We start from the raw sequence: 57005 nt of genomic DNA on the forward strand, positions 1-57005 counted from the left end.
CAGCTCGAAGCCTGCATGCGCGCCGCCCATTCCCTGAAGGGCGCGGCGCGGATTGTCGGGGTGGACGCGGGGGTCAGCGTGGCCCACGTGATGGAAGATTGCCTGGTCAGCGCCCAGGAAAGCCGCTTGTACCTGCTGCCGGAACATATCGACGCACTGCTGCAAGGCACCGATTTGCTGATGCGCATTGCCACGCCGGGCAACACCGTGGGCCCGGCGGACATCGAGTCCTATGTGGCATTGATGGAGCGGTTGCTCGATCCGTCGCAGAAAGTCGCGCCGCCCACTGCGCCAAAGCCTGCGCCGCCGCCCACACCCGCGCCAGAACCTGAATTGTCGATGGAAGCGCTGCTGACCCTGCCGCCGGAGCCCGAACCCGCGCCGCCGGTCAGTGCCGAACTGCCACGCCAAAATAAGCGCATGACCGAAGGCGGAGAGCGGGTGTTGCGGGTGACCGCCGAACGCTTGAACAGCCTGTTGGACCTGTCCAGCAAGTCCCTGGTGGAAACCCAGCGGCTCAAGCCTTACCTCGCCAGCTTGCAACGCCTCAAGCGCATCCAGAGCAACAGCGCCCGCGCCCTGGAAAACCTCGACGGCCACCTCAAGACCGTCGACCTGAGCCTGGAGGCCCAGGAAGCGCTGGCTGATACCCGCCGCCTGTTGAGCGAAGCCCAGGCGCTGCTCGCGGAAAAAACCGCCGAAATCGACGAGTTCGGCTGGCAGGCCGGGCAACGCGCCCAAGTCTTGTACGACACGGCGCTGGCGTGCCGCATGCGGCCGTTTGCCGACGTGCTGGCCGGGCAGGTGCGCATGGTGCGTGACCTGGGCCGCAGCCTTGGTAAACAGGTACGCCTGGAAATCGAAGGCGAGAAAACCCAGGTCGACCGCGATGTGCTGGAAAAACTCGAAGCGCCGCTGACCCATTTACTGCGCAATGCTGTGGACCACGGCATTGAAATGCCCGAGCAACGCCTGCTGGCCGGCAAACCGGCTGAAGGCCTGATCCGCCTGCGGGCGTCTCACCAGGCCGGCTTGCTGGTGCTGGAGTTGAGCGACGACGGTAACGGTGTCGACCTGGAGCGCCTGCGCGGCACCATCGTCGATCGGCATTTGTCGCCGCTGGAAACCGCCCTGCGCCTGAGCGAAGAGGAACTGCTCACGTTCCTGTTCCTGCCGGGGTTCAGCCTGCGGGACAAGGTCACCGAGGTCTCGGGGCGCGGGGTCGGCCTGGATGCGGTGCAGCATATGGTGCGCCAGTTGCGCGGCGCGGTGGTGCTGGAGCAGACGGCGGGGCAGGGCAGTCGCTTCCACCTGGAGGTGCCGTTGACCCTGTCGGTAGTGCGCAGCCTGGTGGTGGAAGTTGGCGAAGAGGCCTACGCCTTCCCGCTGGCCCACATCGAGCGCATGTGCGATCTTTCGCCCGACGACATCGTGCAACTGGAAGGCCGCCAGCATTTCTGGCACGAAGGCCGGCATGTCGGCCTGGTCGCCGCCAGCCAGTTGCTGCAGCGCCCGCCGGGGCAGGGCAGTCAGGAAACCCTGAAGGTCGTGGTGATCCGCGAGCGCGATGCGGTCTACGGGATTGCCGTGGAGCGTTTTATCGGCGAACGCACGCTGGTGGTATTACCCCTGGACGACCGGTTGGGCAAGGTCCAGGACATCTCCGCCGGAGCGTTGCTCGATGACGGTTCGGTGGTGCTGATCGTCGACGTCGAAGACATGCTGCGATCGGTGGACAAACTGCTGAATACCGGTCGTCTGGAGCGCATCGCCCGACGCACCCAGCAAACCCTCGAAGCACCGCGCAAGCGTATTCTGGTGGTGGATGACTCGCTGACCGTGCGTGAGCTGCAACGCAAATTGTTACTTAATCGCGGTTATGAAGTGGCCGTGGCAGTCGATGGCATGGATGGCTGGAACGCGCTGCGCTCCGAAGACTTCGACCTGCTGATCACGGACATTGATATGCCTCGCATGGACGGTATTGAATTGGTCACACTCTTGCGCCGTGATACTCGCCTGCAATCCCTGCCGGTGATGGTTGTTTCCTACAAGGATCGGGAAGAAGACCGTCGTCGTGGACTGGACGCCGGCGCCGACTATTATCTAGCCAAGGCCAGCTTCCATGACGACGCGCTGTTGGACGCGGTGGTGGAGCTGATCGGAGGAGCACGGGCATGAGGATTGCGATCGTCAATGACATGCCCATGGCCGTGGAGGCCTTGCGCCGGGCGTTGAGCCTAGAGCCGGCCCACGAAGTGGTGTGGGTTGCGGGCAACGGCCTGGAAGCAGTGCAGCGTTGCGCCGAGTTCACGCCCGACCTGATTCTGATGGACCTGATCATGCCGGTGATGGACGGTGTGGAGGCCACCCGGCAGATCATGGCCGAGACGCCTTGTGCGATCCTGATTGTCACCGTCGACCGCCAGGCCAACGTCAGCCGTGTATTCGAAGCCATGGGCCATGGCGCCCTGGACGTGGTTGACACCCCTGCACTGGGCGTGGGCAATCCGAAGGACGCCGCGGCACCGCTGTTGCGCAAGATCCTCAATATCGGCTGGCTGATTGGCCAGCGTGGCAGCCGCGTGCGGGCCGAGCCTGCGCCCCAGCGGGCCACGGGCAAACGCCAGAGCCTGGTGGCCATCGGTTCGTCCGCAGGCGGCCCGGCTGCCCTGGAATCCCTGCTCAAGGGCTTGCCCCGGGACTTCTCGCCGGCCATTGTGCTGGTGCAGCATGTGGACCAGGTGTTCGCCGCCGGCATGGCCGAATGGCTGAGCAGTGCCTCGGGCCTGCCGGTGCGCCTGGCCCGGGAAGGCGAGCCGCCCCAAAGCGGTGTCGTGTTGCTGGCGGGCACCAATCATCACATTCGCCTGCTGAAGAACGGCACGCTGGCCTACACCGCAGAGCCTGTGAACGAGATTTACCGGCCGTCCATCGACGTGTTTTTCGAGAGCGTCGCCAGCTACTGGAATGGCGATGCCGTTGGCGTGCTGCTGACGGGGATGGGGCGTGATGGCGCCCAGGGACTTAAGTTGATGCGTCAGCAAGGCTACCTGACCATCGCGCAGGACCAGCAAAGCTGTGCTGTTTACGGCATGCCCAAAGCGGCAGCGGCGATTGACGCGGCTGTTGAAATTCGCCCATTGGACAGAATTGCGCCACGATTGCTGGAGGTATTCGCAAAATGACCGATATCACACGCTGTCCTGGCCTGCAGGTAGTAATTCAGGTGACCGTAAATGAATGATTTGCAGCTCGACGACTTCAAGACCGACGAAAACGCCGCCATGGTGCTGCTCGTCGACGACCAGGCGATGATCGGCGAGGCCGTACGCCGGGGCCTGGCCCATGAAGACAATATCGACTTCCACTTTTGCGCCGACCCGCACCAGGCCATTGCCCAGGCGATCCGTATCAAGCCGACGGTGATCCTGCAGGACCTGGTGATGCCGGGGCTCGATGGCCTGACTCTGGTGCGCGAATACCGCAATCACCCGGCGACGCAGAACATCCCGATCATCGTGCTTTCCACCAAGGAAGACCCGCTGATCAAGAGCGCGGCGTTTGCTGCCGGGGCCAACGACTACCTGGTCAAGCTGCCGGATAACATCGAACTGGTGGCGCGCATCCGCTATCACTCGCGCTCCTACATGACCCTGTTGCAACGGGACGCGGCCTACCGGGCGCTGCGGGTCAGCCAACAGCAGTTGCTGGACACCAACCTGGTGCTGCAACGGCTGATGAACTCCGACGGCCTGACCGGGCTGTCCAATCGCCGGCATTTCGACGAATACCTGGAACTGGAATGGCGCCGCGCCATGCGTGACCAGACCCAACTGTCGCTGCTGATGATCGACGTGGACTTCTTCAAGACCTACAACGACAGTTTCGGCCACCTGGAAGGCGACGAGGCGTTGCGCAAGGTGGCGGCGACCATTCGTGATGCCAGCAGCCGTCCTTCGGATTTGCCGGCGCGTTATGGCGGTGAAGAGTTTGCCCTGGTGCTGCCCAATACCTCGCCGGGTGGGGCACGGCTGGTGGCCGAGAAGCTGCGCCAGGCGGTGGCGAGCCTGAAAATCCCGCACATTGCCCCGGCAGAAGGGGCGAGCCTGACCATCAGTATCGGCTTGGCGACCATGACCCCGGTGCAGGGCACCGATTGCCGGCAATTGATCTCGGCGGCGGACAAGGGCCTGTACCTGGCCAAGCACAATGGGCGCAATCAGGTGGGGATCGAGTAGGGAATACGGTCTGCGGGATGTCGCAGACCTAATGTGGGAGCGGGCTTGCTCGCGAATGCGGTGTGTCAGTCAATGCATCTGGCGACTGAACCACCGCATTCGCGAGCAAGCCCGCTCCCACATTTGATCTTCATCGCTGTCTGGATGGTGCATATCCCCGCCTTTTCGGCCAAGCGGACTGCCGTTATCAGCCGTTTGTCGTTATACTCGTCGGCTTTCAAAAGTTCGCCAACGAGTGCTGCCCGCCATGGAAATCAACCCGATCCTTAACACCATCAAGGACCTGTCCGAGCGCTCCGAAACTATTCGGGGGTATCTTTGACTACGATCAAAAGCATGAGCGTCTGACCGAAGTCAATCGCGAGCTTGAAGATCCGGCTGTCTGGAACAAACCTGAATACGCCCAGGAACTGGGCCGCGAGCGCGCTGCGCTGGCGCAGATCGTCGACACCCTCGACGAATTGAACACCGGTCTGGGCGATTGCCGCGACCTGCTGGACATGGCCGTCGAAGAAAACGACGAAGGCGCAGTGGGCGATGTCGTCGCCGAGCTGGCCCGTCTCGAGGAAAACCTCGCCAAACTCGAATTCCGCCGCATGTTCAGCCATGAAATGGACCCGAACAACGCCTACCTGGACATCCAGGCCGGTTCCGGCGGCACCGAAGCCCAGGACTGGGCCAACATCCTGTTGCGCATGTACCTGCGCTGGGCCGACAAACGCGGTTTCGACGCGACCATCATGGAACTGTCGGCCGGTGAAGTCGCCGGCATCAAGGGCGCGACCGTGCACATCAAGGGCGAATACGCCTTTGGCTGGCTGCGGACCGAGATCGGCGTACACCGCCTGGTGCGCAAGAGCCCGTTCGACTCCGGCAACCGTCGCCACACGTCGTTCTCCGCCGTTTTCGTCTCGCCAGAGATCGACGACAAGGTGGAAATCGAGATCAACCCGGCAGACCTGCGGATCGACACCTACCGTTCCTCCGGTGCCGGTGGCCAGCACGTAAACACCACCGACTCGGCCGTACGTATTACCCACGTACCGACCAATACCGTGGTGAGCTGCCAGAACGAACGTTCCCAGCACGCGAACAAGGACACCGCCATGAAAATGCTGCGGGCCAAGTTGTACGAGCAGGAAATGCAGAAACGCAACGCCGCGTCCCAGGCGCTGGAAGACACCAAGTCGGATATCGGCTGGGGTCACCAGATCCGCTCGTATGTGCTCGACGCGTCGCGGATCAAGGATCTGCGTACCAACATCGAACGCAGCGACTGCGACAAGGTGCTCGACGGTGATATCGACGAATACCTGGAAGCCAGCCTGAAATCTGGCCTGTAACTCCCTTGTAGGAGCCGGCTTGCCGGCGATCCCCGGCCGCAGGCCGGGGACAACGAACCTGATGGAAAATTTAAAGACATGAGCGACCAACAACTCGACCCGCAAGCCCTGCAACAGGAAGAAAACTCCCTGATCGCCCTGCGCAAGGAAAAGCTTGCTGCCGAGCGCGCCAAGGGCAATGCCTTCCCGAACGACTTCCGCCGCGAAAACTACTGCGATGCCTTGCAGAAACAGTACGCGGACAAGACCAAGGAAGAGCTGGCAGAGGCTGCAATCCCGGTCAAGGTTGCCGGTCGCATCATGCTCAACCGTGGCTCGTTCATGGTGATCCAGGACATGACCGGTCGCATCCAGGTCTACGTCAACCGTAAAACCCTGTCCGAAGAAACCCTGGCCTCGGTGAAAACCTGGGACATGGGCGACATCATTGCCGCCGAAGGCACCCTGGCCCGTTCCGGCAAGGGTGACCTGTACGTTGAAATGACCAGCGTGCGCCTGCTGACCAAATCCCTGCGCCCGCTGCCGGACAAGCACCACGGCCTGACCGACACCGAGCAGCGCTATCGCCAGCGCTACGTTGACCTGATCGTCAACGAAGAAGTGCGCCAGACCTTCCGCGTGCGTTCGCAGGTTATTGCGCACATCCGCAGCTTCCTGATGAAGCGTGACTTCCTCGAAGTTGAAACACCGATGCTGCAAACCATCCCGGGTGGTGCCGCAGCCAAGCCGTTCGAAACCCACCACAACGCGCTGGACATGGAAATGTTCCTGCGTATTGCGCCTGAGCTGTACCTCAAGCGGCTTGTTGTTGGCGGCTTCGAAAAAGTGTTCGAGATCAACCGCAACTTCCGTAACGAAGGCGTTTCGACCCGTCACAACCCTGAATTCACCATGTTGGAGTTCTACCAGGCCTACGCCGACTACGAAGACAACATGGACCTGACCGAGGAACTGTTCCGCGAACTGGCGCAACTGGTCCTGGGCACCACCGACGTGCCATACGGCGACAAGGTGTTCCACTTCGGCGAGCCGTTCGTGCGCCTGTCGGTGTTCGACTCGATCCTCAAGTACAACCCTGAGCTGACCGCCGATGACCTGAACGACATCGACAAGGCCCGCGCCATCGCCAAGAAAGCCGGCGCCAAGGTGCTGGGCTTCGAAGGCCTGGGCAAATTGCAGGTGATGATTTTCGAAGAGCTGGTGGAGCACAAGCTGGAGCAGCCGCACTTCATTACCCAGTACCCGTTCGAAGTGTCGCCGCTGGCCCGTCGCAACGATGACAACCCGAACGTCACCGACCGTTTCGAGCTGTTCATCGGCGGCCGTGAAATCGCCAACGCCTACTCCGAGCTGAACGATGCCGAAGACCAGGCCGAGCGCTTCATGGCCCAGGTGGCCGACAAGGACGCTGGCGACGACGAGGCGATGCACTACGACGCCGACTTCGTACGCGCCCTGGAATACGGCATGCCGCCTACCGCCGGTGAAGGTATCGGCATCGACCGGTTGGTGATGTTGTTGACCAACTCGCCGTCGATCCGTGACGTGATCTTGTTCCCGCACATGCGGCCACAAGCGTAACCGTAGCGAAATCCGAAGCCGCCTTTTATAAGGCGGCTTTTTTATGTGGCGTTTATAAGCGTCAAGTAAACAGCGCCAGGTGATCGTTCCCACGCTCCGCGTGGGAACGCAGCCCGTGACGCTCCGCGTCACACTGTGGAGGAAGATCCGTCGTGAACCGCGTAATGGCTCAAAAGGGTGCCGCCGGCATTGCCGCTGCCGTGGCTGAAAGTGTTCAGTACCAGGGCCGCAAGGCCAGTCGCCGGGGCAGTGAGCAGCGCAGGCAGGACATTCTCGATGCAGCGATGCGCATCGTGGTACGCGAAGGCGTGCGTGCCGTGCGTCACCGTGCGGTGGCGGCGGAAGCCGGTGTGCCGTTGTCGGCCACCACCTATTACTTCAAGGACATCGACGACCTGCTCACCGACACCTTCGCCCAATATGTGGAGCGCAGCGCCGCGTTCATGGGCAAGTTGTGGGTGCGTAACGAAGGCCTGCTGCGCGAGATGGTGGCTTATGGCGACGGCAGCCCGCAGTCGCGCTCGCAACTGGCCGATGACATCGCGCGCCTGACCGCCGATTACGTGCAACGCCAATTGCTCAACCGCCGTGAGCACCTGATGGCCGAGCAGGCGTTTCGCCAGGAAGCGCTGCTGAACCCGCGCCTGGGCGAGCTGGTGCGCTCCCACCAGCAAATCCTGCTGCAGGGCACTTGCCAGTTTTTCCAGGTATTGGGTTCCCGCGAGCCGCAACAGGATGCCAAAGTGTTGACGGCGATTATCGGTCGGATGGAATATCAGGGCCTGCTGGGCGGCGCAGAGCCTCTGACCAGCGAAGAAATGCTTGAGATCCTCAAGCGTTACATGCATTTGGTGTTGGCTTCGGTCTGACACAGGGGATTGTCCAATGAAAGCCTGGCGCGTCGTCGTGATCGCCTTGTCGTTCCTGTTGCTCAGCGGTTGCCTGGTGACCTTCAAGGACCCGTTGCCCGCCAGCGAGGCGGCGCCTGATGGTCTGCTTGGCAAATGGGCCAGCAAAAACGCCTGGGGTGAGCCGCTCAACCTGCAAATCAGCCGCGTCGGTAAGCACCGCTACAAAGCCGTGAGCTACCCTAAGGCCAAGCCGGGCCAGCGGGATGAATACCTGTTCACGGTTTCCCGGCATGGCAGCCGCTGGTATCTGTCGGCGCCATTGCCGGCCAGGTTCGGCGGGCATTACATCCTCGCCGGGTTCGAATTGAATGATGAGCACGAGCTGGTGGTCTACAACCTCGACCTGGATCAGGTCCACCAGGCGGTCGGCCAGAAGGTCCTGAGTGGCAGCACCGTCGAAACCGTCGAGGGTGCCGGTGTGTTGATCGACAGTTCCATGGCCCGGGTATTTGCGTACCTGGATGATCCGGCCAATGCCGATGTGTTCGTCGAAGCCGTGCGCTACCAGCGTGCAGGCAAATAACGTTTAAAGAGGAAGTACCGGGTGGACGATTACCAGCAGACGATACGCGCCTTGTCCGATCGCATTGTGCTGGCGCAAACACCGATTCGCGTCCTCGACGCCGTGAAGTGGGACGAGAATATTCGCCAGGGATTCCTCAAGGCCAAGGGCAAGGAAATGCCGGCGGTGGACCGCGACTACTACCTGACCCGGCCGCTGTCGTTCGATTCCAGCGCGGTGAAGCTGGAGTTCCAGAACATCGAGCGTGACATCACCCGCCAGCTTGGCCAGTTCAACCCGGTCGGGCAGATCATGCGGCGCATGTGCAAGGAGTACCGCATGGTGGTGCGCATGCTCGAAGCGCGGGGCACCGAGGATTTCGGCCTGATCTCCCAGGAGCTGTATGGCGCCGCCTCCGATGCGTTCCATGCCGGTGACCCGACCCTGGCCGACCTCGGCCTGATGATGTCGGACTATCTGAACAATATCGATGGCCGTGGCGACCTCAAGGACGAAGCCAAGACCCTGACCGCCAAGGACGCCGTCAACCTGCTGCAGAGCCGCCTGAACAAGGTATTCGGCGAGGCCGAGGAAACCATCCGGGTGTTCGAGTCCGACGGTATCGTGGCGGATGCGGCGGCAGGTGCCGACTACATCAAGATCCGCGCCGACGCGATGTTCAACGACCGCGACGTGCGCGCCCTGGAGGTCCATGAAGGCCTGGTGCACGTGGGCACCACCCTCAATGGGCAAAACCAGCCGATCTGCACCTTCCTGTCCAAGGGCCCGCCCTCGTCGACCGTGACCCAGGAAGGCCTGGCGATCCTGATGGAAATCATCACCTTCGCCTCCTACCCCAGCCGCCTGCGCAAGCTGACCAACCGCACTCGCGCCATTCATATGGTGGAGCAGGGAGCCGACTTCCTGCAGGTGTTCGAGTTCTTCCGTGAGCAGGGCTTTGAGATGGCGGAAAGCTACGGCAACGCGAGCCGGGTTTTCCGTGGGTCGACGCCTACGGGTCTGCCGTTTACCAAGGATTTGTCCTACCTCAAGGGCTTTATCATGGTTTACAACTACATTCAGTTGGCCGTGCGCAAAGGCAAGCTGGAGCAAGTGCCGTTGTTGTTCTGCGGCAAGACCACCCTGGAAGACATGCGTACCCTGCGCCAACTGGTGGACGAAGGCCTGGTGGTGCCACCCAAATACCTGCCGGATCAGTTCCGCGACATGAATGCGTTGGCGGCGTGGATGTGTTTCTCCAACTTCCTCAACCATTTGAGCCTGGACCGGATCGAGGCGGATTACTCCAATATCCTTTAACGATATCTCTGAAGGAACTCAGTCAAAATGTGGGAGCGGGCTTGCTCGCGAATGCGGTGTATCAGCAACAGATGTGGTTACTGAATCACCGCATTCGCGAGCAAGCCCGCTCCACCTTTGATCTCCATAGGTCTTCAGGATCGTTCCCAACCCATTCACGAGGCTTCAACGGATGAGAATCCTCGGCATTCTTTGCCTGCTACTGACCCTTAACGGCTGCAGCTCCTTATTGTTCTATCCGGAGCGCGGCATGCCGTTCACCCCGGAAAAGGCTCGCCTGCAATACCGTGACGTCACATTGACCACCGCCGATGGCCTGAAGCTCCACGCCTGGTGGCTGCCGGCCAAGGCCGGCGTGCCGCTCAAGGGCACGGTGCTGCACCTGCACGGCAATGGCGGCAATCTCGCCTGGCACCTCGGCGGCAGCTGGTGGCTGCCGGAGCAGGGCTATCAAGTGCTGTTGGTGGACTATCGCGGCTACGGGCTGTCCGAAGGCGAACCTTCGCTGCCGGCGGTTTACCAGGACATCGACGCCGCTTTCAAGTGGATCGACAACGCCCCCGAAACCCAGGGCCAGCCACTGATCGTGCTCGGCCAAAGCCTGGGCGGCGCGCTAGTGGTGCACTACCTGGCGGAACATCCCGAACGTCAGCCGCAGCTCAAGGCGCTGGTACTGGACGGTGTGCCGGCCAGTTATCGTGACGTAGGACAATTCGCCCTCAGCACCTCCTGGCTAACATGGCCGTTCCAGGTGCCGTTGTCGTGGCTGGTGCCGGACGGCGACAGTGCGATCAACGCCATGCCCCGGCTGACCGGCGTGCCGAAATTGTTATTCCATAGCCTGGATGACCCGATCGTGCCGCTCTCCAACGGCATTCGCCTGTATCAGGCTGCGCCGCCACCGCGGGTGCTGCAACTGACCCGGGGTGGCCACGTGCAAACCTTTGCCGACAAGACCTGGCAAACCGTGATGCTGCGCTACCTGGACGACCCCCAGCATTTCAACGGGCTGCGCCGCCTGGGGGAAATCCCCAATTACCCGGCGGCCCCGAACTCCAACGCAGAGAACCCGCAATGAGCGAAGAACGCAACATGATCCCCCTGATCCTCACCGGCATCGGCACCATCATCGGTACCGTTGGCTGCCTGTGGTACTACGGCTATTTGCACTTCGCCAAGCCCGAGGATGCGTTGCTGCTCAGCGACTTCACCATGCTCAAGACCGTGCCGGGCGAGGACTACAAAATCTCCCTGACCCCGGCCGCCCAGGTGGCGCAATGCGTTGATGGCGTGCTGGTGCTGTTTGATACCGAACAGAAAGGGCTGACCGGCGTACTGGTCAACAGTAAGAAGCAGGCAGTGCGTTGCATGGGGCAGGAAACGCCGCAATTGGAGCAGTAGCGCGAGCCAAGTGGGAAAGGTCTGGAACCATTTTAAGTGGATTGCCACAGATTCCGTACTGGCCAGCAGCGCTGGATCGGTTATCTCGGATACTTAATTTGGAGTCACTTGAATGGACATTCCTCGCGTAAACAACTCGTCTTCCCCATTCACTGCCGGTGCGGGGGGAGGTGATTCGCGACTTCAGCAATTGGAACAAGATATTCAGAAGTTGAAGAACCAGATCGCCCAAGGAGGCGGTGGTGCACAGGGCGCGCAGGGCGAAGAAAGCCTTGAGGAAAGGCTCAAGAGGCTCGAGGCGGAGCTGGCCCAACTCAAAGGGCAGGAGCAGGATAACTCGGCGCAAGTAAGCTACTGACCCGATGCTCTTGAAGCGCACTGGGACCTCTTGATTCCTGGCCTGCAAATAAAAGAATCCCGCCATTTGGCGGGATTTTTCATGCGGCCTCAAACGATCATTCAGCGACGGAGCGGGCGGCGTGGTGTGCGGGCTGGGCCCTCCGGTGCAGTCGTAGTTGATGATGGAAATATCTGGAACCGTATTGCGTAACGCACCACAGAAGCGATGTGATTTACACGAGTCGGGGCGAGAAGGTGGCGATAGATATTGCTGCAATAAGCAACATGGTGAACATGCTCAGGGGGCACGAGAAGCTGGAAATGCTCGACGCCGAGGATCATAAGCTCAAGCACTTGCTCGACAAGCTGTCGGAACATGGCTACGGCGGGAAGATAGAGCTACCAGCCGAGGATCCCAACCGACCTGTCCGGTTCGACGACCCGAAAAAAAACCCACAGTAACGTGGGTTTTTTTTCCAGCATCAATCGATCAGTTGGCCATCGAAGAACGTGGCTTGACCGGCTGGTTGTCGTTGGAGATGGTCACTTCAACGCGGCGGTTCATGGCGCGGCCCGAAACGCTGCCGTTATCGGCAACCGGGTATTCCTTGCCATAGCCCTGGGTCACGATGCGCGAGATATCCACACCCTGGTTGGCCAGTGCGCGCTGTACCGAAGCGGCGCGGCGCTCGGACAGGCTCTGGTTGTACGAGTCGGAACCGGTGCTGTCGGTGTAGCCTTCGACGATCACTTTACGGTCCGGGTTATCGCGCAGGAACTGCGCCAGCTTGGTGATGTTCACCAGGCCGCTGGACTTGAGGTCCGACTTGTTGGTGGCGAACAGCACGTCACCAAAGGTCACCAGCGTGCCGCGATCAGTCTGCTTGGCGTTCAAGCTGTCTTGCAGTTGCTTGATCTGCGCGTCACGGGCCTGCAGCAGGGCGCGGGCACGTTCGTCACCGGCGTTTTTCAGCTTGGCTTCGGACTCACGCAGGACGATGGTGTCCTTGGCCACTTCAACGCGCTGGTTGGTCAGGTAGGCCAGTTGGTCGACCTTCTTCTGGTCTTCCTTGTCGCGGTAGGCCTTGTCAGCCTTGTCCAGCCAGTCGCTGGCGTCTTTGGTTTCCAGCGCCGCTACCTTGGTGGCTTGCGGGTTGGCTTGCAGGGCCGAGAAGTTGGTCCGAGCGTTTTCCAGGTTCTGGTTCGGCGGGGTGGAGCAAGCCGCCAGAGCAACGCTCATCGCCAGCAGGGCAGGGATCATCAATTGTTTACGCATAGTCGTGTCGTCCTTTCAATTCGGTTTCGGGTGCAATGCAATCAGGGGCGGCGGCTTATTGTTGCGGCTGGATCACAGCCGGGCGCATGCCTTCCTGACGCAGCTCCTGAACAGCTTTCTGGGAATCCTTCACAGCCTGTTCGGCCTTGGCAGCCTGGGCTTTACGCTCTGCTACGCGAGCGTCCCACTCGGACTGTTCGGCCAGGCGACGGGCTTCGTCGTAGTTCTTGTCGTGCATGGCGATTTCAGCTTGCTTCAGTTTGTCCTGGGCAGACTTCATCTCCACGGCTGCGAACTCGGTACCGCCGGCGCTGACAGCGCTGTTCACCGCAGATTGGGTAACAGCGTATTGCTCGGTCGGCGGGTTGCCGGCGCAGCCAGCCAGTACGAAGCTGGTGCCGATTGCCAGCGCGGCCAATTTAAGCCCGCGCAGGTGGTTAAACGAGGTTTTGGCAGTGCTGGTCTTCATCGTCTTCAACTCCATTAGGTAACTCCTGAAAAACATCAAATCCATCTCCGGCTTGCAGTGTCTGCGGGGCCCGGCGGTTAGCTCAGGACGCCTATTCAAACGGCTGTTCCAAGTGATGGCTTACTGGCTGTGACCGGAGGCTTTTTTGAATAGTTCAGCGAAGATGGCGATTTGCCTAAAAAAATATTTGACTGAACGGTCAGCGTTTAAAAGTTGGAACTTTTGCATGGCGCAGCGGTATCCAGGGCCTGTGGGAGGCCCTGAATACGGGAGGTTAAGGGTTTTGAGGCGCAGGTTTACTAGTGTTTCTGCTTGTCGGACTGAGCTGACAAATCGTGCAGGTAACGCCGTGACAGGCTGAGAAAACGTGGGGTTGGGCCGACATCCTCATACAGCGGATCGCCTTCCTCATCGGTGGCAATCACCTGCTTGCCCTTGATGTAGGGAAAGCTCGCTTCCAGCTCTTCGAGGGCTGCACCAATCAACTCGCCGAGCAGTTCTTCGGTATGGCGTTTGGGGTACATCTCGGAGATCGCCGCCAGCCTGGCGGCGGCTTCCACGTCCAGATGGATGGCGTATTCGGTTTTGGTCAGGCGACCCTTGGCGTTTTCTTCCCAATGCTGGGCCAGTTCTCGGATTTTCATGGCAACCTCAATGGAGCCCACGGTACGCGGGCGATGATGAGTGACCAGCCGGCCAGCGCGGATAACGCTGCGGCTTACTGTTGAGACTAGCTGCAACTCACAAGGTTTAAAGTTCCTTGTAAGACGTCGCCGTGGGCGGCACTCTTGAAGATCAAAGCGTCCCGGATTTTCTGCTGGAGATTGGCTGATGAGCGATATCGATGCACGTTTGCGTGAGGATGTTCACCTGCTGGGTGAACTGTTGGGCAACACGATTCGAGAACAGTACGGCGATGAATTCCTCGACAAGATCGAGCAGATCCGTAAAGGCGCCAAGGCCGACCGCCGTGGCGCAGCCTCGGAGCAGGTGGCCGGCGAAGAGCTGAGCGCCAGCCTCAATCAACTCAAGGAAGACGAACTGCTGCCGGTGGCGCGGGCCTTCAACCAGTTTCTCAACCTGGCCAATATCGCCGAACAGTATCAGTTGATCCACCGCCGTGATGAATCAACCCCGGCGCCGTTCGAGTCGCGGGTGCTGCCGGAACTGCTGGCGCGCCTGCAGAGTGAAGGCCACAGCAGCGAATCCCTGGCGCGCCAGTTGGGTCGGTTGGAAATCGAACTGGTGCTCACCGCTCACCCCACCGAAGTCGCCCGCCGCACCCTGATCCAGAAATACGACGCCATCGCCGCACAACTGGCCCTGCAGGATCACCGCGACCTCACCACCGCCGAGCGCGAGCAGATCCGCAATCGCCTGCAACGCCTGATCGCCGAAGCCTGGCACACCGAAGAAATTCGCCGCACCCGGCCCACGCCGGTAGACGAAGCCAAGTGGGGCTTTGCGGTGATCGAGCATTCGTTGTGGCACGCCATCCCGAATTATTTGCGCAAGGCCGATCACGCTTTGCATGCCGCGACCGGCCTGCGCCTGCCTCTGGAGGCCGCGCCGATTCGCTTCGCTTCCTGGATGGGCGGCGACCGCGACGGCAACCCCAACGTCACCGCCCCGGTCACCCGCGAAGTGCTGTTGCTGGCGCGCTGGATGGCCGCTGACCTGTACTTGCGCGACATCGACCACCTCGCCTCCGAACTGTCGATGCAACAGGCCAGCCCGGCATTGCAGGCCAAGGTGGGTGACAGCGTCGAACCTTACCGGGCGTTGCTCAAGCAATTGCGTGAGCGGCTGCGCGCCACACGCCAATGGGCCCACACCTCGTTGACCAGCACCACGCCGGCGCCCGCCGATGTGCTGCAAAACAACCGCGAGCTGCTCGAGCCGCTGGAGCTGTGCTACGAGTCGCTGCATAGCTGCGGCATGGGCGTGATTGCCGACGGCCCGCTGCTGGACTGCCTGCGTCGGGCTGTGACGTTTGGCTTGTTCCTGGTGCGCCTCGACGTACGTCAGGATTCCACCCGCCACTGCGCGGCCATGACCGAAATCACGGATTACTTGGGCCTCGGCCGTTACGAGGATTGGGACGAAGAGGCGCGCATCAGTTTCCTGATGAAGGAACTGGCCAACCGTCGCCCCTTGTTGCCGGGTTACTTCAAACCCTCGGCAGACACCGCCGAAGTGCTGAACACCTGTAAGGAAATCGCTGCCGCACCGGCTGCGTCCCTGGGTTCCTACGTCATCTCCATGGCCGGCGCCGCGTCGGACGTGTTGGCCGTGCAACTGCTGCTCAAGGAGTCCGGCGTACAACGGCCGATGCGTGTGGTGCCGTTGTTCGAGACCCTGGCTGACCTGGACAACGCAGGCCCGGTGATCGAGAAACTGCTGCTGTTGCCGGGTTATCGCGCCCGCCTGCAGGGCCCGCAGGAAGTGATGATCGGCTACTCGGATTCGGCCAAGGACGCGGGCACTACCGCCGCCGCCTGGGCGCAATACCGGGCCCAGGAACGGCTGGTGGAAATCTGCCGCGAACAACAAGTCGAACTGCTGCTGTTCCACGGTCGTGGCGGCACCGTAGGCCGCGGCGGCGGCCCGGCTCACGCGGCGATCCTGTCGCAGCCGCCGGGCTCGGTAGCGGGGCGTTTCCGCACCACTGAGCAGGGCGAGATGATCCGCTTCAAGTTCGGCCTGCCGGACATCGCCGAGCAAAACCTCAACCTGTACCTGGCGGCGGTGCTGGAGGCAACCTTGCTGCCACCGCCACCACCGGAACCGGCCTGGCGCCACTTGATGGACGAATTGGCCGCCGACGGTGTCAGCGCTTACCGTGCCGTGGTGCGGGAAAATCCGCAGTTCGTCGAGTATTTCCGCCAGTCGACCCCGGAGCAGGAACTGGGTCGCTTGCCCCTGGGCAGTCGTCCGGCCAAGCGCCGGGCCGGCGGTATCGAAAGCCTGCGGGCGATCCCGTGGATCTTCGGCTGGACCCAGACCCGCCTGATGCTGCCCGCCTGGCTCGGCTGGGAAGCGGCGTTGAACAATGCCCTGGAGCGTGGCGAAGGCGAGTTGCTGGGGCAGATGCGCGAGCAGTGGCCGTTCTTTCGTACCCGCATCGATATGCTGGAAATGGTGCTGGCCAAGGCCGACGCCGATATCGCCCGGCTGTATGACGAGCGATTGGTGCAGCCCGATCTGCTGCCATTGGGTGCGCACTTACGCGACCTATTGTCGCAGGCGTGCAGTGTGGTGCTTGGCCTGACTGGCCAGTCTCAGCTGCTGGCCCACAGCCCCGATACGCTGGAGTTCATCCGCCTGCGCAACACCTACCTGGACCCGTTGCACCTGCTGCAGGCCGAATTGCTGGCCCGATCGCGGCAACAGGAAGCGGCACAAGACAGCCCTCTGGAACAGGCGCTGCTGGTGTCTGTGGCCGGTATTGCCGCTGGTTTGCGCAACACCGGCTGACATTTATGGCGTGTTCTCAATAGCTTGCAGATACCCCGCGCCGGTCGCCGTAAAATTGGCGACCGGCGTTTTGCTGTCAGGGTTGTACCTGCCTATAAAGCCAGCGCGGCGCGGGTTTCTCCTACTTTCGGCGGCTTGTGTGGTTTGGGCCTGCTGTGTATCTTGATCAGCCTTTGGCCGTTTGTGCGGCCTGGACCCAAAATTTCCGAGATTGGCCCCACGCGGCGAATCCGAGCGTCATCTCTATAAAAAATTGAGGAGCACATCGATGCGCGTCATTCTGCTGGGAGCTCCCGGGGCCGGTAAAGGTACTCAGGCAAAGTTCATCACTGAAAAATTCGGCATTCCACAAATCTCCACCGGCGACATGCTGCGTGCGGCCGTCAAGGCCGGCACCGAGCTGGGCCTGATCGCCAAGAGCGTGATGGACAGCGGCGGCCTGGTCTCCGATGACCTGATCATCAACCTGGTCAAGGAACGCATCAGCCAGGACGACTGCAAGAACGGTTTCCTGTTCGATGGCTTCCCGCGCACCATTCCCCAGGCTGAAGCCCTGGTGAAGGCCGGCGTCGAGCTGGACAACGTGGTGGAAATCGCCGTTGAAGACGAAGAGATCGTGCAGCGTATTGCCGGTCGTCGTGTTCACGAGGCCTCGGGCCGCGTCTACCATATCGTCTACAACCCGCCGAAAGTCGCGGGCAAGGACGATGTTACCGGCGAAGACCTGGTACAGCGTAAGGACGACACCGAAGAGACCGTGCGTCATCGCCTGTCGGTCTACCATTCCCAGACCAAGCCGCTGGTGGACTTCTACCAGAAACTCTCGGCCGCCCAGGGCAAGCCGAAGTACAGCCACATCGAAGGTGTGGGTTCGGTTGAAGCCATCACTGGCAAAGTACTGCAAGCGCTGATCTGATCGTTCATCCGCTTGATTGACAACGGCCCGCTTGCGGGCCGTTGTTGTTTATACTGACGCACTTTTTTTCAACGTGGATGCATACACCGATGAGCACCTTGCTGGCCCTGGACACCGCGACTGAAGCTTGCTCCGTTGCCCTGCTGCACGATGGCAAGGTTACGAGCCACTACGAGGTGATCCCGCGCCTGCACGCGCAGAAGCTGTTGCCGATGATCAAGCAATTGCTGCTGGACGCGGGCACCACCTTGTCGGCAGTGGACGCCATCGCATTCGGGCGTGGCCCGGGTGCGTTCACCGGTGTGCGCATCGCTATTGGTGTGGTCCAGGGCCTGGCGTTTGCGCTGGAGCGTCCGGTGTTGCCGGTGTCCAACCTGGCGGTGCTGGCGCAGCGGGCATTTCGCGAACACGGCGCCAACCAGGTCGCGGCGGCCATCGATGCGCGCATGGATGAAGTGTATTGGGGCTGCTACCGCGAAACCGCTGGCGAGATGCGCCTGGTGGGGGCTGAAGCTGTGCTGTCGCCTGAAACGGCGGCCTTGCCGGCTGATGCCAGCGGCGACTGGTTCGGTGCCGGCACCGGCTGGGGCTACGGCGAGCGCATTGGCGTGACGCTTGCCGGCCAGGATGCCGGGATGCTGCCCCACGCCGAAGACCTGCTGGCCCTGGCACGCTTTGCCTGGGAGCGAGGCGAGGCGATTCCGGCGGACCAGGCGGCGCCCGTGTACCTGCGGGATAAAGTGGCGCAGACCAAGGCTGAACGCGGGATTATTTGACGTCAAAAGTGCGGGCAATTTCAGACAAAAATAGCCAATCGTCAGAATTTGCCCGCGCTTTTAAACCTTTTACCAATTATGTGTTCTAGTTATCACCAGAGCATTTGCGCGCCATGGAAAGCGCCACTAAAATGCCATCACCGATACCGAGTTCGCATGTATGCGCATAGACGGCTTTTCATCACAGTCCTACCCCCTCAAGCGCAAGCCTCGCAAGGCGAACGTGACGGTAGACGACTCCGTCGAAGACTCGCCCGATTTTGTTGAAATCCAGTCTGACAACACTGCTGTTTCAACCCGTTCCCAGGGTTCCGGCGGTGCACGCACCAGCGGCGTTCCTGCCCGCCAGCAAGACATGATCTTCCCGCGCTCCATGAGCAAAAACGTCGCCAATGCCCTGGCCAGCTACCTGACCACTGCCGGCTTTGTCGAATGGGATATGGAAGTGCTGGGCCTCGATATCCATATCTGATGCTGTTGCCTTACTACCTCGGTTGTCCGTCCTGGAGTGAAAACGCCTGGCGCGAATACCTGTATCCCGCCGACGCCCGCTCCAGCGATTACCTTGCCCTGTATTCCCAGGTCTTCAACGCCGTAGAGGGCAACACCACGTTCTACGCCCGTCCTTCCGTCGCTACCGTGCAGCGCTGGGCTGAAATCATGCCCGGGCATTTTCGCTTCACGGCCAAGTTTCCGGGGGATATCAGCCACAGCGGCAATCTGATCGAGCAGTTGCCGGCGGCGGAAAGTTTCCTGGGGTTGATGAGCCCGTTGGGCGAACGTATTTCGCCGTTGTGGCTGCAGCTGCCGGCCAGTTTTACCCCGCAGCGCCTGGGTGAGTTGGCCGGGTTTATCGACGGGCTGGAGCGACCGTTGGCGGTGGAGGTGCGTCACTCGGAATTCTTCGCCAAGGGCGACGCCGAGCGCAGTCTCAACCGCTTGCTGCGCGACCGCGGAGTCGAGCGCATCTGCCTGGACCCGCGTGCGTTGTTCAGTTGCACCTCCACCTCGGCAGCCGTGCTGCATGCCCAATCGAAAAAGCCCAAGGTGCCGCCTCGCCCGGCGGCGCTGACGCAGTTTCCGCAAGTGCGCTTTATCGGCCATCCGGAGTTGGAAGCCAATGATCCGTTCCTGGTGCCCTGGATTGAAAAGGTCGCCGGCTGGATCGAAGAGGGTCGCACGCCCTATGTCTTTCTCCACACCTCTGACAATCGCCTGGCCGCCCAACTGGCTTTGCGCTTTCACGAAAAGCTGATGGTGCGTTTGCCCGGCTTGCCGGCCTTACCGCAGATTCATCGAGAACCCGAAGCGGAGCAACTGGGGTTACTCTAAGGCTCCTTTTCCCGACAGGAGTCAGTCATGGATGCCCAAACCCTTCGCGCCGAAACCTTCAAGGCCCTGCATGAGCGTGACCGCGCGTTCGTGATGCCCAATCCATGGGATGCCGGCTCCGCAAAAATGCTCGCCAGCCTGGGGTTTGAAGCCCTGGCCACCACCAGCGCCGGCTTTGCCTTCAGCCTCGGCCGCCCGGATGCCGAAGGTGCGTTGTCCCTGGAAGACACCTTGGGCAATGCCGGGGCGATCGTCCAGGCGACCTCGCTGCCCGTCGCCGCCGACCTGGAAAACTGCTTCAGTGACACCCCTGAAGGCTGCGCCGAGACTATCCTGCGGGCGGCAGCGACTGGGATTGTCGGTGGCTCCATCGAAGACGCCACCGGAATTGCCGTCGACCCGATCTATCCCTTTGACCTTTCCGTGGAGCGCGTCGAAGCCGCAGTCGCCGCTGCCCGCAGTTTGCCATTCCCCTTCACCCTGACCGCCCGCGCGGAAAACCTCCTGCATGGCCGGCTGGATTTGCCCGACACCATTCGCCGCCTGCAGGCCTACGCCGAAGCTGGCGCCGACGTGCTCTATGCACCGGCCCTGCGCAGTGCCGAGGAAGTATTGGCGGTGGTGAAGGCGGTTGCACCCAAGCCCGTGAATATCTTGATGTCAGGCGCCCTGAAACTCAGCGTGGCGCAGTTGAGCGAGATGGGCGTCAAGCGCATCAGCGTCGGCTCGGCCATGGCCCTGGCGGCTTATGGCGAGTTCTTCAGGGCGGCCCAGGAGGTTCATGAGTTGGGCACGTTTACCTTCACTGAGCGCTCGATGCCGTTCAACCAGGCCAATCAACTGTTCAAGGGCTGAGGCGTGCGTTTCTTCAAGGTGCTGGGCGTGCTGCTGGTGTTGGCAGGTGGTGTGTTGGTTGGCGTGTGGCGGGGCTGGGTGCCGCTGCCCGATGAGTGGAACCCGTGGGCGCCGCTGGACGTGCGGGCAAGCCCGAACCTGCTGACCCGATTCAAGCTTGGGCGTTTGCAGGATGATCCTGCCCTATGTGACCAAGTGCTGAAGACCTCCGGGCTGCGAGTCGCCCATCAGGCGGACAGCCCTGCCGACGCGGCTTGCCCGCTGCGTAACACGTTGCGGGTCCAAGGCGCTGATGTCGGCTTGAGCAGCAGCTTTCTCGCCAGTTGCCCGCTGGCCGTGGCGTTCGCCCTGTTCGAGCGCCATAGCCTGCAACCAGCGGCCCAGGCGGTGTTTGGCCAGGCAGTGACGCGGGTCGATCACCTGGGCAGCTTTGCCTGTCGCAATATCTACAACCGCGCCAACGGGCGACTCAGCCAGCATGCGTCGGCCAATGCGTTGGATATCGCCGGGTTTCGCCTGGCGGACGGGCGCACCATCAGTGTGCTCAAGGATTGGCCGGGTGACGGCGAGCGTGCGCGCTTCCTGCGGCAAGTGCGCGACGGCGCCTGCAAGGATTTCAATGTGGTGTTGAGCCCGGATTACAACGCCGCCCACCGTAATCACTTTCATCTGGACATGGGTCGGTGGTGGGTATGTCGCTGAGGGTCAGGCGGCCAGGCGCAGGTTGTGCAGGATCAGCGGACGCGCCCAGCGGCTGTCGAAATCCAGGGCTTTCTGTTGCTCAACCAGCTCTTCTGCCGGGAACGGTGGCGGTGGTGGTGGCAGCAGGTCCAGTTCGAATTCGGCGATCGGCAAATGCAGCGGGCGTGGTTGCGGCGCCGGACCCGGTTCGGGCAGCGGTTGGCCGGCGGCCAGGACGATCGGGCGCACCCAGGCGCTTTCGAAGTTTTGCTGCTTTTGCTGGGCGACCACTTCTTCCGCCGGGTACGGTGGCGGGGCCGGTGGCAGCAGTTCCAGTTCGAATTCGGCGATGGGCAGGAACAGCGGCTCGGGCGGGGCGATCTCGGTGTCTGTCACATCACAGGCGCGCTGGGTGACGATCTGCGACAGCAGGTCACTGCCTTCGCTGGGTTCTACCGCCGGGTCCACAGGTTTCGTCACCGACTCGGCGAGCGCGCCCGGCGTGTCGCCGAGCTGTTCGGCCAACGCCTGGGCGAAGAAGTCCTGCCACACATGACTGACGCCGGCCAGCGCTTGGGTATTGCGCAGGCCGAAGTGGTTGTGGGTCGGCAGTACACCGGTGAATAGCGAAGGAATGTCTGACATTTCTCTCGATCGTCGCTCAGCTCTGGCAAAATGCCGGATCCTTTTTTTTATCGGCCGCTTTTTGCCGATCCTTAATATTTTTGAGCGTAGTCACCGATGAGCGAACAACCAGCGGCCAGCCGCATTCGGGTCGAGGCCTTGGCCGAAGGTTTTCAGGCACGTGCGCAGCACTGGGCCGAGCAGCTGGGGTTGCCTTTGCAACTGGATGAGGCGGACTTTGCCTTGCAGGTGGGGGAGCAGGGGCTGCAGTTGCAACAGCTGGGGCCTGAGGCGCCGGGGCCGGTGCGGGTGGATTTTGTGGAGGGTGGGGCGGCGCACAGGCGTCTGTATGGCGGCGGCAGCGGGCAAATGATTGCCAAGGCGGTGGGTGTGGCGCAGGGCGTGCGGCCCAGGGTGCTGGATGCTACCGCGGGGTTGGGAAAGGATGCATTTGTGTTGGCCAGCCTGGGTTGCGAGATGAGCCTGATTGAACGCCAGCCGTTGATTGGGGCGTTGCTGGAAGATGGCTTGGCGCGAGGTGCAGAGGATTTTGAGGTGGCGCCGATTGTGGCGCGGATGAGGTTGCTCAAGGGCAACTCCATTGAGGTGATGCGCGATTGGGAGGGGGAGCCGCCTCAGGTGATTTATCTGGATCCGATGTTTCCGCATCGGGAGAAGACGGCGTTGGTGAAGAAGGAGATGAGGTTGTTTCGGCCGCTGGTGGGGGATGATCCGGATGCGCCGGCGTTGTTGGCGGCGGCGTTGGCTTTGGCCAGTCATCGGGTGGTGGTCAAGCGGCCGCGTAAGGCGCCTTGTATTGAGGGGGTGAAGCCGAGTCATGCGTTGGATGGGAAATCCAGTCGGTATGACATTTATCCTAAGAAGGCGCTGAAGTCCTGAGGGTTGGGTACATATCCGTTATTTAGGTAACGGCCGCTTATGGTTCCGCTCTTACAGCGGGTCACTTTTGGCAAACGCCCCAAAAGTAACCAAAAGGTCTTTGCCCCACCACTCGGTGCCTCGCTTAGGCTCGGCATGCCCGCACTCCGGCACGGTTCCGCGGGCCGCCGCGACGGGCCATCCATGGCCCGGCGCGGCTAAATCGGCATCCCTGCCGATTTACCCGCTCCACCGTGCCTACTTGCGGCCATCGTGGTTGACGGGGCCCGCAGATCAAAAGCAGAGCACAGCGGCCTCCCGGCCGGCTTGAGTGTTAAAAGCAAAATCAAAAGCTAAAGCGGGCACGGTCCAAATGTGGGAGCGGGCTTGCTCGCGAAGGTCGTTAACGATGACGTGGGTATCCTGATTCAACGCGGCGTCCTCTGGTTTTTCGCGAGCAAGCCCGCTCCCACAGAAAAGCAGAGCTGTTTTCGCTCTGGTATTTGCTTTTGCTTGTAACACTCAAGCCGGCCGGGAGGCCGCTGTGCTGTTGATCTGCTTTTGATCTTGATCTTAGGCGCCCCGTTAAACCACGCTGGCCGAACGCAGGCTTTGGAGCGTGGGTAACCTGGCAGGACGCCAGGTTAGCCGTCCTGGGCCAAGGATGGCCCATGACGGCGGCCCACGGTCCAAAGCCGGAGTGAGGGCACACCGAGCCTAGGCGAGGTGCCGAGTGGTGGGGCAAGAGCGTTTTGCTTACTTTTGCGCTGTTCAAAAGTGAGCCGCTGTAAGAGCGGAACCCTAAGTGGCCGTTACCTAAATAACGGATATGTACTCAGTTCAAAAAGCCCGATAAGCCCGCATAAACAGCCCCACAACCTCCTGCACATGCTCCTCGGCCGCCTCAGCGCTCAACTGCCCCCCGCACCCATACAACAAACAAAAATTCGCCGTCCCCTTGAGCAAGCAAAAAAAATGCTCCGCCGCGGTGAACGGTTTGGCAATACGCAATGCGCCACTCTGGTCGATCTTACAAAGCAGCCGCTCCATCCCCTGCAACATACGCATCGGCCCGGCCTCGAAAAAGATCTGCGACAACTTCGGATCCTGACTCCCGGAAGTCATCATCAACCGATGCAGGTTCACCGACTCCTCGCTATTGATCAGCACATGAAACCCGCGGGCGATATTGAGCAGCACCTTCTCCACCGGCACACCCTCGGGCAGCTCGAAATACATCACCGGTAACTGCTCTTCGCACTTGGCAACCACCGCCGCCGAGAACAGCGTCTCCTTGTCGGTGAAATGGCTGTACACCGTCAGCTTCGACACCCCCGCCTCCACTGCCACGGCATCCATGCTGGTACTGGCATACCCATTACTCAAAAACAGGATCTTCGCCGCATCAAGAATCGCCTGGCGTTTTGCCATGTCCTTGGGACGCCCGGGGCTATTGGTGTTCACAGGATTGTCGGACATTTTCACTTTATTACTGGACTGGTGAGTTTGGTATTAATAACATACTGGCCAGTATAATTATTCCTAGCACCATTAGCGAAAGGTCCTTCAGCATGCGCAGCTATTTCCTGCCACTCGCTTTGCCTGCCAGCTTGTTATTCCTGTTGGCTGCCTGTGGCCATGAAGAAGCGGCGCAAACCACCGTCCGCCCGGCCATGGTGGTTCAGCCAGAGCCTTCGGCGCAGGCTTCCGACAGCTACCCGGGCGAGGTGCGTGCACGCTATGAACCCGACCTGGCCTTTCGCATTGGCGGCAAAGTCAGCCGACGACTGGTGGAGGAGGGCGAGCGCGTCAAGGCCAACCAGCCCCTGGCCGAACTCGACCCTCAGGACGTACGCCTGCAACTGGAAGCCACCCGTGCCCAGGTCGCCGCTGCCGACGCCAACCTGAGCCTGGTACGCGCCGAGCGTGACCGCTACAAGACCCTGATGGACCGTCAGATGGTCAGCCGCTCCCAGTACGACAACTCCGAAAACCTCTACCGCTCCGGTGAAGCACGCCTCAAGCAGATCAAGGCCGAATTCGACGTGGCCAATAACCAGGCCGGTTACGCCGTGTTGCGCGCACCCCAGGATGGCGTGGTCGCCAAGCGTGCAGTGGAAGTCGGCCAGGTGGTGTCGGCCGGCCAGACCGTATTCACCCTGGCCACCGATGGCGAGCGGGAGGTGTTGATCAGCCTGCCGGAGCAAAGCTTCGGGCGTTTCAAGATTGGCCAGCCGGTGTCCGTGGAACTGTGGAGCCAGCCCGACCAGCGCTTCAACGGCCGCATCCGCGAACTGTCGCCGGCTGCCGATCCAAAGTCGCGAACCTTCGCCGCCCGCGTCGCGTTTACCGGCGGCAAAGTGCCTGCGGAACTGGGGCAGAGCGCTCGCGTCTTCATCCAGGCTGACGGGGTGATTCCCCTGGCGGTGCCGCTGTCTGCCCTGAGTGCGGAGAACGGCGCGTCCTACGTCTGGGTGGTGCAGCCCGACAATACCCTCAAGCGCACACCGGTGCGGATCGGCGCCTTTGGCGAGAAAACCGTGCCGGTGCTGGAAGGCTTGAACCCCACTGATTGGGTGATCGCCGCCGGTGTGCATGTACTCCATGAGGGCCAGCAAGTGCGCCCGGTGGATCGCGCCAATCGAGTGGTAAGTCTGGCGGCCAAGGAGTAGTCCCCGATGGGTTTCAATCTTTCCGAATGGGCGTTGCGTAATCGCCAGATCGTACTGTTCCTGATGATCCTGCTGGCAGTGGTCGGCACCTTGTCCTACACCAAGCTGGGACAAAGCGAAGACCCGCCGTTTACCTTCAAGGCCATGGTGATCAAGACCAACTGGCCAGGCGCTACGGCCCAGGAAGTGTCGCGCCAGGTCACCGAGCGTATTGAAAAGAAATTGATGGAGACCGGCGACTACGAGCGCATCGTCTCCTTCTCGCGGCCCGGTGAATCCCAGGTCACCTTCATGGCCCGGGACTCGATGCACTCCGCAGAGATCCCGGACCTCTGGTACCAGGTGCGCAAGAAAATCAGCGATATTCGCCAGACCCTGCCACCGGATATCCAGGGCCCGTTTTTCAACGATGAATTCGGCACCACCTTCGGCAATATCTACGCCCTGACCGGCGATGGCTTTGACTACGCCGTGCTCAAGGACTACGCCGACCGCATCCAGATTCAGCTGCAACGGGTGCCGGATGTCGGCAAGGTCGAACTGCTGGGCTTGCAGGACGAGAAGATCTGGATCGAGCTGTCCAACCTCAAGCTCGCCACCCTCGGCCTGCCGCTGGCGGCCGTGCAGCAGGCGTTGCAGGAACAGAACGCGGTGTCCACCGCCGGCTTCTTTGAAACCCCGAGCGAGCGCGTGCAGTTAAGGGTGTCCGGCAACTTCAAGACCGTTAAGGAGATTCGCGACTTCCCGATCCGCGTCGGTGATCGTACGTTCCGTATCGGTGACGTGGCCGAGATTCATCGTGGCTTCAACGATCCACCGGCACCGCGCATGCGCTACATGGGCGCCGACGCCATCGGGCTGGCCGTGGCCATGCGTGATGGTGGCGACATCCTGGTGCTGGGCAAGGCCCTGGAAGGCGAATTCGCACGCCTGCAGAAGAACCTTCCTGCCGGTATGGAACTGCGCAAGGTGTCGGACCAGCCGGCAGCGGTAAAAACCAGTGTCGGCGAATTCGTCCAGGTGCTCGCCGAAGCCCTGGCGATTGTGTTGCTGGTGAGCTTTTTCTCCCTGGGCGTGCGCACCGGCATGGTGGTCGCCCTGGCGATTCCGCTGGTGTTGGCCATGACGTTTGCCACCATGTATTACCTCGGCATCGGCCTGCACAAAATCTCCCTCGGCGCGCTGGTGCTGGCGCTGGGCTTGCTGGTGGACGATGCGATCATCGCCGTGGAAATGATGGCGATCAAAATGGAGCAAGGGTACGACCGGCTCAAGGCCGCCAGTTTCGCCTGGACCAGCACAGCCTTCCCGATGCTCACCGGCACCCTGATCACGGCCGCGGGTTTCCTGCCGATTGCCACGGCGCAATCGAGCACCGGTGAATACACCCGCTCGATCTTCCAGGTGGTGACCATTGCGCTGCTGGCCTCGTGGGTCGCCGCCGTGATGTTCGTGCCGTACCTGGGGGAAAAACTCCTGCCGGACCTGGCGAAGATTCATGCGGCCAAGCATGGCACCGACGGGCCGGATCCCTACGGCACACCCTTCTATCAGCGCGTAAGACGCCTGGTGGAATGGTGCGTGCGTCGGCGCAAGACGGTGATCGTCCTGACCTTGCTGCTGTTTATCGGCTCGGTGGCGCTGTTCCGCTTTGTGCCCCAGCAGTTCTTCCCGGCTTCCGGGCGACTGGAACTGATGGTCGACCTGAAACTGGCTGAAGGCGCGTCCCTGAGCAATACGGCTGACCAGGTCAAACGCCTTGAAGCCTTGCTCAAGGAACATGCAGGTATTGAAAATTATGTGGCCTACGTCGGTACCGGTTCGCCACGTTTCTACCTGCCGCTGGACCAGCAACTGCCGGCCGCCAGCTTTGCCCAGTTTGTGGTGTTGGCCAAGACCATCGAGGAGCGCGAAAGCTTGCGCACCTGGCTGATCGAAACCCTCAACGAACAATTCCCGGACCTGCGTTCGCGGGTTACGCGGCTTGAAAACGGCCCGCCGGTTGGCTACCCCGTGCAGTTCCGGGTAACGGGCGAGCACATCGAAGAAGTCCGGGCCCTGGCGCGGAAAGTGGCGGCCAAGGTTCGCGAAAATACCCACGTGGTCAACGTGCACCTGGACTGGGAAGAACCGAGCAAGATCGTCTACCTCAACGTTGACCAGGACCGCGCCCGTGCCCTCGGCGTGAGCACCGCCAACCTGTCGAAATTCCTCCAGAGTTCCCTCACGGGCTCCAGCGTCAGCCAGTACCGCGAGGACAACGAGTTGATCGAAATCCTGCTGCGCGGCACGGTGCATGAGCGCACCGAGCTGTCGCTGCTGCCAAGCCTGGCGGTGCCGACCGACAACGGCAAGAGCGTGGCGCTGTCGCAGATCGCGACCCTGGAATACGGCTTTGAGGAAGGCATCATCTGGCACCGTAATCGCCTGCCGACCGTGACCGTTCGCGCCGATATCTACGGCAAGGAACAACCGGCCACCCTGGTGCAGCAGATCCTGCCGACCCTCGAAGGCGTGCGCGCTGAACTGCCGGACGGCTACCTGCTGGAAGTTGGCGGCACGGTCGAGGATTCCGCCCGTGGGCAGAACTCGGTCAAGGCCGGTGTGCCGCTGTTTATCGTGGTGGTGCTGACCTTGCTGATGCTGCAATTGCGCAGCTTCTCCCGCACCGCGATGGTGTTTCTCACGGCGCCCTTGGGCCTGATCGGGGTGACACTGTTCCTGCTGGTGTTCCGCCAGCCCTTTGGGTTCGTGGCGATGCTGGGGACCATCGCGCTGTCGGGAATGATCATGCGTAACTCGGTGATTCTGGTGGACCAGATCGAGCAGGACATCAAGGCCGGCCTGGCTCCCTGGCAGGCGATTATCGAGGCGACCGTGCGGCGCTTCCGGCCGATTGTGCTGACGGCGCTGGCGGCCGTACTGGCGATGATCCCGCTGTCCCGCAGCGTGTTCTTCGGGCCGATGGCCGTGGCGATCATGGGCGGCTTGATTGTTGCGACGGCATTGACGCTGTTGTTCCTGCCCGCGCTGTATGCGGCGTGGTTTCGGGTCCGCAAGGAGGCGGTGTAAGGCTGCGAGTGGCAGGGGTGTCCTGTAAGGAAATGCCTCTGGTCATTCACACATAGACGCAAACTGCGACCCTGGGCGACGGAACGTTTGCCCGTGGTGCTCCACTCAGAATTGTCTGATTGACAGACGTCGTTGTCGGGGCCGCAAGCCTGCGGTCCCGATGAACAACAATGAGTTCATGGAGTGTCATATGTTTATTTTGTCTGCCCTGGCAGCTTTCAAAGGTGCTTTCCTGGGGTCACTGCTGGGCAATCTGTTGCCTGGTTCCAATAAAGAAGCTGATACGGCGCGACCGCACAAGCCCGGCCATGGACGGCCCGGTTTCAACCACGGCCATCACTCCCGACCAACGGGGCCTGTCCTGCCTGCGCGGCCCAAGCCGTATCACCAGGCGCCGGTGCATGAGGCCCACCAACCCTACCAGAGGTCATCGGCACTCTTTCCGATCCATCGATAGCCGCTGACTCGAGGCAGCCCGGGAACCACTCGGGCTGCCTTGCCACTCAGAGGGGGCTTTTGACCCTAAATATCGAGGAGTGTGTATGATTTTTCCAGTACTGGTTTCACCACTGCACCTGTTGGGGGCTGTATTTGGAATAGGGCCGAATTTCGGTCGGTCCAATGGCAATGGCCAGCCCGAGATCAACATTAATATCAAAACCGAAAACAACACCACCAACAGCAGCAACAGCAATGCCGTGGGTAGTGATTTGCCTTGCAAGTGCCGCTATTAAAAAAAACGCCCTGAATAGTTCAGGGCGTTTTTAGTTGCCGGGTATGGTCTACAGCGCCCCGAACACCTTCTTGGCCAAGCTGGTGGCAGCCGCCGCCGGGTTCTTGCGAATGGTTTCTTCCTGCTGGGCGATCATCTTGAACAGCCCGTCCAGCGCCTGTTCGGTCACGTAGCTTTCGACATTGGCGCTCTTGGCATCAATGGCGCCAAAGGTGGCGGCCTTGCCGGCGAGCGCGTTGTACTGCTGGGCCACGCCGACCTTGTCGGTAGCGGCCTTGACGATCGGCAGGAACTTGGCCCGGATCTCGTCACGGCTGCTTTTGTTCAGGTACTGGGTGGCCGAGTCCTGGCCGCCGGTGAGGATGCCCTTGGCATCGGTCACGCTCATGTTTTTCACCGCGTTTACCAGGATCGGCTGGGCCTGGGTGACAGCAGACTCGGCCGCCTTGTTCATGCTGGTTTCAAGTTGCGTGACCTGGTCACCCATGCCGAACATTTTCAACTTGTCAGCGACTTTGCCCAACTTGCCCGGCAGGCCGATCTTCACTTCGGGGTTGTTGCTGAAACCACCGGGCACACCCAGTTGTTTCACGGCAATCTGTGCGCCTTGGGTCAGTGCATCCTTGAGGCCGCCGGTGGCGTCGCCCTGGGACAGGCTGCCGAGGGACAAGGCCATGGCGTTGGCACCGAGCAGCAAGCCGGCGCACAGGGCAGTGAGGCGAAGGGAGTTACGGAGCATGGGCGCTTCCTTATGTTCGATATTTTAATCAGTGTGCAACCGCATCCACGCGCAGGCGCAGCGGTTGTGGGTCCTGGCCGTTCAACTGCACGGAGTGCCGTTCGGTGGTGATAAACAGTAGCTTGCCCTCCAGTTCGATGCGAGCGCTCACCGAGTAACTGTGGCCAGGCTTGACCTGGGTCGGGTCGTAGCTCAGATGAAAGGGCAGTGGCACCTGGCCTTTCACCGGGCCTTTCTGCTCGGCCAGGGTCACGGCCGGGGCGTCCATCAAGGACACATCCTGCAGGGTCACACTCAAGGTGGCGGCGGGCGGGAGGGCGATGCGTTGCAAATAGAAGACTTCGCCATCGAGGCTGGCTTTGGGCGCGGGGCTCATGGTCTGGCAGGCTCCCAGCAGGGCGGTCAGGCCCAGGAGGATGATTTTTTTCATGGTGCAGCTCCTTGTCAACGGCGCCAGAAACACCCTGGCGCCTCGGTCACTCTAGTGTGTTTCTTCGGGTACCACAGGCTGGTCTGGCGCCTCTTCGCTGCGATGCAGTGCGACCTGGCGAATCGACAGGCGAATCTCCGCGGGCAATACGCGTTTGGCTGCACCTTCGGCCAGCTCACCCAGCAGCGGGTGATAGCTCAGTTTGCCGGCCTCGTCGCGACGCAGCACATCTTGCTCCAGCAGGGTCTGGATAAAATGTCGGAAAAGGCTCTTGTCGAAGAACTCCGGGGCATTCAGGCCGTGCAGGATCGACAGGCGCTGGGCCATGACCGTGCACAGGTCTTCCAGCTCTTCGGCGCTGATGCTGTTCTGGCCGCTGTTGAGCAGCAGCGAGATCGCCATGTAGAAGCGTTGCAGGGTCTGGGCGATGCTCTTGGACAGCAGGGTCAACAGCACAAACTGCCGTGAGCTCGGCGCCGGGCGCAGGTACACGTCGTTTTCAAAACGCAGCAGGCCTTGTTCGACGAAGGCGTCCAGCCACTGGTCGACCACAGCATCCAGTTCGTCCAGGGACCAGCGGATAAACAGCTCCGATTGCAGGTACGGGTAGAGCGCACGGGTATAGCGCAGGATCTGTTCGCGGCTCATCCGCGAGCTGCTCTGGAAGAAACTCGCCAGCAGCGCCGGCAGGGCGAAGATGTGTAGCACGTTGTTGCGGTAGTAGGTCATCAGGACGGCGTTCTGCTCGTCCAGGTAGAGGATCTTGCCCAGTGCATCGCTCTGTTCCGACAGCAGGTGCATGTCCTTGACGTGCTTGATCAGCGCCAGGCCGTCGCCTTCCGGCAGGGTGGTGTGGGGCGAGTAGGGCACCTTGCGCAGCAGTGCCAGGTACAGATCCAGCTGGCGCGCCATCGCCTGTTCGTCCAGCGCCAGGCGGGTGGTGGACAGCAGCGCGAGGGCCACCAGGTTCACCGGATTGATCGCCGCCGCTTCGTTCAAGTGTTGCGCCACCCGTTCGCCGAGGCGGTTGGTGGTTTCGTTGAGCCACGCCGGCTTGTAGTTCGGGCCCAGCTCCTGGGAGCGCCAGTCGGGCTGCTCGCTGTCGAGGAATTCAGCCAGCTTGATCGGTTCGCCGAAGTTCACGGCGACCTGGCCAAAGCGCTGCTTGAGGGCGCCGACCACTTTGAAAATATCGAATATCGACTCTTTCTTCTTGCTCGCACCGCGCAGTTCGCCCAGGTAAGTGCGGCCTTCCAGCACCCGCTCATAGCCGATGTACACCGGCACGAACACGATGGGCATGCGCGAGGAACGCAGGAAGCTGCGCAGGGTGATCGCCAGCATCCCGGTCTTCGGTTGCAGCATGCGCCCGGTGCGCGAGCGTCCGCCTTCGACGAAGTATTCCACCGGGAAACCCTTGGTGAACAAGGTGTGCAGGTATTCGTTGAACACCGAGGTGTACAGCGGGTTGCCCTTGAAAGTACGGCGCATGAAAAACGCCCCGCCACGGCGCAACAGGCTGCCGATCACCGGCATGTTCAGGTTGATCCCGGCGGCGATGTGCGGCGGGGTCAAGCCATTCTTGAACAGGAGATAGGAGAGCAGCAGGTAGTCGATATGGCTGCGATGGCACGGTACATAGATCACCTCGTAGCCCTGGGCGACCTTTTGCACACCTTCGATGTTGTTGACCTTGATGCCGTCGTAGATCTTGTTCCAGAACCAGCTCAGCACCACTTCGAGGAAACGGATGGCGGTGTAGGTGTAGTCCGAGGCGATCTCGTTGCCATAGCGCAGGGCCTGGGCCTTGGCTTTCTCGGGGGTGATTTTCTCGCGTTCGGCCTCGTCGAGGATCGCCTGGCGTACCAGTGGCATGTTCACCAGGCCCTTCACCAGGTTGCGCCGGTGGGACAGGTCGGGGCCGATCACTGCGGTTTTCAGGTTGCGAAAGTGCACCCGCAGGATGCGCTGGGCCATGCGCACGGTGCGTTCGTGGCCTTTATTGTGCTCGATCAACTCACGCAGGTTGATGGGCGCGGAGAATTGCACCCGGGTCTTGCGGCCCAGGATCAGGATGCTCAGCAGCCGGCGCAGGCGGCCGGTGACGGCCCAGCTGTCGGCGAACAGCAGTTTCCAGGGGCTGGACTCGCTGTCGGGCGACTGGCCCCAGAACACGCTGACTGGAATGATCTGTGCATTCTCTTCGGCGTGTTCGGTGAGCACATCCACCAGGCGGGTCAGGGTGGGTGGGGCGCCACGCTTGTCCTGGCGCCCCAGCCAGTCGGGGTCGGGCGTCAGGTAGAAGAAGGCTGCCGGCTCCATCAGCGGGCCGACCGACACCGGCAGCACCGGGCGCGGCAGGCCGGCCTTGGTACATTCGGTATCAACCACCGCCAATTCGGTGAGGGATGGAGATTGCAGGACGTAAAACACCGGACGACTGCGGTCGAGGTTCAAGGTAAGGGACGACTGGTTGATCGTCTCTGAGCGAACCCAGAGGTACAACAGCCGGCGCAAGGTGCCAAATACCAGACGGCGAAAGGGAGAACGGGTCATACGGCTTCTGCTTTGAGTGGGGAAAAAAACCGGGCAGGTGCTCGGGGCGCTAGTGTGCAGTATTAGCCGAAAATCGGCAAAAAAGCGGCGAAGTAATCTTGAGTTGAAGCTTTTTGAGCCTGTCTTATACTCGGCAGTTCAACTGCGACGACTCAACAATAAACGTACTTATAAAAAGCATGTGGGAGCAAAACAGATGGCAACGCGCGAAACCGGCAATGTGAAGTGGTTCAACGACGCCAAGGGCTATGGCTTTATCCAGCGGGAAGATGGCAAGGATGTGTTTGTGCACTACCGCGCCATTCGCGGTGAAGGGCATCGTTCATTGGCCGAAGGCCAGCAGGTGGAATACGCCGTGGTGACGGGCGAGAAGGGCTTGCAGGCTGAGGATGTGGTGGGCCTGTAACCTTGGCGTGATCGTTGATCGTTCCCACGCTCTGCGTGGGAATGCTTCTTTGGACGCTCCGCGTCTGCTTTTAATCGTGACGCGGAGCGTCACAGGTTGCATTCCCACGCAGAGCGTGGGAACGATCCCTCAGGTTGTTTTCCAGGTGATCTGCTCTTCACCGTCTGCGCTGATACGAATCCAGGTATCCGCGCTTTCTTCACCTTCTTCCTCTACCCAGCTGCCCGGCGCGCAACGCACTTCGACGTTCAGCGCGGCAAAGGCTGCGCGGGCGCAGGCGATGTCGTCTTCCCACGGGGTCTGGTCGCTTTCCAGGTACAGGCTGTTCCATTTGCCTACGGCTTTCGGCAGCCAGGTGACCGGTACGCTGCCGGCTTTGCACTTGTAGGTCTGGCCGCGCTGGACCCAGTCGGTGCACGGGCCCAGGGCGGCGCCCAACCAGGCGGCGATGGCCTTGTGGTCGACGTCGGCGTCCTTGAGGTAAATCTCGATATCAGGTTGGCGCATGGATGTTCCTCGTTGCGGGATTTTGAAAATCCATTCGCGGATTCGGTGTGGGCCCCGAGGCCCACAAAAATAATGGGTTATTGAAGCACGAAATAGTCGTAGCGCATCGACACAGTGACCAGCAGCGGTTCGGCGGCTTCGATCACCCGGGCCCGGCGTTCGGCACTCGCGCGCCAGCCGTGGGGCGTCATCGCCAGCAGGTTGGCGCGATCCTTGGGATCGGCCAGGCTGAGCTTGAACTCCAGGGTTTCGCTGTGTTGCAGGCTCATGCCCTGCGGCACCAGCGCCAGGTGCTTGTCGTCGGTGTACTCGCGCACTTCGTCGTACAAACGCTCACGCAGTTCCATCAGGTGGCCGCTGGTGGGGCCGACTTTCATCAAGCCACCGCCCGGGCTGAGCAGGCGCTTGGCCTCCAGCCAGTCCAGTGGGCTGAACACGCTGGCCAGGAACTGGCAACTGGCATCGGCCAACGGCACCCGGGCCATGCTGGCGATCAACCAGGTCACCGTGGGGTTGCGCTTGCAGGCGCGCTTGACCGCTTCCCTGGAAATATCCAGGGCATAACCATCGGCGCGCAGCAGGGCGTCGGCGATCTGTGCGGTGTAGTAACCCTCGCCACAGCCGATATCCAGCCAGCGCTGGGGTTTGCGTTCAGCGGCCAGTTCGGCCAGGCGCCTGGCCACCGGGGCGTAATGCCCGGCGTTGAGGAAGTCGCGGCGCGCTTCCACCATCGCCAGGTTGTCGCCTGGGTCACGGCTGTTCTTGTGCTGCACCGGCAACAGGTTCAGGTAACCCTGGCGCGCCCGGTCGAAACGGTGCCCGGCCGGGCAGGCTACGCCGTTGTCCACTTCATGGAGCGGTGCGCTGCAAATGGGGCAAGCGAGCATCAGGCGAGCAACTTGATCAGGGTCTGGTAGTAGATTTCGGTCAGCACATCGAGGTCGCTGGCGAGGATGCGCTCGTTGACCTGATGGATCGTCGCGTTGACCGGACCCAGCTCCACCACCTGAGTGCCGAGGGTCGCGATGAAGCGCCCATCGGAGGTGCCGCCGCTGGTGGACGCCTGGGTCTCGCGACCGGTGACGGCCTTGATGCTGGCGGAGACCGCATCGAGCAACGCGCCCGGTTCGGTGAGGAACGGCAGGCCCGACAGCGCCCACTCCACATGCCAGTCCAGGCCATGCTTGTCGAGAATCGCCGCGACCCGCTGCTGCAGGCCTTCGACGGTGGACTCGGTGGAGAAGCGGAAGTTGAACACCGCCGTCAGGTCGCCCGGGATCACGTTGGTGGCGCCGGTGCCGGAGTTGAGGTTGGAAATCTGGAAGCTGGTAGGCGGGAAGAAGGTGTTGCCATCGTCCCAGTGCTCGGCGGCCAGTTCGGCCAGGGCCGGAGCCGCCAGGTGGATCGGGTTCTTCGCCAGGTGCGGGTAGGCCACATGGCCTTGCACGCCGCGCACGGTCAGGGTGGCGCCGAGGGAGCCGCGACGGCCGTTCTTGACCACGTCGCCCACCAGGGTGGTGCTCGACGGTTCGCCGACGATGCACCAGTCCAGGCGCTCCTTGCGGGCTGCCAGGCGTTCGATCACGGCCTTGGTGCCGTGGTGCGCCGGGCCTTCTTCGTCACTCGTGATCAGGAATGCGACCGAACCCTTGTGGTCCGGGTAGTCGGTCACAAATCGCTCGGAAGCGACCAGCATCGCCGCCAGGCTGCCTTTCATGTCGGCTGCGCCACGGCCGCAGAGCATGCCGTTTTCATCGATCAGCGCGTCGAACGGGTCGTTCTGCCAGGCCTTGACCGGGCCGGTCGGCACCACGTCGGTGTGGCCGGCGAAGCACAATACCGGGCCTTCGTGTTTGCCGTGGGTGGCCCAGAAGTTATCCACATCCTCGATGCGCATCGGCTCAAGCGCAAAACCGGCGTCGCCCAGGCGCTGCATCATCAGCTTCTGGCAATCGGCGTCGACCGGCGTCACCGACGGGCGGCGGATCAGGTCGATAGCGAGTTGGAGGGTCGGCGAAAGGTCGGCGTGGGCCGTCATGTAAAAACTCCAGAAGCATGTCAGGGCGCAAGGCTTATGTGGGAGGGGGGCTTGTGTGGGAGCGGGCTTGCTTGCGAATACGGAGTGTCAGTCAACAATGTATGAACTGACCCGGCGCATTCGCGAGCAAGCCCGCTCCCACACAAAGCAATGGCCTGGGCCAAGTCTCACAAAATGGCCGTTATCTTATAGCAAAACGGCGGCCAGAGGCCGCCGTTTAGTGCATTGCGCAGGATTTTAAGCAGCGGCCACAGGCTCTTGCTTCGGTGCCGGTTTCGGCAGCGACGACAGGAACGCCATGATCAGCGCCGCCACATACGGCAGCGACTGCACCAGCAACATCACCACCCAGAAGCGCATGTCATTGCTCGGCAGGCCCTGCACCAGGTAAATCCCCAGTGCCGCACCCCACAACAGCAGCATGATGAACATCTCTTCCCGGGCTTCGGAGATCGCCACCCAGAAACCGTGGTTATCGGCGTTCTTCGGTGTACGGAAGAACGGAATGCTGGTGGTGAAGAACCCGTACAGCACCGCCTTGGCGATGGTGTGCGACAACGCCAGCCCGGCCAGTGCCGCGCAGAACGCATCTTTCAGGTTCACACCCACCGCACGACGGTAGAGGAAGATGATCTTGCCGACCTTGAACACGAACAACGCCAGTGGCGGGATCGCGAAAATCAGCAGCGGCGGGTCAACCCGCGTCGGCACGATAATCATCGCCGCCGACCACAACAAGGCGCCCACGGTGAAGAAGATGTTCATGCCGTCGGCCACCCACGGCAACCACCCCGCGAGGAAGTGGTAGCGCTGGCCACGGGTCAGCTCGGTGTCCTTGCCGCGCAAGAGGCTCGCAGTGTGACGCTTGATGATCTGGATCGCACCGTAGGCCCAGCGGAAACGCTGTTTCTTGAAGTCGATAAAGGTATCGGGCATCAGGCCCTTGCCGTAGCTGTCGTGGTAGTACGCCGCCGACAGGCCCTTCTCGAAGACCCGCAGGCCCAGCTCGGCATCCTCACAGATGCACCAGTCGGCCCAGCCCAGCTCTTCCAGCACCGAGCGGCGGGTCATGGTCATGGTGCCGTGCTGGATGATCGCGTCACGGTCGTTGCGGGTGACCATGCCGATATGGAAGAAGCCTTTGTATTCCGCGTAGCAGAGCTTCTTGAAGGTGCTTTCGTTCTGGTCACGATAATCCTGTGGCGACTGCACCACGGCGATTTTCGGGTCGGCGAAGTGCGGCACCATGTGCTTGAGCCAGTTTGGCGACACGCAGTAATCGGAGTCGATCACCGCGATCACTTCGGCATCCTTGGCGGTGTGCGGGATCAGGTAGTTCAGTGCGCCGCCCTTGAAACCGGCCAGGGGCGAGACGTGGAAGAACTTGAAGCGCGGGCCGAGGGTTTCGCAGTAGTCGCGCACCGGCTCCCACACGGCCGGGTCCTTGGTGTTGTTGTCGATGATCAGGACTTCGTAGTCCGGATAATCGAGGGCGGCCAGGGCGTCGAGGGTCTGTTTGACCATCTCCGGCGGCTCGTTGTAGCACGGCACGTGGATCGAGACTTTCGGGCGGTAGTCCGAATCCCCTTCAACCGGCAGGAATTCACGCCGGCGTTTGTGGGTCCAGACTGCTTCGGCCAGCTCATGGGCTTCGGTCAGCAACACGATAAATACGCCCAGGGCGCCGAGTGCCAGCAGGAAGCCCACCGTCAAGCTGAACCAGGTGCTGTATTGCTGGCTGTAGTCATAACCGATCCACACCAATACCGACCCGCACAGGAACGCGATAAAGGTCAGGAACGTACGGCCGCGCTGGCGCAGGGCCGAGCCGTCGATCATCAGCAGGGTCAGGGACAGCAGCGCAAGCACCACCGAGCCGATCGCCAGCACTCGCCATTGCGGAATCGCGACCACCGGGCCATCAAAGTTGAATTTCTGCTGGCGTGCGGCGTTGAACACGCCCCAATAGGCGCCTACAGAGCCTTCGTCGCTGGCTTTCCATGGCTGGTCAAACGCTTCGATCACGAAGTAGTTGTAGCCCTGGCGGTTCAGCGTGTTAACCAGCGTGCGCAGGTAAATCGCCTGGTCGGCGGGGGAGGCGTCAGCACCGCCACGCATCCGTCCGTTGCTCGGCCAGCCAACCTCCGACAGCAACAGCGGCTTTTTCGGGAAGGTCTTCTTCAGGTCCCGTGCGCGATCGAGGACGAACTGGCCGGCCTTGTCCACCGGGATATGTTCCCAGTACGGCAGGATGTGCGCGGCGATCAGGTCGACGTGCTTGGCCAGTTGCGGGTTGTGTTCCCAGATGTGCCATTGCTCGGAGGTGGTTACGGGCACCTTGACGGCGGCCCGTACCCGATCCAGCAGCACGATCAGCGCTTCCGGAGTGATTTCCTCGCGGAACAGCGCCTCGTTGCCCACCACTACCCGCACTACGCTGCGGGAGCTGTTGGCGATTTCGATGGCGCGCTGGATCTCGCGCTCGTTGCGCTCGAGGTCCGGACTGATCCAGATCCCCAGGGTCACCCGCAGGCCGAATTCTTCCGCCAGCTTGGGGATATCCCCCAGGGTGCCGTCGACCGAGTAGGTACGGATGTTGTCCGTCAGCTTGCTCATGATCGCAAGGTCCTGACGCATTTGATCGTCGGTCGGATACTGGTCTTTCTGTGGGTACTGGCCTTGCTGGAACGGCGAGTACGAAAAACCGGAGATCTGCTCGGGCCAGTTAGGGGCATTGACCGGGCGGTTGATCAGCGCCCAGAAGCCGGTGAACAGCGCGGCAATTGCCAGCACCACCACCAGGTTGAGTCCAAATTTACGCGATGACATGGCTATTTCGGGTTCCAAAGGGTGTGGAACGAAAAGAGGTGTCGGCCTGCGCCGAACGGCGCGCATCCTACACTGGCCTTTCACCGACCGTACAGCAAGCCGGGAAAAACCGGACATTGGGCAGTGCAACTCGTCGTAAGTTCTCTTACTTGTAGCTTGTAGTTTAAAACTTGTCGCTGTGTAGCCCTATAATGCGCGCCGGTTTTTGGGGTAATGGTCATGAGTACAGAAGATCCACGGTTTGCCGGCGTCGCCCGCTTGTATGGCATTGAAGGCCTGGAGCGCCTGAAGGCGGCCCATGTGGCCATCGTCGGCGTGGGCGGGGTGGGTTCGTGGGCGGCGGAAGCCATCGCTCGCTGCGGCGTGGGCGAGATTTCGCTGTTTGACCTCGATGATGTATGCGTCAGCAACAGCAACCGCCAGCTGCATGCGCTGGACAGCACGGTGGGCAAGGCCAAGGTCGAGGTCATGGCCGAGCGCCTGAAAGGCATCAACCCGGATTGCACCGTGCACGCGGTGGCGGACTTCGTGACCCGCGAGACGATGGCCGAGTACATCACGCCCAATATCGATTGCGTGATCGACTGCATCGACAGTGTGAACGCCAAGGCCGCACTGATTGCCTGGTGCAAGCGGCGCAAGATCCAGATCATCACCACCGGCGGCGCGGGCGGGCAGATTGATCCGACGTTGATTCAGGTGTGTGACTTGAACCGTACGTTCAATGACCCGCTGGCGTCGAAGGTGCGCTCCACGTTGCGTCGCGATTATGGCTTCTCCCGCACTGTGACCCGCCATTACAGCGTGCCCTGCGTGTTCTCCACCGAACAGCTGCGTTACCCGAAGCCGGACGGCAGCATCTGTTTGCAGAAGAGTTTTGTCGGGGATGGCGTGAAGCTGGACTGCGCCGGCGGGTTTGGCGCGGTGATGATGGTGACTGCGACCTTCGGCATGGTGGCCGCGACCAAGGCGGTGGACAAGATAGTGGCCGGGGTGCGCCGGCCTGCTGACAGGGTCAAGGCCCCTTAGATCTCAGTCTGGAATGAAGATCAAAATGTGGGAGCGGGCTTGCTCGCGAAGGCGGAGTGTCAGTCACCAGACAGGTCGACTGATACACCGCTTTCGCGAGCAAGCCCGCTCCCACATTTAGTTTTGTATAAGGCTCAACTCCCGCATGCGCTGCAACACCGCATTCAACCCATTGCTGCGCGACGGCGATAACTGCCGCGACAGGCCCAGTTGCTCAAACCAGCCGGGCAAGTCGACGGCTTGCAGTTCGGCGGCAGACACACCGTTGACCCGCGCCAGCAACAACGCCACCAGCCCGCGTATCAGCCGTGCATCGCTGCTGGCGGCAAACTGCCAATGCCCATCCTGCAAGCGCCCCACCAGCCACACCAGGCTTTCACAGCCCTGCACCAGGTTGACGTCTACCTTGTCTTCGTCCGGCAAGGCGGGCAGCCGCTCGCCCCATTGCATCAGCAGGCGGGCTCGTTGCTCCCAACTGCCGACTGCCTGGAACGCTTCCAGCGCGACAACGGCCTCAGTCGGCAAGCTCATCGCAACATATCCAGGGCTTGATCCAGCGCTTCAAAAAAGCGCTCCAGGTCATCGGAGTCGTTGTACAGCGCCAATGACACCCGAATCGCCCCCGACAATCCCATCTGCTTGAGCAGCGGCATCGCACAATGATGGCCGGCGCGCACCGCAATCCCTTGTTCGGTCAGCAAGTGGGCGAGGTCGGCGTTGTGCACGCCTTCCACCACGAAGCTGGCCAGGGCGACGTGCGGCGACCCCAGCAAGCGCACGCCATTGCGCGCTTGCAAGCCACGCAACAGGTAGTCGTGCAGGGCGGCTTCGTGAGCCGTCACCGCCTGCTGGTCCAGGGAACTCAGGTAATCCAGGGTTGCCCCCAGGCCGATCACGCTGGCGATCGGCGGAGTCCCGGCTTCGAAACCGAGGGGCGCCGGGCGGAAACTGGCGCTTTGATAATCAGCCTGCTGCACCATCTCGCCCCCAAACTGCCAGTGGCGCAGGTGATGCAGGGCTTCGGTGCGGCCATACAGCACGCCGACGCCGTCCGGCCCATAGAGTTTATGGCTGGAAAACACGTAGAAGTCGCAGCCCAGGGCCTGCATATCATGGCGACCATGCACGATGCCCTGGGCGCCATCGACCACCGTCAGTGCATCGTGGGCCTTGGCCAGCGCCAGCAGTTGCGGCAACGGCTGCCAGGCGCCAAGTACGTTGGACAGTTGGCTCACCGCCAGCAGGCGGGTGCGCGGGCCGATCAGTTGGGCGGCGGCTTGCAGGTCGATCAAGCCGCCAGCGTCAAGCGGCAGTACCACCAGCGCCAGCTCGCGACGCTTGGCCAGTTGCTGCCACGGCAGCAGGTTGGCGTGGTGCTCCAGGGCGCTGATGACAATCTCGTCGCCCGGGTTGAATAGGTGCTCAAGGCCATAAGCCAGGAGGTTCAGCGCCGATGTCGCGCCGTGGGTGAAGATGATTTGCCCCTCGTCACCGACGTTCAGCCACTGTGCCACCTTGCTGCGACTGTCCTCGAAAGCCTGGGTCGCATGGGCGCCCGGCAAATGCTGGGCACGGTGCACATTGGCTGCGCCATTGGCGTAGTAATGGCTGATGGCGTCCAGCAGGGCTTGAGGTTTTTGCGTGGTGGCGGCGTTGTCCAGATAGGTCTGGTCTTGCCGTTGCAGGGTGGCGATGGCCGGAAAATCGGCGCGCCAGGGAGAGGGCACAAGCATGGTGATCAAGACTCGTATAAACGGCCCGCACCGGTCAGGCGCGGGCCGTTAGTGGCATCGAGTCGCTGCTTAGTTGTGAGCGTGCAGCGCTGCGTTCAGTTCGATGGCCGATTTGTGGGTTTTGCACTCCACGGCACCGGTCTCGGAGTTGCGGCGGAACAGCAGGTCCGGTTGGCCGGCCAGCTCGCGGGCCTTGACCACCTTGACCAGCTGGTTCTGCTCGTCCAGCAGCGCAACCTTGGTGCCGGCGGTCACGTACAGGCCCGACTCCACGGTGTTGCGGTCGCCCAACGGGATACCGATACCGGCGTTGGCGCCGATCAGGCAGCCTTCGCCGACCTTGATCACGATGTTGCCGCCACCCGACAGGGTGCCCATGGTGGAGCAACCGCCGCCCAGGTCCGAACCCTTGCCGACGAACACGCCAGCCGACACGCGGCCTTCGATCATGCCCGGGCCTTCGGTACCGGCGTTGAAGTTGACGAAACCTTCGTGCATCACGGTGGTGCCTTCGCCTACGTAGGCGCCCAGGCGGATCCGCGCGGCATCAGCGATACGCACGCCGCTCGGCACCACGTAGTCGGTCATCTTCGGGAACTTGTCCACCGAGAACACTTCCAGCAGGTCGCCACGCAGGCGCGCTTCCAGTTGACGCTCGGCCAGCTCATTGATGTCGATTGCGCCCTGGCTGGTCCAGGCCACGTTCGGCAACTGCGGGAACACACCGGCCAGGCTCAGGCCGTGAGGCTTGACCAGGCGATGGGACAGCAGGTGCAGCTTGAGGTAGGCCTCAGGCGTGGAGGTCAGTGCGGCGTCTTCGGCCAGCAGGGTGGCGACCAGCGGCGTGTGGCTTTCAGCCAGGCGGCTCAACAGGGCGGCTTGGGCAGCGTCGACGCCCTTGAGCGCGTCAGCCAGTTGCAGGGCCTGGGTGACGGTGAAAGTGATCGCCTGGTTGCCTTCGGTGTAACCGAGGATCGGCGCGATGGCCGCGATGATTTCAGCCGATGGATTGAGCAGCGGTTGTGCGTAAAACACTTCCAGCCAAGCACCTTGGCGGTTCTGAGTGCCGACGCCGAAGCCCAGGCTGAACAGGGAATTGGACATGCTGTTACCTCTACAAAAATGGAGTGGGCTGGCCTACTTGAGGGCCGCCGAATAGCTATCTGGCTTGAAGCCAATCAGGGTTTTGTCACCGAGATCAAGCACCGGGCGCTTGATCATCGAGGGTTGCGCGAGCATCAATTCAATGGCTTTCGCTTGGTCGAGATCGGCTTTGCGTTCGTCTTCGAGTTTGCGAAAGGTGGTGCCCGCACGGTTCAAAACCACCTGCCAACCGTGCTCATTGCACCATTGGGTCAAGTGTTCGCGGTCGATACCGGCCGTCTTGTAGTCATGAAACTCATACTGGATAGCGTGCTCATCGAGCCAGGTGCGCGCCTTTTTCATGGTGTCGCAGGCTTTGATGCCGAAAAGGTGCAACGTTTTGCTTGAAACGGTCAAGGAATTGCCCCCCTTTGGGCTCACGCAGATTAAAGGTCACGGATTATGCCATGGCCAGCGGCTTTCGGCGCCGCTCGTCACACTTACGTTTTGCTCGTGTGCGACTTTTGTGCAAAGGCCATCGCGCAGCATAGGCGGCTAATATGGCACTTCAACGGCGAGTTGTTGCCTGATGTGTGTTGTTGCAAGTTGATTGTCTGGGAATCCCGCGTTATGCAAACCGCCTACACCGTACTTATCCTGCTGATGCTGGTCAGCGTTTCGCGCCTTGTCGGGCGTGTGATCCCACTGCCGTTACCACTCGTGCAGATCGCCGCCGGTGCGTTGCTGGCCTGGCCGACCCTGGGGCTGCATGTCGCCCTGGACCCTGAGTTGTTTCTTTTCCTGTTTCTGCCGCCGCTGCTGTTCTCTGATGGCTGGCGCATGCCCAAGCGTGAATTGTGGCGCCTGCGCGGGCCGATCCTGACGCTGGCGGTGGGGTTGGTGCTGTTTACGGTGGTGGGGGCCGGTTACTTCATTCACTGGTTGTTGCCGAGTATTCCCCTGCCGGTGGCCTTCGCCCTGGCGGCCGTGTTGTCGCCGACGGATGCCGTGGCGGTGTCGGCCATTTCCCAGAATCGGTTGCCGACGCCACTGATGCACATGCTCCAGGGCGAGGCGTTGATGAATGATGCCTCGGGCCTGGTGACCTTCAAGTTCGCCCTGGCGGCGGCGCTGACCGGCGTGTTCTCGCTGGCGGATGCGAGCCTCACCTTTGTGCTGGTGGCCGTGGGTGGGCTGGCGGTCGGTGTGGCGTTGAGCTGGCTGGTCGGCCGCCTGCGTGCCTGGATGATCGCCCGGGGCTGGGACGACCCGGCGACGCACGTGGTGTTCATGTTGTTGCTGCCATTCGCCGCCTACGTGCTGGCGGAACGCCTTGGCGCCTCGGGCATCCTGTCGGCGGTGGCTGCGGGCATGATGCAAAGCTGGCTCGACCTGCTGCCGCGCCAGACCAGCACCCGTTTGCTCAATCGCAGCGTCTGGTCGCTGCTGGAGTTTGCGTTCAACGGCTTGATCTTCCTGCTGCTGGGCCTGCAACTGCCGGACATCATCAAGGCCGTGGTCAGCCATGAGCCGACGCTGTGGCCGACCTTGTTGTATCGCTGCCTGGACGTGATCGCGATTTTCCTGGTGCTGGTGGTGTTGCGGTTTATCTGGGTGCAAAGCATCTGGCGACTGTCGGGTTTATTGCGCCGGATTCGTGGGAAAAGTGAGCTGACGCTGGTGCCCACCGCGCGGTCCTGCTGGTTGCTGACCGTCGGTGGCGTACGCGGTGCCGTGACCCTGGCGGGTGTGATGTCGGTACCGTTACTGCTTGCGCCGGGGCAGGATTTTCCCGAGCGCGACCTGCTGATCTTCATCGCCGCCGGTGTGATCCTGCTGTCGTTGGTCGCGGCCTGCATCGCTTTGCCGCTGCTGTTGCGCGGCATCGAGAAGAGCCCGGATGAGAAACGCCACAATGAAGTGCGCGAGGCCTGGAAGAAGACCGCCGTGGCTGCTATCCATGCCCTGGAAGCCGAAGAACCCGCTGAAGCTGCACCCCAGGATGCCGCTCAGGCAGCCTTGGCCACCGAGCTCAAGGCGCGGTTGATGTCGGAGTATCGTCATCAACTGGAAGTGTTCAACGATTCGGCCGAAGCCCAGGCGCTGGCGTTGCAGATGGATCAACTGGAGCGCAAGTTGCGGCTCAAGGCCCTGCGGGCGCAGCGTCTGGAACTGTATAGCCTGAGCCGTCACCATCAGATTGGTGATGATGTGCTACGGGAGGTGTTGGCGGATCTGGATATGAGCGAGGCGAATCTGGGTCATATCAAATAACACCGCGGTGCTTGCTTGTGGCGAGGGAGCTTGCTCCCGCTGGGCTGGGTAGCGGCCCCAAAAAAGCGGGAGCGCTGCGCACTCCAGCGGGAGCAAGCTCCCTCGCCACAGCAAGCCCCCTCGCCACATTCAGCGCAGTTATTTATTGCGGGTAATAAAGTCGCGAATCCGCGTCGCCGCTTCCACGCACTCCGCCAGCGGCGCGACCAGCGCCAGGCGCACACGCCCGGCGCCCGGGTTGACCCCGTTCACTTCCCGCGACAGGTACGAGCCCGGTACCACGGTCACGTGTTCTTCCACGAACAAGTCCCGGCAGAACGCCGCATCGTCGCCCTTCACATTCGGCCACAGGTAGAAGCCGCCGTCCGGGTTTTGCACGTCCAGCACCGGCTTCAGGATCGCCAGCACCGCATCGAACTTTTCCCGGTACAGGTCACGGTTGGCCTGCACGTGGGCTTCGTCCTGCCAGGCAGCAATGCTCGCCAGTTGGGTTTGCACCGGCATCGCGCAACCGTGGTAGGTGCGGTACAGCAGGAAGCCCTTGAGGATATCGGCATCGCCGGCCACAAAGCCCGAACGCAGGCCCGGCAGGTTGGAGCGCTTGGACAGGCTGTGGAACACCACGCAACGCTTGAAGTCCTGGCGGCCCAGTTCCACGCAGGCGCTGAGCAGGCCTGGCGGCGGGGTTTGTTCGTCGAAGTACAGCTCGCTGTAGCACTCGTCGGCGGCGATCACGAAGTCGTATTCGTCGGCCAGGGCGATCAGCTTTTTCAGGGTGGCGACGGGAATCAGTGCACCGGTGGGGTTGCCTGGCGAGCACAGGAACAGGATCTGGCAGCGTTTCCAGATGTCCGGCGATACGGCGTCGAAATCCGGGTTGAAGCCGTTTTCATCCAGGCACGGCAGGTAATGCGGCTTGGCCCCGGCGAGGAACGCAGCCCCTTCGTAGATCTGGTAGAACGGGTTCGGGCTGACCACCAGCGCGTCGTCGCCGCGGTTGACTACGGTCTGGGTGAAGGCGAACAGCGCTTCACGGGTGCCGTTCACCGGCAGGATGTTGCGTGCCGGGTCAAGCCAGCCCTTGGGCACGCTGAAACGGCGTTCACACCAGGCGCCAATGGCTTCGCGCAGGGCGGGAATGCCCAGGGTGGTGGGGTACACCGCCATCTGGTCCAGGTTGTTGGCCAGCGCCTCGGCGACAAACTGCGGGGATTTGTGCTTCGGCTCACCGATGGACAGGGCGATGGGGCGTTTGTCCGGGTTCGGCGTGACGCTGCCCAGCAGGACGCGCAATTTCTCGAACGGGTAGGGCTGCAGCTGGTTCAGGGCGTTGTTCATCGATAAATCTCGTTCAATTCATTGGAAGCTGAAAATGGGCGGTCGGTCAGATGCTCAAGCGTGACATCTCGACGCCGGTCTCCTGATTGACGCTCAACTGCTGGACGATGGCTTCCTGCAAGCGTCGGCACAGTTCAGGGTCGGAAAGCGGCTGGTTGTCGGCATCGGTGATGAAGAACACGTCTTCCACCCGCTCGCCCAGGGTCGCAATCTTGGCGTTCTGCAACGACAGGTCGAACTCCAGGAATATCGTGCCGATCCGTGCCAGCAGGCCCGGGCGGTCCGGCGCGCTGAGTTCCAGCACCGTCACCGGGCGCTGGGCGTCGTTGTGGATGGTCACCTCGGGGGCAAAAGCAAAGTGCTTGAGCTGGCGCGGCACCCGACGCTGGATGATGGTCGGGTAGTCGTCAGGATTGCGCAGCGCGTCGGTCAGGCCTTTGCGGATCTTTTTCACCCGCTCCGGGTTGTCGCCGATGGACTCGCCTTCCGTATCGAGCACGATGTAGGTGTCGAGGGTGAACTGGCTGCTGGAGGTGATGACCCGGGCGTCGTGAATGTTCAGGTTGAGCTGGTCCATCGCGGCCACGGTCACGGCGAAGAAGTCGTGCTGGTCGGGTGCGTAGATGAAGATCTGGGTGCCACCCTCGAACTCGCGCTGGGTGGTTTCCTTGATCAGCACCAGCGGCCCGCCATCGGCCGGCTGCTGCAGAATCGCGTCGCTGTGCCAGGCCACGTCGCCAGCGGTGTGGCGCAGGAAGTAGTCGTCCCCCAGTTGCGACCAGAGTTGCTCGACGTCGTCCGGGTCGTTGCCGCCACGCACCAGAATATCCAGGGCCGCGCTTTGGGTGCGGCGGATCTGTTCTTCGCGGTCCACCGGGTTCTCGAGGCCGCGACGCAGCGCGCGCTTGGTCTCGGTGTAGAGCTGGCGCAACAGGCTGGCGCGCCAGGAGTTCCACAGCGTCGGGTTGGTGGCGTTGATGTCGGACACGGTGAGCACGTACAGGTAGTCGAGGCGGGTTTCATCGCCGACGGCCTGGGCAAAATCGTGGATCACCTGCGGGTCGGACAAGTCCTTGCGCTGGGCGGTGGTGGACATCACCAGGTGGTTCTGCACCAGCCACACGATCAGGCGGCTGTCCCACAGCGGCAACTGGTGACGCTGGCAGAACGCTTCGGCGTCCACTGCGCCAATTTCCGAGTGATCACCATGCCGGCCCTTGCCGATGTCGTGGTACAGGCCGGCGAGGTAGATCAATTCCGGCTTGGGCAGACGCGCCATGAGCTTGCTGGCCAGCGGGAATTTCTCTGACACCTGGGTGTACTGCAACTTACGCAGGTGCTTGATCAGGTTCAGGGTGTGGGCGTCCACCGTGTAGATGTGGAACAGGTCGTGCTGCATCTGCCCGACGATAAAACCGAACTCCGGCAGGTAGCGCCCCAGGATCCCGTAGCGGTTCATGCGCCGCAGGTTGCGGTGGATGCCGATCTTGCACTTGAACAGCTCGATAAACAGGCTGGTATTGCGGATGTCGTGGCGGAAATCGTCGTCGATCAGGTGACGGTTTTCCCGCAGCAGGCGAATGGTGTCGGCGCGTACGCCCTTGATTTCCGGCTGCTGGGCCATCAACACGAAGATTTCCAGCATGGCGAACGGCGTGCGTTTGAACACGTTGTCGTTGCGTGCCTCGATATAGCCATCGTGGAGCTGGAAGCGCGCGTTGATCGGCTGCGGCGGTGCTTCGTCTTCCGGGGCCAGGATCACTTCTTCGAAGTGCTGGATGATCAGGTCGCTGAGCTGGGCAATGCTCATCACCACGCGGTAGTACTGCTGCATGAAACTTTCGATGCTGGTCTTCGCGTCTTCGCCTTCAAACCCCAGCAGGGTGGCGATGGAGCGCTGGTGGTCGAACAGCAGGCGGTCTTCGGAGCGCCCGGCCAGCATGTGCAGCGCGTAGCGCACTTTCCAGAGGAATTCCTGGGAGGAGGCCAGCAGGGCGTTTTCGCTCTCCACCAGGAAGCCTTCCCCGGCCAGGGCGCGCAGGTTCAGGGTGCCGTACTGGCGACGGGCGACCCACAAAATCGTCTGGATGTCCCGCAGCCCGCCCGGGGAGCCTTTGACGTTGGGTTCCAGGTTGTATTCGGTGTCGTTGTACTTGTGGTGCCGGGCTTTCTGCTCGGCACGCTTGGCCAGGAAGAAGTCCTTGCTCGGCCACATGTGCGCGGTGCTGGTGACTTCCAGCATGCGCTGGCGCAGGCGCTCGGGGCCGGCGATGGTGCGGCTTTCCATCAGGTTGGTGATCACCGTCAGGTCGGCGCGGGCTTCCTGGGCACACTCGTCCACCGAGCGTACGCTTTGGCCGACTTCCAGGCCGATGTCCCACAACAGCGTCAGAAAACGCTCGATGGAGTCGCGAAAGATCTCGTGATCGGCGCTGTCCAGCAAGATCAGCAGGTCGATGTCGGAGTAGGGGTGCAGTTCGCCACGGCCGTAGCCGCCGACCGCCACCAGGGCGATATCGGCGTCTTCACTCCAGCTGAACTGTTCCCAGGCCTTTTGCAGGATGTTGTCGACGAACCAGGCGCGGTCCTCGATCAGCCGGCGGATATCGCGGCCGGTACGAAAGCGCCCGTCGAGCACCTCGCGGGCCTGACGAATGGCCTTCTTGAAGGCGGCGATGGGGCTGGCCTTCAGTGCCAGTTCCGCCTGGAACTGGCCACGGTCGAAGAGTTCGGGATCCACCTGGGGCATCGATCGGTTTTCCTTTCTATCTATGGGTCACAGCGTCGCTATTAGAAAACCGGTGCAAACATTACGCCGAAACGCGGGGAATCGTGTCGTCGGCACGCAGGGTGAAGATCTCGTAGCCGGTGTCGGTCACCAGCAGGGTGTGTTCCCACTGCGCCGAGAGCTTGCGGTCCTTGGTGATGGCGGTCCAGCCGTCGCCCAGCACCTTGGTGTCGGCCTTGCCCTGGTTGATCATCGGCTCGATGGTGAAGGTCATGCCTGCCTTGAGTTCCATGCCGGTGCCGGCGCGGCCGTAGTGCAGGATCTGTGGCTCTTCGTGGAACACCTTGCCGATGCCGTGGCCGCAGAACTCGCGCACCACCGAGAAGCCGTTCTTTTCAGCGTGCTTCTGGATGATTTCACCGATGTCGCCCAGGCGGCAGCCAGGCTTGACGATCTCGATGGCCTTGTACATGCATTCCTGGGTGACTTGCGACAGGCGCTCGGCCCAGACCGGCACGGTGCCGACGTGGAACATGCGGCTGGTGTCGCCGTGGTAGCCGTCCTTGATGACGGTGACGTCGATGTTCAGGGTGTCGCCGTCCTTCAGCGGCTTGTCGCCGGGAATCCCGTGGCACACCACGTGGTTGATCGAGGTGCAGATCGACTTGGGGAAACCCTTGTAGTTCAGCGGCGCAGGGATGGCCTTTTGCACGTCGACGATATAGTCGTGGCAAATGCGGTCCAGCGCTTCGGTGGTGACGCCGGGCTTGACGTGTTCGGCAATCATTTCCAGGACGTCGGCAGCCAGTTTGCCGGCAACACGCATGCCAGCGATATCTTCGGCGGTTTTGAGGGTTACGGTCATACAGGCTCTCTCTAGCGCGACGCGCTGAAATCAATACGGTTTACGGGTGTGCGACAAAAGGTTGCAGAATTCGCACAAGCCCAAAAAACGCGATTCTAGCAGACGCAAGGGTGAAACCATGAGCGTCTGGCGATCGCTTCTGTCTATAAGGATGGGGGCATTCTGGCTCTATTCAAAGGCTTAGGCAAAAGCGACTGACGGCAAATGTGATTGCGGGTTTCGTTTTTGCAAGCTCTGTGGTATAAAATGCGCCGCTTTCCGGGGATACCCCGCAAAGCTTAAATCCACACACGTGTCGACACGATGACCTGGGTGCCGGAGGCGAATGCCGCTGGTTGGTCATTGGGATACGTGGAGGCCAAACCCGACTTATTAAGGAACTATCATGTCCCAAGTCAACATGCGCGATATGCTGAAGGCCGGTGTGCACTTCGGTCACCAGACCCGTTACTGGAACCCGAAAATGGGTAAATACATTTTCGGCGCGCGTAACAAGATCCACATCATCAACCTTGAAAAAACCCTGCCAATGTTCAACGAAGCTCTGACTTTCGTAGAGCGCCTGGCCCAGGGCAAAAACAAGATTCTGTTCGTCGGCACCAAGCGTTCCGCTGGCAAGATCGTTGCTGAAGAAGCAGCACGTTGCGGTTCGCCGTACGTCGATCACCGCTGGTTGGGCGGCATGCTGACCAACTTCAAAACCATCCGTGCTTCCATCAAGCGTCTGCGTGACCTTGAAGTGCAAGCCGAAGACGGTACTTTCGCCAAGCTGACCAAGAAAGAGGCGCTGATGCGCACTCGCGACCTGGAAAAGCTCGATCGTTCCCTGGGTGGTATCAAGGACATGGGCGGTCTGCCTGACGCACTGTTCGTTATCGACGTTGATCACGAGCGCATCGCGATCACCGAAGCCAACAAGCTGGGCATCCCGGTTATCGGCGTAGTCGATACCAACAGCAGCCCGGAAGGCGTTGACTACATCATCCCAGGCAACGATGACGCAATCCGCGCTATCCAGCTGTACATGGGTTCGATGGCTGACGCTGTAATCCGTGGTCGCAACCACGTTGCTGGCGGTACCGAGCAGTTCGTTGAAGAAGCTCCGGTAGCTGCAGCTGAGTAACTGACGCCTTGGCGTTGACTCAGTAAGCAAAAAGGGGGCTTGGCCCCCTTTTTGCCACCTCGAAAACCATTTGTCGGCAGCGCAGCTACAACATTTGTAACGTGCAGCGGCCTACAAGGGTGGTTCGGGAAGAATTGATCGCCCGTTCAATCGGGTGGAATGGTTGAAAACCTATCCAAGAGGATTTTGAAAATGGCAGAGATTACTGCAGCGTTGGTTAAAGAACTGCGTGAGCGTACCGGCGAAGGCATGATGGATTGCAAAAAGGCCTTGACCAAGGCCGGCGGCGACATCGAAAAAGCCATTGATGACATGCGTGCTTCGGGCGCCATCAAGGCTGCCAAGAAAGCAGGCAACGTCGCTGCTGAAGGCGCCATCGCAATCAAGGAAGACGGCAAATCGGCCGTTATCCTGGAAGTTAACTCGCAGACCGACTTCCTGGCCCTGCAAGACGACTTCAAGAACTTCGTCGCTGCCAGCGTTGAAAAAGCATTCGCTGACAAGCTGACAGACGCCGCTCCGCTGATCGAAGCTCAAGAAGCTGATCGTCTGGTTCTGGTGGGTAAAGTGGGCGAGAACGTTAACATTCGTCGCCTGACCCGCGTTGAAGGTGACGTTGTGGGTGCTTACCTGCACGGCAACAAGATCGGTGTTGTGGTTGCCCTGAAAGGCGGCAACGTTGAACTGGCCAAAGACATCGCTATGCACGTAGCGGCCAGCAACCCTGAATTCCTGCTGCCATCGGAAGTTTCTGCTGAAGCCATCGAACGCGAGAAAGCCGTGTTCCTGCAGCTGAACGAAGAGAAAATCAAAGGCAAGCCTGAAAACATCGTTGAAAACATGGTCAAGGGCCGTATCAGCAAGTTCCTGGCTGAGGCTTCCCTGGTTGAGCAGGCGTTCGTCAAGAACCCTGAAATCAAGGTTGGCGAACTGGCCAAGAAAGCCGGTGCTGAAATCGTTTCCTTCACCTACTACAAAGTAGGCGACGGCATCGAGAAGCCGGTCGACAACTTCGCTGAAGAAGTTGCTGCCCAGCTGGCTGCCACCAAGAAGTAAGACAGTTTTTAACTGTCGCCCAAAAGAGGCTGCCCGCTTACGCGCGCAGCCTCTTTTCAAATGGGGTGATCGATTTTTATTGGTTTCCCTTTGGAACTGGCTTACAAAGCCGTGTTCCGATGGCGCTGTGACAGCGTCAAGCTAGAGTGAACGCAGGCCGTAAACGGCTTGCCAAGAATTTTCAAAAAATACGCCGCAGGAGAGATTCGCAATGGCTCAGCAGGGCAGTGGTCATCAGGCTCGCTATAAACGCATTCTACTCAAGCTTAGCGGCGAGGCCCTGATGGGCTCGGAAGAGTTTGGGATCGATCCCAAAGTACTCGATCGCATGGCGCTGGAAGTCGGCCAGTTGGTCGGTATCGGTGTCCAGGTCGGTCTGGTGATTGGCGGCGGCAACCTGTTCCGTGGCGCGGCACTCAGCGCTGCCGGCATGGATCGGGTGACAGGCGACCACATGGGCATGCTGGCCACTGTGATGAACGCCCTGGCCATGCGTGATGCGCTGGAGCGCGCCAATATCACCGCGATCGTGATGTCGGCTATTTCCATGGTTGGCGTAACGGATCACTATGATCGTCGCAAGGCCATGCGTCACCTGGATGCCAAGGAAGTCGTGATTTTTGCGGCCGGTACCGGCAACCCATTCTTTACCACCGATTCGGCAGCTTGCCTGCGTGGTATCGAGATCAACGCGGACGTGGTGCTCAAGGCCACCAAGGTTGACGGTGTCTACACTGCAGACCCATTCAAAGACCCGCATGCCGAGAAGTTCGATCATCTGACTTATGATGAAGTACTGGATCGCAAGCTGGGCGTGATGGACCTGACGGCAATTTGCTTGTGCCGCGACCACAAGATGCCGCTGCGCGTATTTAACATGAACAAGCCCGGCGCCCTGCTGAACATCGTACACGGCGGCGCGGAAGGGACTCTGATCGAGGAAATCGAACAATGATCAACGAAATCAAAAAAGACGCTCAAGAGCGCATGCAAAAATCCCTGGAATCCCTGAACCATGCGTTTGGCCAGATTCGTACCGGCAAGGCCCACCCAAGCATCCTGGGCAGCGTGATGGTGCCTTACTACGGCGCTGATACCTCGATCACCCAAGTGGCCAACATCACTGTAAAAGATTCGCGCACCCTGCAAGTCGTTGCTTTCGAGCGCAACATGCTCGGCGCCGTCGACAAGGCCATCCAGAGCGCCGGTTTGAACCTCAATCCGACCAACCTGGGCGAATTGCTGCTGATCTCCATGCCTGCCCTGACCGAAGAAACCCGCAAGGGCTTCACCAAGCAGGCGCGCAGTGCAGCGGAAGACGCACGTGTTGCCGTGCGCAACATCCGTCGTGATGCCTTGGGTGACCTGAAGAAGCTGGTCAAGGACAAGGAAATCAGCGAAGACGAAGAGCGCCGTGCCGTTGCTGATATCGACAAGCTGACTAAAGATGCCGAGGCCCAGATCACCAAGGCCACGGAAGATAAAGAAAAGGACCTGATGGCCGTATAAGGGGTCAGGACGCCTTCATGGAAAAGACCAAGCAGACTGTGCCCTCCGTGGTGCCGCGCCATGTCGCGATCATCATGGACGGGAATAATCGCTGGGCGAAGAAGCGCTTTATGCCGGGCGTTGCCGGGCATAAGGCGGGTGTCGACGCTGTACGAGCCGTGATTGAGGTGTGCGCCGAGGCCAAGGTCGAAGTATTGACCCTGTTCGCGTTCTCCAGTGAAAACTGGCAGCGCCCGGCCGAGGAGGTCAGTGCCTTGATGGACCTGTTCTTCAAGGCCCTGCGCCGCGAGGCCAAGCGCCTGAACGAGAACAACATCAGCCTGCGTATCATCGGTGACCGTTCGCGGTTTCATCCGGAGCTGCAGGCGGCCATGCGCGAAGCCGAGGCGATCACTGCCGGCAGCAACCGTTTTGTGCTGCAGATCGCAGCCAACTACGGCGGCCAGTGGGATATTGCCCAGGCCGCGCAGCGTCTGGCGCGGGAAGTGCAGGCCGGCCATCTGCGCCCGGAAGACATCACCCCCGAACTCTTGCAAACCTGCCTGGTGACCGGCGACCTGCCGTTGCCGGACCTGTGCATTCGTACCGGTGGCGACCATCGCATCAGCAACTTCCTGTTGTGGCAGTTGGCCTATACCGAACTGTACTTCTCCGACCTGTTCTGGCCGGACTTCAAACACGATGCCATGCGCAATGCGCTGGCCGATTTCGCTTCCCGTCAGCGTCGCTTCGGTAAAACGAGCGAGCAGATCGAAGCTGGAGCCCGGGTTTAATGCTTAAACAACGAATCATCACGGCGCTGATCCTGCTGCCTATTGCCCTGTGCGGGTTTTTCCTGCTTGAAGGTGCGAACTTCGCGCTGTTCATCGGCCTGGTTGTGACCCTGGGTGCCTGGGAATGGGCGCGCCTGGCGGGTTTCGCCGCGCAGTTGCCTCGTGTGGTGTATGCCGCTGTCGTGGCGTTGTTGATGTTCCTGATGTACATCCTGCCGGACGTGGCGCCCTGGGTGCTGGGTGCGGCGGTGTTGTGGTGGGCGTTGGCGACCTATCTGGTGCTGACCTATCCGGGCACCAGCAGTCATTGGTCCAGTGTCGCCTGCAAGCTGGTGATTGGCCTTTTGATTCTGTTGCCTGCCTGGCAAGGCCTGGTCTACATCAAGCACATGCAACTGGGTAACTGGCTGATCATGGCGGTGATGGTTCTGGTGTGGGGTGCCGATATCGGCGCCTATTTCTCCGGGCGTGCCTTCGGCAAGCGCAAGCTGGCGCCGGCGGTCAGTCCGGGCAAAAGCTGGGAAGGCGTTTATGGCGGCCTGGCGTTGACCCTGGTGATTACCGTGGTGGTCGGTGTGGTGCGTGGCTGGACCGTCAAGGAAATGCTACTGGGCCTGGTGGGCGCAGCCGTGGTGGTGTTCATCTCGGTGGTCGGTGACCTGACCGAAAGCATGTTCAAGCGCCAGGCCGGGATCAAGGACAGCAGTAACCTGCTGCCGGGTCACGGTGGCGTGCTGGACCGTATCGACAGCCTGACTGCCGCGATCCCGATCTTTGCCGTATTGCTGTGGATGGCTGCCTCGTGAGCCGCCTGCAACAGGTAACCGTGCTGGGCGCTACCGGCTCGGTGGGGCTAAGCACCCTGGATGTGATTGCCCGTCATCCCGAGCGTTATCAAGTATTCGCCTTGACCGGTTTCAGTCGCCTGAGTGAACTGCTGGCACTGTGTGTGCGGCACGCGCCGCAATACGCAGTAGTGCCCGAAGCGGCAGTTGCACGTGGTTTGCAGGATGACTTGCGCGCTGCGGGCCTGGCGACTCAGGTATTGGTGGGGGAGGAGGGGTTGTGCCAGGTTTCGGCAGACCCTGAGGTCGACACCGTGGTTGCGGCGATTGTCGGCGCTGCCGGCTTGCGCCCGACCCTGGCGGCCGTTGATGCGGGCAAGAAGATTCTGCTGGCCAACAAAGAAGCCCTGGTGATGTCCGGGGCACTCTTCATGCAGGCAGTGCGCAAGAGCGGCGCCGTGCTGTTGCCGCTCGACAGCGAGCACAACGCGATTTTCCAATGCATGCCGGGTGATTTCGCCCGCGGGTTGAGCCAGGTCGGCGTGCGCCGGATTCTGCTGACAGCCTCCGGTGGCCCGTTCCGGCAGACGCCGCTGGCCGATCTGGAACATGTTTCTCCCGATCAGGCGTGCGCTCACCCGAACTGGTCCATGGGGCGCAAGATCTCGGTGGATTCAGCGAGCATGATGAACAAGGGCCTGGAGCTGATTGAGGCCTGCTGGTTGTTCGATGCCCGGCCGGACCAGGTCGAGGTGGTGATCCACCCGCAAAGTGTGATTCATTCCCTGGTGGACTATGTGGATGGCTCGGTATTGGCCCAACTGGGCAATCCGGACATGCGTACGCCGATCGCCAATGCCCTGGCATGGCCTGAGCGGATTGACTCGGGTGTTGCGCCGTTGGATCTGTTTGCCATTGCCCGTCTGGACTTCGAAGCGCCCGACGAGCAACGCTTCCCTTGCCTGCGTCTTGCGCGGCAAGCTGCGGAGGCGGGTAACAGTGCCCCGGCGATGCTGAATGCGGCCAATGAAGTGGCTGTGGCGGCGTTTCTGGACCGGCGCATCCGCTTTCCGCAGATCGCGGGTATCATCGAGGACGTTTTGAGCCTTGAGCCCGTCGTCCCGGTGAATGATCTGGGCGCGGTGTTCGAAGCGGATGCAAAGGCCCGGGCCTTGACCGAGCAGTGGTTGAGCCGCAATACGCGTTAGCCTCTGGGTGTGTTCAAGCCTTCAGGCACCGGATTGAAATGCGGAGAAATTAGATGAGTGCGCTCTACATGATTGTCGGCACCCTGGTTGCTCTGGGTGTGCTGGTTACCTTCCACGAGTTCGGCCATTTCTGGGTCGCGCGTCGTTGCGGCGTCAAGGTACTGCGCTTTTCCGTAGGCTTCGGCATGCCGTTGCTGCGCTGGCACGACCGTCGTGGCACCGAGTTCGTAATTGCGGCCATTCCATTGGGCGGCTACGTCAAGATGCTCGACGAGCGCGAAGGCGAAGTGCCGGCTGATCAGTTGGATCAATCCTTCAACCGCAAGACCGTTCGTCAGCGCATCGCCATCGTCGCGGCAGGCCCGATCGCGAATTTCCTGTTGGCGATGGTGTTCTTCTGGGTCCTGGCCATGTTGGGTAGCCAGCAGGTGCGTCCAGTGATCGGTGCCGTCGAGGCCGACAGCATGGCGGCGAAGGCCGGCCTGACTGCCGGGCAAGAAATTGTTGCAGTTGATGGCGAGCCGACCACCGGCTGGGGTGCCGTCAATTTGCAGTTGGTGCGTCGCCTGGGTGAAAGCGGCATCGTGAAACTGGTG

Annotated in this window: 53 protein-coding genes (2 of these 53 cut by a window edge); 34 read left to right on the forward strand and 19 right to left on the reverse strand. The window is 61.2% G+C overall.

All coding sequences use genetic code 11. From position 1 onward, the window contains the following. From V6607_RS06025 to V6607_RS06080, 12 genes are all read left to right on the forward strand, one after another. Positions 1-2181, forward strand: partial view of a hybrid sensor histidine kinase/response regulator gene (locus V6607_RS06025; protein WP_134325822.1) — the 3' portion only. It extends 123 nt beyond the left edge of the window; 2181 of the gene's 2304 nt are visible here — the last part of the coding sequence; the start codon falls outside the window, past its left edge; it ends in the stop codon at positions 2179-2181. Beyond that, positions 2178-3188, forward strand: a complete 1011-nt coding sequence (locus tag V6607_RS06030) for a chemotaxis response regulator protein-glutamate methylesterase (RefSeq protein WP_003219250.1) — start codon at positions 2178-2180, stop codon at positions 3186-3188. The genes V6607_RS06025 and V6607_RS06030 overlap by 4 nt, the downstream gene beginning before the upstream one ends. Positions 3189-3239: 51 nt before the next feature. Continuing rightward, entirely contained in the window at positions 3240-4241 is a 1002-nt protein-coding gene (locus V6607_RS06035) for a diguanylate cyclase (RefSeq protein WP_003219248.1), read from the forward strand. Between the two features lie 247 nt (positions 4242-4488). Beyond that, a protein-coding gene (gene prfB / locus V6607_RS06040) for a peptide chain release factor 2 (protein WP_096236834.1) occupies positions 4489-5584 on the forward strand; the annotation gives its coding sequence in 2 pieces (ribosomal slippage) (positions 4489-4560 and positions 4562-5584; 1095 coding nt in all). Between the two features lie 78 nt (positions 5585-5662). Next, the gene (gene lysS / locus V6607_RS06045) at positions 5663-7165 is read left to right on the forward strand and encodes a lysine--tRNA ligase (protein ID WP_003219243.1); all 1503 of its coding nucleotides are present in this window, start codon (positions 5663-5665) and stop codon (positions 7163-7165) included. A gap of 152 nt (positions 7166-7317) precedes the next feature. After that, positions 7318-8034 (forward strand): TetR family transcriptional regulator, encoded by a 717-nt coding sequence (locus V6607_RS06050; protein WP_134325823.1) that lies wholly within the window; start codon positions 7318-7320, stop codon positions 8032-8034. A gap of 16 nt (positions 8035-8050) precedes the next feature. Continuing rightward, a complete protein-coding gene (locus V6607_RS06055; RefSeq protein ID WP_003219239.1) occupies positions 8051-8599 on the forward strand; it encodes a hypothetical protein in 549 nt (182 codons plus the stop codon). Positions 8600-8620: 21 nt separating this feature from the next. Next, positions 8621-9898 (forward strand): flavohemoglobin expression-modulating QEGLA motif protein, encoded by a 1278-nt coding sequence (locus tag V6607_RS06060; protein WP_003219237.1) that lies wholly within the window; start codon positions 8621-8623, stop codon positions 9896-9898. Positions 9899-10070: 172 nt separating this feature from the next. Continuing rightward, positions 10071-10976 (forward strand): alpha/beta hydrolase, encoded by a 906-nt coding sequence (locus tag V6607_RS06065; RefSeq protein WP_032898691.1) that lies wholly within the window; start codon positions 10071-10073, stop codon positions 10974-10976. Beyond that, positions 10973-11299 carry a hypothetical protein gene (locus tag V6607_RS06070; protein WP_003219233.1) on the forward strand — a complete coding sequence of 109 codons (327 nt, stop codon included), beginning with the start codon at positions 10973-10975 and terminating at the stop codon, positions 11297-11299. The genes V6607_RS06065 and V6607_RS06070 overlap by 4 nt, the downstream gene beginning before the upstream one ends. Before the next feature lie 112 nt (positions 11300-11411). Continuing rightward, a complete protein-coding gene (locus V6607_RS06075; protein ID WP_008431105.1) occupies positions 11412-11657 on the forward strand; it encodes a hypothetical protein in 246 nt (81 codons plus the stop codon). A 209-nt stretch (positions 11658-11866) separates the two neighbouring features. After that, the gene (locus V6607_RS06080) at positions 11867-12100 is read left to right on the forward strand and encodes a hypothetical protein (RefSeq protein WP_008431103.1); all 234 of its coding nucleotides are present in this window, start codon (positions 11867-11869) and stop codon (positions 12098-12100) included. 28 nt (positions 12101-12128) lie between these two features. Here the strand turns inward: V6607_RS06080 and V6607_RS06085 are convergent, their stop codons facing one another. From V6607_RS06085 to V6607_RS06095, 3 genes are all read right to left on the reverse strand, one after another. Next, positions 12129-12914, reverse strand: coding sequence for an OmpA family protein (locus tag V6607_RS06085; protein ID WP_003219227.1), 786 nt, complete (start codon positions 12912-12914; stop codon positions 12129-12131). Positions 12915-12969: 55 nt separating this feature from the next. Then, the gene (locus tag V6607_RS06090) at positions 12970-13398 is read right to left on the reverse strand and encodes a DUF4398 domain-containing protein (protein ID WP_003219226.1); all 429 of its coding nucleotides are present in this window, start codon (positions 13396-13398) and stop codon (positions 12970-12972) included. Positions 13399-13682: 284 nt separating this feature from the next. Next, the gene (locus V6607_RS06095; RefSeq protein WP_003219222.1) at positions 13683-14027 is read right to left on the reverse strand and encodes a hypothetical protein; all 345 of its coding nucleotides are present in this window, start codon (positions 14025-14027) and stop codon (positions 13683-13685) included. A gap of 187 nt (positions 14028-14214) precedes the next feature. Between V6607_RS06095 and ppc the strand changes: the two genes are divergently transcribed. The 7 genes from ppc to V6607_RS06130 all read left to right on the forward strand — a co-directional run bounded on the left by ppc (position 14215) and on the right by V6607_RS06130 (position 21441). Beyond that, entirely contained in the window at positions 14215-16860 is a 2646-nt protein-coding gene (gene ppc / locus V6607_RS06100; protein ID WP_134325824.1) for a phosphoenolpyruvate carboxylase, read from the forward strand. 268 nt (positions 16861-17128) lie between these two features. Then, the gene (gene adk / locus V6607_RS06105; protein ID WP_003219217.1) at positions 17129-17776 is read left to right on the forward strand and encodes an adenylate kinase; all 648 of its coding nucleotides are present in this window, start codon (positions 17129-17131) and stop codon (positions 17774-17776) included. Between the two features lie 89 nt (positions 17777-17865). After that, positions 17866-18552, forward strand: a complete 687-nt coding sequence (gene tsaB, locus V6607_RS06110) for a tRNA (adenosine(37)-N6)-threonylcarbamoyltransferase complex dimerization subunit type 1 TsaB (RefSeq protein WP_003219215.1) — start codon at positions 17866-17868, stop codon at positions 18550-18552. Positions 18553-18712: 160 nt separating this feature from the next. Continuing rightward, complete coding sequence (locus V6607_RS06115; RefSeq protein ID WP_003219213.1) at positions 18713-19024, forward strand: hypothetical protein; 312 nt, start codon at positions 18713-18715, stop codon at positions 19022-19024. Then, positions 19024-19884 carry a DUF72 domain-containing protein gene (locus V6607_RS06120; protein WP_134325825.1) on the forward strand — a complete coding sequence of 287 codons (861 nt, stop codon included), beginning with the start codon at positions 19024-19026 and terminating at the stop codon, positions 19882-19884. Before V6607_RS06115 ends, V6607_RS06120 begins: the two co-directional genes overlap by 1 nt. 27 nt (positions 19885-19911) lie before the next feature. Further along, on the forward strand, positions 19912-20739 hold the full coding sequence (locus tag V6607_RS06125; protein ID WP_008431093.1) for an isocitrate lyase/phosphoenolpyruvate mutase family protein: 828 nt from the start codon (positions 19912-19914) through the stop codon (positions 20737-20739). A gap of 3 nt (positions 20740-20742) precedes the next feature. Further along, a complete protein-coding gene (locus V6607_RS06130; RefSeq protein ID WP_087695213.1) occupies positions 20743-21441 on the forward strand; it encodes an extensin family protein in 699 nt (232 codons plus the stop codon). 3 nt (positions 21442-21444) lie between these two features. On the opposite strand, the gene V6607_RS06135 is transcribed toward V6607_RS06130, so the two are convergent. Beyond that, the gene (locus V6607_RS06135) at positions 21445-22065 is read right to left on the reverse strand and encodes an energy transducer TonB (protein ID WP_134325826.1); all 621 of its coding nucleotides are present in this window, start codon (positions 22063-22065) and stop codon (positions 21445-21447) included. A gap of 96 nt (positions 22066-22161) precedes the next feature. Here V6607_RS06135 and V6607_RS06140 point away from each other — a divergent pair, with 96 nt between their 5' ends. After that, on the forward strand, positions 22162-22944 hold the full coding sequence (locus tag V6607_RS06140) for a class I SAM-dependent methyltransferase (protein WP_003219204.1): 783 nt from the start codon (positions 22162-22164) through the stop codon (positions 22942-22944). Positions 22945-23763: 819 nt separating this feature from the next. Here V6607_RS06140 and V6607_RS06145 read toward each other — a convergent pair. After that, positions 23764-24402, reverse strand: coding sequence for a TetR/AcrR family transcriptional regulator (locus tag V6607_RS06145; RefSeq protein WP_087694933.1), 639 nt, complete (start codon positions 24400-24402; stop codon positions 23764-23766). Positions 24403-24494: 92 nt separating this feature from the next. Here V6607_RS06145 and V6607_RS06150 point away from each other — a divergent pair, with 92 nt between their 5' ends. The 3 genes from V6607_RS06150 (at position 24495) to V6607_RS06160 (ending at position 29401) form a co-directional block, all read left to right on the forward strand. Then, a complete protein-coding gene (locus V6607_RS06150; RefSeq protein ID WP_003219359.1) occupies positions 24495-25595 on the forward strand; it encodes an efflux RND transporter periplasmic adaptor subunit in 1101 nt (366 codons plus the stop codon). Positions 25596-25601: 6 nt separating this feature from the next. Beyond that, positions 25602-28667, forward strand: a complete 3066-nt coding sequence (locus V6607_RS06155; RefSeq protein WP_134325827.1) for an efflux RND transporter permease subunit — start codon at positions 25602-25604, stop codon at positions 28665-28667. 542 nt (positions 28668-29209) lie between these two features. Next, entirely contained in the window at positions 29210-29401 is a 192-nt protein-coding gene (locus tag V6607_RS06160; protein ID WP_008430499.1) for a hypothetical protein, read from the forward strand. A 48-nt stretch (positions 29402-29449) separates the two neighbouring features. Here V6607_RS06160 and V6607_RS06165 read toward each other — a convergent pair whose 3' ends face one another. The 3 genes from V6607_RS06165 to plsB are packed head-to-tail and all read right to left on the reverse strand — an operon-like array spanning position 29450 to position 33125. Continuing rightward, entirely contained in the window at positions 29450-30139 is a 690-nt protein-coding gene (locus tag V6607_RS06165) for a DUF4197 domain-containing protein (protein WP_003219356.1), read from the reverse strand. A gap of 28 nt (positions 30140-30167) precedes the next feature. Then, the gene (locus tag V6607_RS06170) at positions 30168-30569 is read right to left on the reverse strand and encodes a YbaY family lipoprotein (RefSeq protein WP_003219355.1); all 402 of its coding nucleotides are present in this window, start codon (positions 30567-30569) and stop codon (positions 30168-30170) included. A 51-nt stretch (positions 30570-30620) separates the two neighbouring features. Then, entirely contained in the window at positions 30621-33125 is a 2505-nt protein-coding gene (gene plsB, locus V6607_RS06175) for a glycerol-3-phosphate 1-O-acyltransferase PlsB (RefSeq protein ID WP_003219354.1), read from the reverse strand. 196 nt (positions 33126-33321) lie between these two features. On the opposite strand from plsB, the gene V6607_RS06180 reads away from it, so the two are divergent. Further along, positions 33322-33531: a cold-shock protein gene (locus V6607_RS06180; RefSeq protein WP_003219353.1), complete on the forward strand. Its 210-nt coding sequence runs from the start codon at positions 33322-33324 to the stop codon at positions 33529-33531. Positions 33532-33660: 129 nt separating this feature from the next. On the opposite strand, the gene V6607_RS06185 is transcribed toward V6607_RS06180, so the two are convergent. The 4 genes from V6607_RS06185 to V6607_RS06200 all read right to left on the reverse strand — a co-directional run bounded on the left by V6607_RS06185 (position 33661) and on the right by V6607_RS06200 (position 38905). After that, on the reverse strand, positions 33661-34038 hold the full coding sequence (locus V6607_RS06185) for a hypothetical protein (protein WP_008430491.1): 378 nt from the start codon (positions 34036-34038) through the stop codon (positions 33661-33663). A gap of 77 nt (positions 34039-34115) precedes the next feature. Then, positions 34116-34925 (reverse strand): putative RNA methyltransferase, encoded by an 810-nt coding sequence (locus V6607_RS06190; RefSeq protein WP_003219351.1) that lies wholly within the window; start codon positions 34923-34925, stop codon positions 34116-34118. Beyond that, positions 34925-36076 carry a succinyl-diaminopimelate desuccinylase gene (gene dapE / locus V6607_RS06195; protein WP_008430488.1) on the reverse strand — a complete coding sequence of 384 codons (1152 nt, stop codon included), beginning with the start codon at positions 36074-36076 and terminating at the stop codon, positions 34925-34927. The genes V6607_RS06190 and dapE overlap by 1 nt, the downstream gene beginning before the upstream one ends. 237 nt (positions 36077-36313) lie before the next feature. Then, positions 36314-38905 carry a glycosyltransferase gene (locus V6607_RS06200; protein ID WP_003219347.1) on the reverse strand — a complete coding sequence of 864 codons (2592 nt, stop codon included), beginning with the start codon at positions 38903-38905 and terminating at the stop codon, positions 36314-36316. 219 nt (positions 38906-39124) lie between these two features. Here V6607_RS06200 and tcdA point away from each other — a divergent pair, with 219 nt between their 5' ends. Further along, positions 39125-39934: a tRNA cyclic N6-threonylcarbamoyladenosine(37) synthase TcdA gene (gene tcdA / locus V6607_RS06205; RefSeq protein WP_003219345.1), complete on the forward strand. Its 810-nt coding sequence runs from the start codon at positions 39125-39127 to the stop codon at positions 39932-39934. A 117-nt stretch (positions 39935-40051) separates the two neighbouring features. Here the strand turns inward: tcdA and V6607_RS06210 are convergent, their stop codons facing one another. The 4 genes from V6607_RS06210 to V6607_RS06225 form a co-directional block, all read right to left on the reverse strand. Then, complete coding sequence (locus V6607_RS06210) at positions 40052-40465, reverse strand: SufE family protein (RefSeq protein ID WP_003219344.1); 414 nt, start codon at positions 40463-40465, stop codon at positions 40052-40054. Continuing rightward, complete coding sequence (locus V6607_RS06215; RefSeq protein ID WP_008432246.1) at positions 40462-41667, reverse strand: cysteine desulfurase; 1206 nt, start codon at positions 41665-41667, stop codon at positions 40462-40464. The genes V6607_RS06210 and V6607_RS06215 overlap by 4 nt, the downstream gene beginning before the upstream one ends. Positions 41668-41736: 69 nt before the next feature. Further along, a complete protein-coding gene (dapD, locus tag V6607_RS06220) occupies positions 41737-42771 on the reverse strand; it encodes a 2,3,4,5-tetrahydropyridine-2,6-dicarboxylate N-succinyltransferase (RefSeq protein WP_003219342.1) in 1035 nt (344 codons plus the stop codon). A gap of 33 nt (positions 42772-42804) precedes the next feature. Next, the gene (locus tag V6607_RS06225; RefSeq protein ID WP_134325828.1) at positions 42805-43167 is read right to left on the reverse strand and encodes an ArsC family reductase; all 363 of its coding nucleotides are present in this window, start codon (positions 43165-43167) and stop codon (positions 42805-42807) included. Between the two features lie 213 nt (positions 43168-43380). Here V6607_RS06225 and V6607_RS06230 point away from each other — a divergent pair, with 213 nt between their 5' ends. Further along, complete coding sequence (locus V6607_RS06230) at positions 43381-45024, forward strand: Na+/H+ antiporter (protein WP_003219338.1); 1644 nt, start codon at positions 43381-43383, stop codon at positions 45022-45024. Between the two features lie 138 nt (positions 45025-45162). Here V6607_RS06230 and dapC read toward each other — a convergent pair whose 3' ends face one another. From dapC to map, 3 genes are all read right to left on the reverse strand, one after another. Further along, complete coding sequence (gene dapC / locus V6607_RS06235) at positions 45163-46362, reverse strand: succinyldiaminopimelate transaminase (protein WP_134325829.1); 1200 nt, start codon at positions 46360-46362, stop codon at positions 45163-45165. Positions 46363-46408: 46 nt separating this feature from the next. Then, on the reverse strand, positions 46409-49111 hold the full coding sequence (locus V6607_RS06240) for a [protein-PII] uridylyltransferase (RefSeq protein WP_003219334.1): 2703 nt from the start codon (positions 49109-49111) through the stop codon (positions 46409-46411). A gap of 61 nt (positions 49112-49172) precedes the next feature. Beyond that, a complete protein-coding gene (gene map / locus V6607_RS06245) occupies positions 49173-49955 on the reverse strand; it encodes a type I methionyl aminopeptidase (protein ID WP_003219332.1) in 783 nt (260 codons plus the stop codon). Positions 49956-50340: 385 nt separating this feature from the next. Here map and rpsB point away from each other — a divergent pair, with 385 nt between their 5' ends. The 8 genes from rpsB to rseP all read left to right on the forward strand — a co-directional run. Further along, a complete protein-coding gene (rpsB, locus tag V6607_RS06250; protein WP_003219330.1) occupies positions 50341-51078 on the forward strand; it encodes a 30S ribosomal protein S2 in 738 nt (245 codons plus the stop codon). A 192-nt stretch (positions 51079-51270) separates the two neighbouring features. After that, positions 51271-52134, forward strand: coding sequence for a translation elongation factor Ts (gene tsf / locus V6607_RS06255; RefSeq protein ID WP_008432237.1), 864 nt, complete (start codon positions 51271-51273; stop codon positions 52132-52134). A gap of 211 nt (positions 52135-52345) precedes the next feature. Continuing rightward, entirely contained in the window at positions 52346-53089 is a 744-nt protein-coding gene (pyrH, locus tag V6607_RS06260) for a UMP kinase (protein WP_003219327.1), read from the forward strand. Beyond that, a complete protein-coding gene (frr, locus tag V6607_RS06265; RefSeq protein ID WP_003219325.1) occupies positions 53086-53643 on the forward strand; it encodes a ribosome recycling factor in 558 nt (185 codons plus the stop codon). The genes pyrH and frr overlap by 4 nt, the downstream gene beginning before the upstream one ends. 17 nt (positions 53644-53660) lie before the next feature. Then, positions 53661-54416, forward strand: a complete 756-nt coding sequence (gene uppS / locus V6607_RS06270) for a polyprenyl diphosphate synthase (RefSeq protein WP_003219323.1) — start codon at positions 53661-53663, stop codon at positions 54414-54416. Further along, positions 54416-55222, forward strand: coding sequence for a phosphatidate cytidylyltransferase (locus V6607_RS06275; RefSeq protein ID WP_008432232.1), 807 nt, complete (start codon positions 54416-54418; stop codon positions 55220-55222). The genes uppS and V6607_RS06275 overlap by 1 nt, the downstream gene beginning before the upstream one ends. Further along, positions 55219-56409 (forward strand): 1-deoxy-D-xylulose-5-phosphate reductoisomerase, encoded by a 1191-nt coding sequence (gene ispC / locus V6607_RS06280; RefSeq protein WP_087694925.1) that lies wholly within the window; start codon positions 55219-55221, stop codon positions 56407-56409. The genes V6607_RS06275 and ispC overlap by 4 nt, the downstream gene beginning before the upstream one ends. A gap of 53 nt (positions 56410-56462) precedes the next feature. Continuing rightward, a protein-coding gene (gene rseP, locus V6607_RS06285) for a sigma E protease regulator RseP (protein ID WP_008432227.1) crosses the window boundary here: on the forward strand, positions 56463-57005 show its beginning. The gene runs 810 nt beyond the window's last position; 543 of the gene's 1353 nt are visible here — the first part of the coding sequence; its start codon is at positions 56463-56465; its stop codon lies beyond the right edge, outside the window.

This window comes from Pseudomonas sp. KK18 (assembly GCF_037094675.1).
Lineage (GTDB): Bacteria > Pseudomonadota > Gammaproteobacteria > Pseudomonadales > Pseudomonadaceae > Aquipseudomonas.

Coding starts and splice junctions, on each gene's coding strand:
- V6607_RS06030 (WP_003219250.1), top strand. CDS start 2,178: ATGAGGATTGCGATCGTCAATGACATGCCCATGGCCGTGGAGGCCTTG.
- V6607_RS06035 (WP_003219248.1), top strand. CDS start 3,240: ATGAATGATTTGCAGCTCGACGACTTCAAGACCGACGAAAACGCCGCC.
- lysS (WP_003219243.1), top strand. CDS start 5,663: ATGAGCGACCAACAACTCGACCCGCAAGCCCTGCAACAGGAAGAAAAC.
- V6607_RS06055 (WP_003219239.1), top strand. CDS start 8,051: ATGAAAGCCTGGCGCGTCGTCGTGATCGCCTTGTCGTTCCTGTTGCTC.
- V6607_RS06065 (WP_032898691.1), top strand. CDS start 10,071: ATGAGAATCCTCGGCATTCTTTGCCTGCTACTGACCCTTAACGGCTGC.
- V6607_RS06070 (WP_003219233.1), top strand. CDS start 10,973: ATGAGCGAAGAACGCAACATGATCCCCCTGATCCTCACCGGCATCGGC.
- V6607_RS06075 (WP_008431105.1), top strand. CDS start 11,412: ATGGACATTCCTCGCGTAAACAACTCGTCTTCCCCATTCACTGCCGGT.
- V6607_RS06085 (WP_003219227.1), bottom strand. CDS start 12,914: ATGCGTAAACAATTGATGATCCCTGCCCTGCTGGCGATGAGCGTTGCT.
- V6607_RS06090 (WP_003219226.1), bottom strand. CDS start 13,398: ATGGAGTTGAAGACGATGAAGACCAGCACTGCCAAAACCTCGTTTAAC.
- V6607_RS06095 (WP_003219222.1), bottom strand. CDS start 14,027: ATGAAAATCCGAGAACTGGCCCAGCATTGGGAAGAAAACGCCAAGGGT.
- ppc (WP_134325824.1), top strand. CDS start 14,215: ATGAGCGATATCGATGCACGTTTGCGTGAGGATGTTCACCTGCTGGGT.
- adk (WP_003219217.1), top strand. CDS start 17,129: ATGCGCGTCATTCTGCTGGGAGCTCCCGGGGCCGGTAAAGGTACTCAG.
- tsaB (WP_003219215.1), top strand. CDS start 17,866: ATGAGCACCTTGCTGGCCCTGGACACCGCGACTGAAGCTTGCTCCGTT.
- V6607_RS06115 (WP_003219213.1), top strand. CDS start 18,713: ATGCGCATAGACGGCTTTTCATCACAGTCCTACCCCCTCAAGCGCAAG.
- V6607_RS06120 (WP_134325825.1), top strand. CDS start 19,024: ATGCTGTTGCCTTACTACCTCGGTTGTCCGTCCTGGAGTGAAAACGCC.
- V6607_RS06125 (WP_008431093.1), top strand. CDS start 19,912: ATGGATGCCCAAACCCTTCGCGCCGAAACCTTCAAGGCCCTGCATGAG.
- V6607_RS06135 (WP_134325826.1), bottom strand. CDS start 22,065: ATGTCAGACATTCCTTCGCTATTCACCGGTGTACTGCCGACCCACAAC.
- V6607_RS06140 (WP_003219204.1), top strand. CDS start 22,162: ATGAGCGAACAACCAGCGGCCAGCCGCATTCGGGTCGAGGCCTTGGCC.
- V6607_RS06145 (WP_087694933.1), bottom strand. CDS start 24,402: ATGTCCGACAATCCTGTGAACACCAATAGCCCCGGGCGTCCCAAGGAC.
- V6607_RS06150 (WP_003219359.1), top strand. CDS start 24,495: ATGCGCAGCTATTTCCTGCCACTCGCTTTGCCTGCCAGCTTGTTATTC.
- V6607_RS06155 (WP_134325827.1), top strand. CDS start 25,602: ATGGGTTTCAATCTTTCCGAATGGGCGTTGCGTAATCGCCAGATCGTA.
- V6607_RS06160 (WP_008430499.1), top strand. CDS start 29,210: ATGATTTTTCCAGTACTGGTTTCACCACTGCACCTGTTGGGGGCTGTA.
- V6607_RS06165 (WP_003219356.1), bottom strand. CDS start 30,139: ATGCTCCGTAACTCCCTTCGCCTCACTGCCCTGTGCGCCGGCTTGCTG.
- V6607_RS06170 (WP_003219355.1), bottom strand. CDS start 30,569: ATGAAAAAAATCATCCTCCTGGGCCTGACCGCCCTGCTGGGAGCCTGC.
- plsB (WP_003219354.1), bottom strand. CDS start 33,125: ATGACCCGTTCTCCCTTTCGCCGTCTGGTATTTGGCACCTTGCGCCGG.
- V6607_RS06180 (WP_003219353.1), top strand. CDS start 33,322: ATGGCAACGCGCGAAACCGGCAATGTGAAGTGGTTCAACGACGCCAAG.
- V6607_RS06185 (WP_008430491.1), bottom strand. CDS start 34,038: ATGCGCCAACCTGATATCGAGATTTACCTCAAGGACGCCGACGTCGAC.
- V6607_RS06190 (WP_003219351.1), bottom strand. CDS start 34,925: ATGCTCGCTTGCCCCATTTGCAGCGCACCGCTCCATGAAGTGGACAAC.
- dapE (WP_008430488.1), bottom strand. CDS start 36,076: ATGACGGCCCACGCCGACCTTTCGCCGACCCTCCAACTCGCTATCGAC.
- V6607_RS06200 (WP_003219347.1), bottom strand. CDS start 38,905: ATGTCATCGCGTAAATTTGGACTCAACCTGGTGGTGGTGCTGGCAATT.
- tcdA (WP_003219345.1), top strand. CDS start 39,125: ATGAGTACAGAAGATCCACGGTTTGCCGGCGTCGCCCGCTTGTATGGC.
- V6607_RS06210 (WP_003219344.1), bottom strand. CDS start 40,465: ATGAGCTTGCCGACTGAGGCCGTTGTCGCGCTGGAAGCGTTCCAGGCA.
- V6607_RS06215 (WP_008432246.1), bottom strand. CDS start 41,667: ATGCTTGTGCCCTCTCCCTGGCGCGCCGATTTTCCGGCCATCGCCACC.
- dapD (WP_003219342.1), bottom strand. CDS start 42,771: ATGTCCAATTCCCTGTTCAGCCTGGGCTTCGGCGTCGGCACTCAGAAC.
- V6607_RS06230 (WP_003219338.1), top strand. CDS start 43,381: ATGCAAACCGCCTACACCGTACTTATCCTGCTGATGCTGGTCAGCGTT.
- dapC (WP_134325829.1), bottom strand. CDS start 46,362: ATGAACAACGCCCTGAACCAGCTGCAGCCCTACCCGTTCGAGAAATTG.
- V6607_RS06240 (WP_003219334.1), bottom strand. CDS start 49,111: ATGCCCCAGGTGGATCCCGAACTCTTCGACCGTGGCCAGTTCCAGGCG.
- map (WP_003219332.1), bottom strand. CDS start 49,955: ATGACCGTAACCCTCAAAACCGCCGAAGATATCGCTGGCATGCGTGTT.
- rpsB (WP_003219330.1), top strand. CDS start 50,341: ATGTCCCAAGTCAACATGCGCGATATGCTGAAGGCCGGTGTGCACTTC.
- tsf (WP_008432237.1), top strand. CDS start 51,271: ATGGCAGAGATTACTGCAGCGTTGGTTAAAGAACTGCGTGAGCGTACC.
- pyrH (WP_003219327.1), top strand. CDS start 52,346: ATGGCTCAGCAGGGCAGTGGTCATCAGGCTCGCTATAAACGCATTCTA.
- frr (WP_003219325.1), top strand. CDS start 53,086: ATGATCAACGAAATCAAAAAAGACGCTCAAGAGCGCATGCAAAAATCC.
- uppS (WP_003219323.1), top strand. CDS start 53,661: ATGGAAAAGACCAAGCAGACTGTGCCCTCCGTGGTGCCGCGCCATGTC.
- V6607_RS06275 (WP_008432232.1), top strand. CDS start 54,416: ATGCTTAAACAACGAATCATCACGGCGCTGATCCTGCTGCCTATTGCC.